Raw genomic sequence first — 55833 nt, forward strand, 5'->3', positions numbered from 1 at the left:
CTCGATCCGTTCGGGTGGCATGCTCGGCATAGATGAAAGTGTGTACGCGGCGGTGTCCGTAAGCGAACCCATTTCGACGTCCGAGCGGTGTTCCAAGGTGACCGAATGTGACATTCGCTGGTACACATGGTGACCGAATGAGGCCCTCGCACACTCTGAGTGACCGAATGTGACATTCGGTCAGATACAGGTGACCGAAGGTGACATTCGGTCCAGGAACAGGGCAGCAGAGCCACACGCCCCTACGACGCTCGCCACGACCTCCAGGTCAGTTTGCCGACGATGATGACTGGGCCCGCGGGGCGCTCGGCTGAATACTGCTGGTACTTGGCAACGAGAGCGTCGATGGCAGCTTCGCCCTCGTCGGTGTCGGCGTCGATCACGCGGGCGGATCCGTCGGCGCGCACCCACCAGAGTTTGGTCCAGTCGTCGTCGTAGTTGTCGACGATGAGGCTCACGACGGGGTCGGCGCGAATGTTTTCGAGACGCTGCAGTTTCCGGGTCGACTTTGGCTTCCAGTCGATGGCACTGACGAGTTCGTCGCCGACGCGTGCGAAGACGATGGGCACCAGGTGTGGTGTGCCGTCGGGATTGATAGTGGAGAGCATGGCGCGGTGGGCGCTGGAGAAGCGGCCGATCTCGTCGTCGATCTTCACGTTGTCGGCGTTCTCGGGTGATGCAGATGGCATGGGTTACGCAGATGCACTGTGCGCGCCGTTCTGGAGGAGGATGTTCTCGAGCTGAGTGGTAGTCATCGGACGACCCAACAGGTGACCTTGCCCGAAGGTGACTCCGATGTCGACGCAGAAGTCGAGTTGTTCGGCCGTTTCGATGCCCTCGATGACGGTGTCCTTGCCGAGATCGTGTGTGACTTCCACGACGGCTTTGCACAGAGCCGTCATCGCTCGGCGTCGGTGCAGGTCGCGGCTATCGAGGTGCTGGGTGAGGGATTTGTCGATCTTGAGGATGTCGACCGGGAGGGTGGCGAGGCGTTCGAGCGAGGAGAATCCGGAGCCGAAGTCGTCGATGGCCACGAGGCATCCGCGTCGGCGAACGTCCATCAGTTGGTAGTGGACGGCGTCGATGTCGTGGAGAGATTTGGATTCGGCGAGTTCGAGCACGAGCCGCCCCGGTTCGATGCCCATCCCGTCGATGATGTCGATGACGTCGGTCGCGAGTGTTCCGGCTTTGAAGTGCAGGGGGCTGACGTTGACGCCGACCTGAACGTTCAGGCCATTGCGCTGCCACGCCGCGATGGTGCTGCCCACCTGACCGAGGATCCAGTTGCTCAGCGGAATGATCAGGTCCGCTTCTTCGGCGAGCGGGATGAAACTGTCCGGTAGGAGTAGACCCAGTTCGGGGTGATTCCACCTGATGAGTGCTTCTGCACCGACGACCGCTCCCGAGGCGAGTTCGACGATCGGTTGGTAGACCATCTCGAGTTCGTGCTCGGCCATCGCGACGCCGCGTAGGCGCTCGACCATCTCGAGCCGTTTGCGGTTGCTGTCTCGCAGGTCGGTGGAGAACACCTGGTGACTGTTGCGACCGAGCGATTTGGCGGCGTGCATCGCGGTGGTGGCGTCGTGCACCAGTTGGAGTGCTTCGGTGGTTTTGTCGTCGGAGGTGGCGACGCCGACGCTCGCGGTGACGGTGAGGCGCCGATCGTCGACTTCGAAGGCTGGTTCGAGAACGCTGGAGAAACCTGCGGCCAGAGCGCGGGCCGCGATGGATGTACAGCCGCGGGCAATGACGACGAACTCGTCGCCGGTGAGTCTGCCGAGTGTGTCGGTGGGGCGCGTGGAGGCGGCGATACGTTCGGCGATGAGCTGGAGCAACTGGTCGCCGTGCGTTGGGCCGAGGGCGTCGTTGAATTCCTTGAATCCGTCGATGTCGACGAGCAGGACGCTGACCTCGTCGTCCGGGTTTCGAGTTGCGAGTTCTCGCTCGAGGAGTGCCTCGATCTCGTCCTTGTTCGGCAAGCCTGTGAGCGGATCGTGACGAACGACCTCCTCGGGCACCGTTCGTGTCACGTTCGTGTGGGTCAGGTAGACGCCACCGCCTTCGGCGAGGCGACTCGCGCGCAACCTGATGCGCGTGGCGGCGACGTCGTAGTCGATCACGTACACCTGCTGCTCGCCTGCGGCGACGGCCTGCAGACCTGCGAGAACAGCTGCGGCAACGCGATCACCGTGCTCGGCGGTTCTGCGGCACCGATCGAAGTAGTTTTCGCCCGGCGCCCAGGGTTTGCTTTCCGGGTGGTGCGCCCAGTGCTCGGCCCAGGCGCGGTTGACCAACATGATTGTGCCGGAGTGATCGAGGACGACCGTTCCGGCGGGTACGGCATCAAGCATCGACTGGGCGAGTTCGTCCGTCCATTCGGTGACGGCGGAGTTCGCGGCGGCAGGGTTGGGCGCTGATGGCTCTCGGCTCATGCTCCCCCCCTGTGGCCGTTCGGCCGCGATGAAGAATAACGCGAAAGTATGGTTTTGCGCTATAAACAAGGTTTGCGCCCTGTTTTGCAGATGTTGGGGCCGTCAGGACAGTCGAGTGCTGGTGCGAACCTTCAACGACCATTCGGCAGGTGGAATCTCGCGCAGGGAGCCCAGCACCCATCGGGCGGCGTCGTGTCCCTGGTCGTACAGCGACTGGGCGACGGTGGTGAGCCCGGCCGCCTCGGCGACGTCGGAATCGTCCCAACCTGTGACGGCGACACCGCCGCCGATATCGAGTACACCCAGGGCAAGATCGTCGCTCGAGGCGAGCACGGTGTCCACTTCGTAGTCGCGCTGCAGTGCGGTTGCGGCACGGGCACCTTCTGTACGAGCGTTCGTCGGCACGAAGGCCACCGGTACGTCGGCCCAGTCGAAACCGGCGTCGACGACGGCGCGGCGGTAGCCGGCCAGCCGAGCAGATGTGACGGGGAAGGTGGCCGCGGCCGGATCCGGGCCGAGAACGATTTCGCCGACGCGATCGCGATCACGCGGGAAGCTGATCACCGCGGGCCGATGCGCGCCGCGAAGTCCGACGGCGCCGATGGCCTGCGCGGCCTCGAGGTCGTCTATCCCGACCAGCTGGGTGCCCGGGTAGCGCGGTCCACCTTGGATGCAGATCGGCTTGCCGGTGCCGACGGCGATCTCGAGCACCGGGTCGTCGACGGCGGTGGTCCACAGCACGAAGCCGTCGACGTGAGCGTCTCGTACGCGATCGAGGTCGACGCCCTTGCGCGAATTGGGCAGGAGAACGAGTCCGGTATCGGTGTCGAGGCAGGCTTCGGCGATGCCGGACAGAAATGCCCGGGCCTGCGCGTTCTCGAACGAGTAGGTGAGCTTTTCGGTCAGTACGACGCCGAGGTTGTTGGTTCTGCCGCTGCGTAGCGATTGTGCGGCCCGGTGCGGGCCGGTGTAGCCGAGGCGGGCGGCGGCGGCGCGCACCCGTTGCTTCGTGGCGTCCGAGACTCGCCCGGGTTGGTTGAAGGTGTACGACACGCTCATGGTGGACACGCCCGCGGCGGCTGCGACATCGGCCATCGTCGGGCGGGTGCTCATGGGGCAACCCTAGCGGCTCGGCGTGTGGTGTGTAACGATACACAACGTGCCTCGACTCAACACGATCCGACTTCTCGTACTCGCGGCCGCCGCATTCGTCTACGTCACCGCAGAGACGTTGCCGATCGGCCTGCTGCCGGAGATCTCGGCCGATATGGGCGTCAGCGAGTCGAGCGTCGGTCTGCTGCTGACCTTCTACGCGTACGGTGTCGCCGCGATGACGCTGCCACTGATCGCCTTCGTACGTCGATGGCCACGCCGGCGCGTCGTGGTGGTGACGGTGGCCGCGCTCGCCCTTTCGCAACTGGTGTCCGCAGTCGCCGTCGGATACCCGATGCTCGTGCTCGCACGAATGATCTGTGCCGCAACACACGGAGTCTTCTGGGCAGTGGTCGCGCCGGTGGCGGCATCCCTTGCCGCCCCGGGAAAGAAAGGTAGAGCCATCGCCATGGTGTACGCCGGTACGTCACTGGCGCTGGTGGCCGGAAACCCACTGTCCGCGGCGCTGGGGCAGTGGCTCGGATGGCGAACGGCCGCGGCGTCCATCGGCGTCGTTTCGGCTCTCATCGCGTTGACGCTTTACCTCGTCTTACCCGTCATGACGGCGCCGGCTCGGGCTCGAACCGGGGCCTCGGTGCGCGGAGGGACTCCGGTGCTCGACCGATCGCTCGTGATGATCTGTATCGCAACGTTTCTCGCTGTGCTCGGCCACTTCATCGCGTACACCTACTTCTCGCTGCTCGTCGATCGCGGCGTGGGTTCGATCGGCACGACACTGACCCTCATGCTGCTGATCTACGGGCTGTGCGGCGTGGCGGGTATCTGGATAGTGGGCAAGACATTCGACCGCTGGCCACGCCGATCCACCATCGGCGCACTGACCGCTGTGACAGTCGCACTCGCGGTGTTGTGGACGACACTGCAGTCGGCGCCGGGATCGCTGGCAGTGGTGGCGGTGCTGGCTATCGGCCTGTGGGGTCTGGCGTTCACCACCGTGCCAGTCTGCCTGCAGTCCTCGGTCCTGAACACCCCTCGCGCCGACCCCGACCGTGCGTCGGCGTTCTACGTGGTCGCCTTTCAGTTGGCCATCGCCACCGGCGCCTTGATCGGCGGGGTGATCATCGATCGCAGCAGCATCGCAGTCGTCACCGCGACCTCCGCCCTACTGGTCGCGGCGGCATTGCTGACGGTCGTGCTCGCGCGCACGTCGTTCCCGGTCCGTCGGCGAGTCGAGCTGGTCGGGGTGTCCGGGTGACGCCCGGGTGACCGAATGAGGCCCTCGCGCACTCAGAGTGACCCAAGGTGACATTCGCTCACCTCAGCGGCGAACAAGCGGTGCACAGCCGACGAGAGAATGCCGATACCGTCGGTGGACAACACGGACTCCGGGTGGAACTGTACCGACTCGAATCCGTTGCCGCGCAGCGCATTGATGTCGGGTCCGTCGGCCGAAACCAGCACTCCCGGCCTGGGCCCGCCTCGCGCGACGAAGGTGTTGTAGAAGCCCACCGTGCAGCGCTGACCGAACACCTCGGCCTCCTTCTGCACTCCCTGTTGCGGGCGGTCCAGTGCCACCACGTCGAACCCCAGAATGCCGGCGAGCACCTGATGACTCAGACACACCGCGAGCAGCGGCAACCCTGTCGAAAGCCGTTCGCGTACTGCTGTTTCTGCTCGACGGATACGCGGGTCGCTACTGCTCCGCGGATCGCCCGGACCCGGACCGCAAACCAGTAGATCCGCCTCGGTTCCAGTGAAGTGTTCCCAGCGCACTATGGACACCTCCATGCCGAGGTGCCGAAGTTGGTGCGCCAGCATCGCCGTCCACTGATCCTCGAAGTCGACGACCGTCGCAGTTCTCCCCAGAAGACCGGGAAACACCAGCAAGGGTTGCTCGTCCAACCAGAACGACGCCAGCTTCTCGTTGCGGCGTCGCAACGCCTCGGCCACACCGGGATAGCTGTCCAGCCGCACGGCGTCGACGGCCCGCGGACGGGGTGCTTCGATACCCAGCGCTGCGAGCACACCACCGAGTTTCGATCGTGTCTCCGCAACCTCGTGCTCCGGTACCGAGTTGCGCACCAACGTCGCCCCCGCCGAGATCTTCAGCTCGCCGGTCGGAGATATCTCGCAGGTGCGGATCAGAATGGGTGCATCGACCGTGCTGACGCCGTCGGACGTCTCGAAGAGCGCGAGAACTCCCGAGTAGTAACCGCGCCCGGACTTCTCGTACCGCTCGATGACGCGGGCAGCGTTCTCGATGGGTGATCCGGTGACGGTGGGAGCGAACATCGTCTCGCGCAGAATCTCGCGTGGGTCGAGGGCGGAGTCGCCGACGAGTTCGTACTCGGTGTGGGTGAGGTGCCCCATCTGCTTGAGCCTCGGCCCGATGACTCGTCCGCCTGCGGCGCAGATCCGGCTCATCATCTTGAGCTCCTCGTCGACCACCATGAACAGTTCGGCGCTTTCCTTCGCGTCGCCGAGGAAGTCGAGAACACCGGTGCCCGACGGGCCCTCGACGGGGTGGCGATAGGTGCCGCTGATGGGGTTCATCACAGCCGACGTGCCGTCGAAACTCACGTGACGCTCCGGCGTCGCACCGACGAGCGTGACCGATGGCGTGTGGACGAAGAACGTCCAGTAGGAGCCGGATTCACCGAGGAGCAGCCTGCGGAAGATCTCGAGACCGGCCCCGAGACCAGCCTCGAGGTTCGCGCGGAAATCTCGGCGGAGAACGAAGTTCGCACCGGCTCCGGTGCCGATCTCCTCGCGCAGCACCCGCGAGACAGCCGTCGCGTACTCGTCGTCCTCGGGAAAGAACCGGCCACCCGACAGCTCCAGGTCGGCCGCCGTCAACACCGCCAATACGTCGTCGATGCTCACTCGCGCGCGCTCCCGAACCTGTAGGCAGTGGAGCCGCGCATCGTCGTCGTGGCACACGAACCCGCGTTCCTGGATCTGCCGATACGGCACCAGCGCGAGAACATCGGGGCCCTCGGTGTCCAGGCGCAGGGGGATGTCGGCGAGCGTGTCGACGGTGACGACATCGCCGACGAGTACGTCGACCCCGCGCTCGCGGGAGACGATCGCGAAGGGCTCGGCCCCGGCGATGGCCCTGCTCAACAATTCGTGCATCGGAAAACCTCTCGGATCGAAAAAGCGCCGAGGTGGTCCGGACATGAAAAATGGCCACCTCGAAGGGGCGGCCACGGGTACTGCTACGCGAAAGTGTGGGCGCCTAGGAGCGCCACCACCATGATCCGGCTGTGGACGAGTTCGCGTACATGTCGAGTCACTCTACACACTGCCGGCGGCTTCGCCGCATGTGCGCGGAAATACGTGTCCCACTATGTATTTCCGCGCACGTGCGCGTTTACGCGTCTCTTGCCCGGCGGCGCTGCTCCTCGGCGCGCGCTCGGCACTGCCGGAGGAACTCCTCGTCGGCCGCGGGATCGGTCGCGACGGCTCGACCCGGCTTCGCGTCGTACTCGGGGAACGCGGACCTCTCCCGACGACCACCCCCGGCGCCACCCCAGATGCCACCGTCGACGGGCCGTCCCGCGAGCAGCCACGCGATCGACCCCGCGAGCGGAAGGAACACCACCAGCAACAACCACACCATCTTCGGTAGGTGACGGATCCCGCCCTCGTCCGCAGTGATGACGTCGATCAAGCAGAACACCCACAGCAACATGATGAGCAAGCCGAGATAAGGCACTCCGCGGTCCTCCCGTATGGACTGGCCCCCATTGAAGACCAGTCGGTCCTTTGCGTGGAGAACCATACAGTGAAGATCCGTACCGCGGGGGCCCGCGCGCGAGCTAACCCAAACGGACCAGGACGCGCTCGATCGCGTCTATCCCGTGCCCCAGCTCCGCCTCGCCGATCGTCAGGGCAGGCCTGAACCGGATGGACCGATTTCCGCAACCCAGCGCCAGCACGTGCTCGGTGACGCGGAGTTCATCGAGGACGCGGTCGCGCGTGGTGGCGTCGGGAAGGGTGAAAGCGCACATGAGCCCGCGCCCACGCACCTCCGTGATGATCTCGTGGCGGGAGGCGAGCTCGTGCAGCCGCGCGAGTAGTCCGCGGCCGAGCGTCGCGGCCCGTTCGACGAGCCCGTCGGACTCGATGACCTCGAGGATCCGACGCGAGCGCACCATGTCGGTGAGGTTGCCGCCCCAGGTGGAGTTCAGGCGCGAGGACACCGTGAACACGTTGTCGGCGACCTCGTCGACGCGCCCACCGGCCATGAGGCCGCAGACCTGGACTTTCTTGCCGAAGGCGACCACATCCGGTTCGATACCCAGCTGTTGGTAGGCCCAGGCGGTGCCGGTCATGCCGGCACCGGTCTGCACCTCGTCGACGACGAACAGGGCGTCGAACTCGTGGCACAGCGCCTGCAACTGCTGCAGAAACTGTGGACGGAAGTGGTTGTCTCCGCCTTCGCCCTGGATGGGTTCGATGATGGCGCAGGCGATGTCGTGCGGGTTGGCTTCGAACGCAAGGCGGGCCGCTGCCAGCGCGCCGGCCTCGAGGGCGTCCATATCGGCGCCGTCACGAATGTACGGCGACGGGATACGCGGCCATTCGAACTTGGGGAAGCGAGCGACCTTGACGGGATCGGTGTTGGTCAGCGACATCGTGTAGCCGGAGCGGCCATGGAAGGCGTGCTCGAAGTGCAGCACCTGGGTGCCGAGCGACTGGTCGATCCCGTGCGCTTCGTTCCAGCGACTCTTCCAGTCGAACGCGACCTTGAGGGCGTTCTCGACGGCCAGCGCCCCACCGTCGACGAAGAACAGGTGGGGGAGGCGGGTGTCGCCGAAAACGCGCGCGAACGTTTCGACGAACCGCGCCATCGCGACGGTGTAGATGTCGGAGTTGCTGGGTTTGTTCATCGCCGCTGCGAGCAGGTCAGCCCGGAACTGAGCATTCTCGGCCAGTGCGGGGTGATTCATGCCTAGTGCGTTCGAGGCGAAGAACGTGAACAGGTCGAGGTACTCGGTGCCGTCGCGGGCATCGACGAGGGTTGATCCGCGGGACGCCTCGAGGTCGAGCACCATCTCGAAACCGTCGGCGAGCATGTGACGGCCGATGGTGGTGTGTACCTGTCCAGCAGCATCAGCAGATGAAGACCGGTGCAATACTTGCGTCATGAAAGCCAATCTACGCGATAAAAGATTGCGAGAAGGCTTCCAGACAGTAAAAAATCCGGCACGACGAGGCGTGAGCTAGATTGATGCTGCCCGCGTCCTCACCGGAAAGGTGCATCACGACATGTCTTCTCCCGTCACACACGATGAACTGAGCGTCAGAACGCGAGCAATCCTGGGCCGCCTCGGTGTCACGGCCGATCTGGATGTGCCGCAGGCGCAGTTGCCGATCGTGGCGCGCTCACCTATCACCGGCGGAAATCTTGCGTCGCTGTCGGCGGCCGGTGTCTCCGACGTGGACTCGGTCATCGCCGACGCGGCTACGGCCTTCACTCAGTGGTCGGCCGTTCCAGCCCCGGTTCGCGGCGGATTGGTCCGCGAACTCGGCGAATTGCTGCGCGAGTACAAGGACGATCTCGGTGCACTCGTCTCCATCGAAGCAGGAAAAATCGTGTCCGAGGGCCTCGGTGAGGTCCAGGAGATGATCGACATCTGCGACTTCGGCGTCGGACTCTCACGTCAGCTCTACGGCAACACCATCGCCACCGAGCGAGTCGGCCACCGGATGATGGAGCAGTGGCATCCACTGGGCGTCGTAGGCGTCATCACGGCCTTCAACTTCCCGGTTGCCGTGTGGTCGTGGAACACGGTGCTCGCCCTTGTCGCCGGTGACACCGTCATCTGGAAGCCGTCGGAGAAGACTCCGTTGACAGCACTCGGCGTCCAGGCGCTCTTCGAACGCGCCGCCGAGAAAGCGGGAGTCGACCCGAAGGTAGCCCAGCTGGTCATCGGTGACCGCGTCGCAGGTGAAGCCCTCGTCGACGATCCGCGAGTGGCGCTGCTGTCCGCGACGGGATCCACCAGGATGGGGCGTGCCGTTGCCCCGCGGGTCGCGGCGAGGTTCGGTCGCGTGCTGCTCGAGCTCGGCGGCAACAACGCGGCCATCGTGACACCGTCCGCGGATCTGGATCTGACCACCCGGGGCATCGTGTTCTCCGCGGCGGGCACAGCTGGGCAGCGGTGCACCTCGCTGCGCCGGGTCATCGTGCACTCGTCGGTGGCCGAGGAGCTGGTGGACCGCGTCGCGCGGGCCTACGAATCGCTGTCCATCGGGTCCCCGTTGGATGCAGACACCCTCGTCGGGCCGCTGATCGACGCGCCCGCGTTCACGGGTTTCCAGAAGGCTCTCGACGCTGCCGCAGCCGACGGCGGCGTTGTGCGAGCCGGAGGTTCACGTGTCGACCTGTTCGGTGAGTACGCGTACTACGTGCAGCCGACCGTCGTGACGATGCCCGCGCAGACCGACATCGTGCGGCACGAGACGTTCGCACCGATCCTGTACGTGCTCACCTACGAGACCCTCGACGAGGCCATCGCCCTGCACAACGATGTGCCGCAAGGGCTTTCGTCGTCGATCTTCACCACCGACCTGCGCGAGGCCGAGCGCTTCCTGTCGGCAGCCGGTTCGGACTGCGGCATCGCCAACGTCAACATCGGACCGTCCGGCGCCGAGATCGGCGGCGCCTTCGGCGGTGAGAAGGAAACCGGTGGCGGACGCGAATCCGGATCGGACGCTTGGAAGTCCTACATGCGCCGGGCGACGAATACCGTCAACTACTCCAACGACCTCCCACTCGCGCAGGGGGTTCGCTTCACCTGAGTCGGATGCTCCGCTGCGCTAGGTCACTCGACCGGGACGGCGCGGGCGCGGAGTTGTTCCATGATGGTCGACGGTGGCCAGGTGCGCACCCGGAATCGAGCTGGATCGAGATCGCTGACGGGGGTGAGGCTCGTCAGCGCCTCGACGTCGGCGAATTGGACGTAGAACGGGTGTGCGCCCTCCTGGCAGAACGCGACCAGGTCGGTGAGCGGCATCGTGGCGTCGGTGTTGTCGGCCCAGATCGTGACGGTTCGCGGTCCGAAGGGTGTTGCTTTGACGGTCACCTTCCCCACCTCCGACCGGATTCCGTCGAGTTCGTACTGACGGGTCAGCCAACTTCCCTGCGCCGCATACTCTCCCGCGATGTGGATGCAGCGGGCTCGTGCCCCGCCGACGTCCTCCGGGTGAATCTGATCGAACGTGACGACGGTGTCGTGGTCGTCGACGGTGTATGCCTGTGGCGACAACGCGCGGGAGGTGTGCACGTAGCGTTCCTCGGCCCTTCGGAAGTGTTCACCGAGCAGGGCTGGGTCATCGCTCGGTACGACCACGATGGTGTCCACGTCGGGCGCGAACGCGACGGGCGGGCAGCCGAAGCGCCCGCGGTGAGATGCGAGCCAGCCCGGATCGAGAAGCCACGACGTGAAGTATCGCGTGTCGTGCGGACGGTCGTCGACGAGACGTTGGACGGCTCGACCCTTCGTCGGGTCGGCGTGCTGGGTGAGGGCGGCGAGGTTGGAGCGCGCCGCCGCGAACACGGTGGCGGGGTCGATGCCCCACTTCTCGGTGGTGGCCAAGGACACGACCGTGCGATGGGCGGGCATGTCGACCACCACGAGTTCGTCGATGAGCGGAAAGACTCTGCGTGAAAGCAGCAGCGCCGACGGTGAGCCGAGGGTGTAGGTGGACGGCTTCAGGACCGGCCGCAACCGCGGAAGGGCCTGGTTCCAGTCGACGGGCCACTCCATCGACGACATCGTCGTCGACACGAAGTGCGCGACGTGCGCCTCACGGGCGAGCTCGGAGGTACCCGGCGTGTCGTCGGCGAACGTGTCGCGGAACAGTGCATCGAGGTGCAGAACCGAATCGCCGTCGTATCGAACTGCGAATGCCTCGGTATCCAGGCGCGGCTCGGTACCGCCCTCGGCGCGCACGCGCTCGATGACCAGGCGCGCGAGGCGCTCCTTCGAATCTTCGTTTGCCCCCACCCCGAGGATGGTAAGGGATCAGGTGGGGTGTGCGTAGCCCTTACGGCGCCTCTGCGCTACTCAGGTTGGTTCGGGTCCGGGTCGTCCGGACTCGGATACAGGTATTCGTGTGGGTGGTGATGGTGGTTGATCAGGCCGCGACGGGTCGGGTCGACGGCCGCCGGTGGGTGCCATTGCGTCCGCCCCGGATGCCGATGTTCGGGCCCGGTCGTGGTGGTGACCCAGTCGTTGGGGCCGTCCCCGACGAGTGGGTGGTGCAAATCGCAGCCGAAGGTGAGCGAGTCGACGTCGGTCGGCCCGCCGAGCGCCCATTCGGTGATGTGATGGACCTGGCTCCACGTGGCCGGACGCGTGCACGCTGGGAATGTGCAGCCCCGGTCGCGGGCCATCAGGACGATCCGCTGATCAGCGGACGCAATTCGTTTGGAGCGCCCCAGGTAGAGCGCTCGGCCGTCGTCGTCGAAGATCGCGAGGTACTGATGAGCATGTGAGGCCATGCGGATGGCGTCGCGGATGCTGACCAGCGAACCGGTGCCGGTCACCGCGTGTCCGCACCCCTGCTGCAGCTCTCTGGCCGTCATGCTGATCACCGCAGTCACCGGCAGGCCACGATGAGTGCCCAGCGAACCGGAGGCGAGCATCTGACGTAGGACTGCCTTGACGGCATCGTGATTGCGCTGACCCTGCGAGCGCAGATCACGACCGGCGCGAGCCTGCTGCTGCCCTGCCTCTGCCGTGTCAGTGCCGCCACCCGCGCCGTTGCCGGTGCGCTCTGTCTCGTCGGGGGACTGGTTCTGGGGCGCGGGGAGGTTGTCGTCGACGACGGGCTTCGTCTCCTCGGGGTTGCAGTTCCCGGGTTTGGCGAGCTTGGCGAGGATGGGCTCGAGGTACGCCCGGAACTCCGCGTCGATGAGGAAGTTGCCCTTGCTCAACCCGTCGACACCTTGTTTGCCGAGCCTGAAGAAGCACTTGCTCGCCGGGTTCTTGTCGTTCTTCAGCTCGCCGTCCTCGTCGAGGAGCGCGTGCAGGCGCGCCGCAGCGACGCGGAGTTGCTCGGGCAGGACCTTTCTGGCGAGGTTGCCGAGCAGGTTCTCGGATTTGACCTTGGATTCGTGATCCACCTCCGCGGGCAGATGGCGGAAGAACTCATCGATCACATTCACATGCGCCGCGTCGATGGCGCCGGCAGTGTGGGCTGCGGCAGTGGTCGGATACTCCGGCTCCAACGTCTCACCGGTCATGGCCCGGCGGGGTGCCATGCGCTGAGCGATCTTGATGCGCTTGCCGGCAACGCCGGGGTCGACGAGCAGCAGCCCCGCCAGCCGTGAGGCATTGGTCCGCTCGGGCAGCACCGCCAAACCGTCGCTCTCGATCAATTCCGTCAACCATGTATGCGAGGTGCCGTGCATCGCACGCGTCAGTGTTTCCATTCGGACCATCAACGCTCGGTGATCGGCGTCGTCGAGGCTGCTCGTCTCGACAGTAGCTACTACCTCCCAAGCCTTTTCGAGTACCTCAACTGCCCCACGCAGGCTCGGGTTCGAGATGGCCAGCACACCACGTGTGCCAGACCCCGTCTGGTCGCTGCGCAGGCCCGTGTTACCGGCCAGACCCGCGACGCCCTCCCCGATAAGCATGAAGCCAAGATAAACCCACCCACCGACAAGTTTCGAACACCAGTTCGATCAGCCGATAGATGCGGCAATCGCGCCGATCACGCCGTCGAACTGGTGGCCTCCGGTCGGATATTCGCGCACGAGAGCCGATGGGAGCCGCGATGATCCGAGCGCCAGGTGGGCAAACGGCACCACGTCGTCATCTCGGCAGTGATGCAGCGTCAGTGCGGCGTCCGGTTCGGGCCCGTGGAAGGCGTATTCCGCCACGTCCCACCCGTCGGGACTCCAGTCCGGCATTGCCAACAGCACTGCTGCCGTCGGCTTTGCACCGCCCTCGGTCAGCACGTGCAGCAGGATCGATGCCCCGAAGGAGTGCCCGACTACCAGGTCTTGCGGCCCGAGTCCCGCAAGATGTGAACGCATCGGTGCGGCCCAGGCCTCGAGAGACGTGTCCTCGTCGGGGAAGTGCGGCATGTCGACCCTCGCGCCGAGTTTTGTACCGAGTCCGGCTGCCAGGGGGCGATCCTCCTCGTAACCTCCGGCGCCGTGAACGAACAACAGCATTCCCGCATCCTTTCTGTCTTGCCGAGATCGAAGTTACGTTACGAATTCGAGCTGAATCGGTGCATAACCTCGATCTCGGCGGAAGGATCAGCCCCCGACGTATGCGCCCAGGTGCGTCCCGGTCAGTGTGGAGCCGTCGGAGATGAGATCGGCGGGCGTGCCCTCGAATACGATGCGGCCGCCGTCGTGGCCGGCGCCCGGGCCGAGGTCGATGATCCAGTCGGCGTGCGCCATGACGGCCTGATGGTGCTCGATGACGATGATGGACTTGCCTTGCTCGACCAGCCGGTCGAGCAAGGCAAGAAGCTGTTCGACGTCCGCGAGGTGAAGCCCTGTCGTCGGCTCGTCGAGCACGTAGATGCCGCCCTTGTCGCCCATGTGCGTGGCCAGCTTCAGGCGCTGACGTTCGCCGCCGGACAGAGTTGTGAGCGGCTGACCGATCTTGATGTAGCCGAGACCGACGTCGGCGAGCCGTTCGAGGATCTTGTGCGCTGCGGGAAGTTTGACTCCTTCACCACCGAAGAACTCCTTTGCCTGCGCCACGGACATCGCGAGCACTTCGCTGATGTCCTTGCCGCCCAGGTGGTATTCGAGCACCGACGCCTGGAACCGTTTGCCCTCGCACAGCTCGCACGGAGTGGCGACGCCGGCCATCATCGCCAGGTCGCTGTAGATGACGCCGTTGCCATTGCACGTCGGGCAGGCGCCTTCCGAATTGGAGCTGAACAGGGCAGGTTTGACGCCGTTTTCCTTGGCGAACGCCTTGCGGATCGGTTCGAGCAGGCCGGTGTACGTCGCGGGATTGCTACGACGCGAACCACGGATGGCGGATTGGTCGACGGCCACGACATCGTCGAGCCCTGCCAGCGACCCATGGATAAGCGAGCTCTTGCCCGACCCGGCCACACCGGTCACCACCACCAGCACGCCGAGGGGCACGTCGACGTCGACGTTCTGGAGGTTGTGCGAATCGGCGCCGCGGATCTCGACCACCTCGGAGTACTCACGGACGGTCTCTTTCACTTTTGCTCGGTCGTCGAAGTGGCGACCGGTGATGGTCTCGCTCTGTCGCAGTCCGTCCACCGATCCCTCGAAGCAGACGTTGCCGCCGCCCGTGCCGGCTCCGGGCCCGAGGTCGATCACGTGGTCGGCGATGACGATGGTTTCCGGCTTGTGCTCGACGACCAGAACGGTGTTTCCCTTGTCCCGCAATCGAAGAAGCAGGTCGTTCATGTTCTCGATGTCGTGTGGATGCAGGCCGGTAGTCGGCTCGTCGAAGACGTAGGTGACATCGGTGAGCGAGGACCCGAGATGCCGGATCATCTTGGTCCGCTGCGCTTCACCACCGGAGAGTGTTCCGGCCGGTCGGTCGAGGCTCAGATATCCCAATCCGATCTCGACGAACGAGTTGAGCGTCTCCGACAGCGACTGGAGCAGCGGCGCAACCGACGGCTCCTTCAACCCGCCGACCCACGTGGCCAGGTCACTGATCTGCATGGCACAGGCGTCGGCGATGCTGATGCCCTTGATCTTCGAGGATCGGGCTCCTTCGTTCAGGCGGGTGCCCTCGCACTCGGGGCAGGTGGTGAAGGTGACGGCTTTCTCGACGAAGGCGCGCATGTGTGGCTGCATCGCGTCGACATCTTTGGACAGGAACGACTTCTGGAATTGCGGGACCAGCCCCAGGTAGGTCAGGTTGATGCCGTCGATTTTGATCTTCGTCGCCTCGCGGTAGAGGAGGTCGTTCATTTCCCGTTTGGTGAACTTGGCGATGGGCTTGTCGGGGTCGAAGTAGCCGCAGCCGCGGAAGATTCGGCCGTACCAGCCTTCCATGCTGTACCCGGGAACGGTGATGGCGCTCTCGTTGAGTGATTTCGACGAGTCGTACAGCGCGGTCAAGTCGATGTCGCTGACCGAACCCCGGCCCTCGCACCGCGGGCACATTCCGCCGGTGATGGAGAAGGCGCGCTTCTCCTTGGTTTCTCGGCCGCCCTTGTTCACCGTCACCGCGCCCGCACCCGAAATCGATGCGACGTTGAACGAAAAGGCTTGTGCCGAACCGATGTACGGTTTGCCGATGCGGCTGAAGAGGATTCGCAGCATGGCATTGGCGTCCGTGGCAGTCCCCACCGTCGAGTGGGGATTGGCCCCCATGCGCTGCTGGTCGACGATGATGGCCGTGGTCAGCCCGTCGAGCACATCGACGTCGGGCCGCGCCAGAGTGGGCATGAAACCCTGCACGAAGGCGCTGTAGGTCTCGTTGATCATGCGCTGCGATTCGGCCGCGATGGTGGAGAAGACTAGCGAGCTCTTCCCCGACCCGGACACGCCGGTGAATACCGTCAAGCGACGCTTCGGGATTTCGACGCTGATGTCCTGCAGGTTGTTCACGCGCGCACCCTGCACTCGGATCTTCTCGTGGGTGTCTGCAACGTGCGGTGTCGTGCTCATATGTCTATATCTCCATTTCGAGCGGGGACAGCGAAGATTCAACCAGCCACATGCTGAGTACGCAGAAGATTGCCTGTCGGATCGAGAACCGCACATTCCATGCACAAGACGCTAGTGGCGACGAGGAAGCCGTGCTTCTCGATTCTTGACCGAAACGGAGAACTCGGCTACGAAACGAACTCGGCGCCCACCCGTGGAGGGGTGGGCGCCGAGTATCGGTTTTGTCGGATCAGGGAGCGGGCGTCACCGTGGTGGTCGGGACGGCCGTGGTGGTCGGGGCCGGCGTGCCCGTAACTTCCGGGGTCGCGACGACGCTTCCGTCGATCGGAGCACCCTCGACTCCTACGACGGGCGCTTGGCCGTCGACAGGTGGTGCAACTGGAACGACCGGTGCGGGGACGCCGGGGACAGGCTCGCCCGCCACGAACGGCGCGACCGTGGTCGGCAAGACTGTCGTGGGTGTCGGAGACGCTGAGGCCGAGGACGGGGCGGCCATGGTGGTGGTCTCGGACAGCACTGCCAGACGAGCCTGGTGCTGCACCTCGGTGGACTCGATCGGCTTGCCGGCCTCGGCGTCCTTCGCGAGCTGCGTCAGCCACGCTGCGGCGTACTCGGCCGAGGTCATCGGCTTGCCGTTGGCCGGGTCGGAGTCACGCCAGTAGTCGAAGTGGTGCCCCGTATCCGGCCCGAGCGTCAGACCGTACGGGTCGTTCATCAGCACCGGGACGGTGTTGGTGTTGGATCCGATGAAGCCGATGATCTCCTTGGCGATCTTCGACGGCAGGTACGCGAGTCCGACGGCCTTCTCGGCGGGAAGAGGTTCGCCATCCTCGTCGTTCTTGGCTTCCGCGGCCACCTTGGTCGTCGGGTCGGCCGGGGTGTAGCCGGGCTCGGAGACCTTGATGAGTACGTCGAGGAACGTCTCGTCGCCCGCGAGCCAGTTGTCCTGACGGGCGATGTCGTTGAAGGCGGCCATCGCGATGCCGCCGATGACCATCGCCAGATCGGCTCCGGTGGCGGGTGTCAGTTGCTCGCGTTCGAGGGCGTCGACATTGAGCTGGCGGCCGACGTTGGCGGCGAGATGCAGCAACGAGGTGTTCTCGGGCATCGCGCAGGTCAGGTCGCCCTCGGAGCAGAACGACGCGACCCGCCCGTCGAGGCGTCCGAAGCCGCCTGCGGTGCCGGGGAGGGCACCGGCGCCGGCCGGGCCGGATGTGCTGTTCTGATACTTGGGGTCGAACCCGTCCGGGTTGGTTCCCGAGGCCGAGCCGGGGAACGGGTTGTCTCCGGCGCCGCGACCGGCGTCGGCGAGGATGACGACGCCGACGACGCTGTTGGGGTCGACGATTGCGTACTTGCCATCGGCCCCCGCGGTCTGATTGCCGATCTCCATCGCGGCGCGACGGGTGACGTCGGCGCCTTCGCTGTAGCCGACAATGGCGAAGCGGGTATCGGGGCACGCTGTGGAGATGGCGTTGATGACCGTGTTGGTGTTGGTGACGCCTGTGGTCACGGCGTTCTCGTACGAGGCCATGTCGGCCGGGTACTCGACGTAGACCGCCGCGTACGAGCCTTGCCCGACGGCGCCACCGGGAGCGTCGATGATGCGATCGACCCAGGGGCTGTCGAAGTCGTCCGCGAGCGCCGCGGGTAGGCGCGTGCCGTCGGGCAATGTGAGCATTTTGGTCTGGTCGGTGGGGGTGTCGTTGCGCCCGCCGACGGAGACGGTGACCATGTCGTAGCACGTCGATGTGGATGCGAGCTCCACGTCGGAGTCGGAAGTCGAGATGGTATTGGTGGTGAGCACCGCGGCACCGACAGCCAGCGCTCCCAGCGACACGAGGGCAACTGCACTCGTGGCGAGGCGCCGGCGACCTGAGAAGCCGCGATTCGAAGCGTGTGAAGACATCCAGTTACCCAATCAGTTGGCCCCGAACCGACCCTGCCCACGCGTGTCGCGTGAGCTACACCGGTTGTCGCGGTGACTGCCTTGTGCGTTACAGCTCTAGCGGGAGACCGTTGCGTAGATACCCTAGGGGGGTATGGTAGAAATGCGTGACAGGAAAGGGTGATGGACATGAACACGACGGTCAAGCTCGTCGGATTCGCCGCAGCAATAGCACTGGTGTTCTTTGCCGCGTATCTGATCGGCAGTGCGGTTGGGCCGATCGGCGACCAAGCGCCGGCCGACCACGCGCCGACATACCATGAGATGAGCGGGGCATGACCGAGACAGAACTGATTCTGGGCGGCATGACGTGCGCGTCCTGCGCCAATCGCATCGAACGCAAGCTCAACAAACTCGACGGCGTGACCGCGACGGTGAACTACGCGACGGAGAAGGCGCGTGTGCAGGCCGAGGGCGTCCCCACCGAGGATCTGATCAAGGCCGTCGAGGCAGCGGGATACACCGCGACGCTGCCTGCCGCCGAGCCTGAGCCCGACACCGAGGCCCCCGATCCGCTCCGGCAGCGCTTGATCGTCTCGGCTGTTCTGTCGGTTCCGGTCATTGCCATGGCGATGGTGCCGGCCCTGCAGTTCACCAACTGGCAGTGGCTGTCATTGACGCTCGCGGCCCCGGTCGTCGTCTGGGGCGCGTGGCCGTTCCACCGAGCGGCGTGGACCAACCTGCGGCACGGCACATCCACCATGGACACACTCGTGTCGATGGGCACCCTCGCAGCGCTGGGCTGGTCGCTCTATGCCCTGTTCTTCGGCACCGCGGGCACGCCGGGCATGAAGCATCCGTTCGAGCTGACCATCGCGCGCATGGACGGTTCGTCCAACATCTATCTCGAAGCGGCGGCAGGCGTCACCACGTTCATTCTCGCCGGCCGATACTTCGAGTCGCGGTCCAAGCGTCAGGCAGGCGCCGCGCTGCGCGCCCTCCTCGACCTCGGAGCCAAGGACGTGACCGTTCTACGCGACGGCGTCGAAACGCAGATTCCCGTCGGTGACCTGGCCGTCGGCGACGTGTTTCTCGTGCGTCCGGGCGAGAAGATCGCGACGGACGGCGTCGTCGAATCGGGCGCCTCGGCCGTCGATGCCTCGATGCTGACGGGTGAATCGGTACCCGTCGAGGTCGCCGCGGGTGACACGGTTGTCGGTGCCACCGTCAATGTCGGCGGACGCCTGGTGGTGAAGGCCACGCGCGTCGGGTCCGACACTCAGCTCGCGCAGATGGCCAAGCTCGTCGAGGACGCCCAGACCGGAAAGGCGCAAGTGCAGCGCCTCGCCGACAGGATCTCGGGCATCTTCGTCCCCGTCGTCATCGCTATCGCGGCGGCGACGCTCGGATTCTGGCTCGGCACCGGTGGCTCGGTCGCGGCAGCGTTCACCGCTGCCGTCGCCGTGCTCATCATCGCCTGCCCGTGCGCCCTCGGGCTCGCGACGCCGACGGCGCTGATGGTCGGTACCGGCCGCGCTGCGCAGCTCGGCATCATCATCAAGGGCCCGGAGATCCTGGAATCGACCAAGCGCATCGACACCGTCGTGCTCGACAAGACCGGCACCGTCACCACCGGCGAGATGACGCTGCTCAACGTTGTCGTCGCCGACGGTGAGAACGCCGACGACGTCCTGACGGTCGCCGGCGCACTCGAGGCCGGCTCCGAGCACCCCATCGCCGAGGCCATCACCGCGAGCGCGCGAGAAAAGGGCGTGCTCCCTGACGTCGAGGAGTTCGCGAATGCCGCGGGCCTGGGGGTCACCGGGACCGTCGACGGCCGCGGCGTGGTACTCGGCCGCGCATCGCTGCTGGCCGACTGGTCCCTGACGCTTCCGCCGAAACTCGAGCAGGCGATGTCCGAGGCCGAACACGATGGCCGCACCGCCGTCGCCGTCGGGTGGGACGGCCGGGCCCGAGGTGTCCTCGTCGTCGCCGATGCAGTGAAGCCGACGTCCAAGCAGGCCGTTGCTGAACTGCGCGCGCTGGGGCTGACGCCGGTGCTGCTGACGGGCGACAACGAGGCCGCTGCCAGGAAGATCGCCGCCGACGTCGGAATCGAGGAGGTCTATGCGGGCGTGCTGCCGCAGGGCAAAGTCGATGTCGTCGAACGGCTGCAGTCCGAGGGCCGAGTCGTCGCGATGGTCGGGGACGGCGTCAACGACGCAGCCGCACTGGCGACGGCCGATCTGGGGCTCTCGATGGGCACTGGCACCGACGTCGCGATCGAAGCCAGCGACCTGACGCTGGTACGCGGTGACCTCCGGGCCGTCGGCGACGCCATTCGGCTCTCGCGCAGGACTCTCGCCACGATCAAGGGCAATTTGTTCTGGGCGTTCGCATACAACGTCGCAGCGATCCCGCTCGCCGCAGCGGGCCTGCTCAACCCCATGCTGGCGGGTGCGGCGATGGCGTTCTCCTCGGTATTCGTGGTGACCAACAGCCTCCGATTGCGACGTTTTCGAGCCGCATAGCGGCGACTTGTCTGCCACATAGGTCAAGATGGAGGTATGGCTGACGCAGTGGACGTACCGATCCGAGACGAGTCGATACGACTCGGACAATTCCTCAAGCTCGCGAACCTCATCGAGTCCGGCGCCGAAGCCAAAGGTTTCATCGCCGACGGCCAGGTCAGCGTCAACGGCGAGGTCGATGTCCGGCGTGGCAGGCAACTGCATCAGGGCGACGTCGTGTCGATCCAGGACGGTCCCAGCGCACGGGTCGTCAACGAGGGGGAACTGTGAAGGGTAGTGCGGTGAGTGTCGGTAAGGGCGGTTTGCCGAGGGATCAGGTGCCGGGGGCGTTCGACCACGATGCCAAGTCCTACGACCGACTCGTCGGCGCCAACCCGGGCTACCACGAGCATCTGGCGAAATCGGCTGAGCGGCTGCGGATTCCCGGGCAAGGTAAGGGGCTGCGGCTGCTCGATATCGGTTGCGGGACCGGAGCATCCACCGCTGCATTGCTCGCCGCGGCGCCGCATGCCGAGATCATCGCCGCCGACGCGTCCTCCGAGATGCTCGAGATGGCCCGCGCCAAGCAGTGGCCCGCCAATGTGACATTCGTGCACAGCCGGGTCGAGGACCTGCGCGAGAACGGTGTCCACGGCCCGTTCGACGCCATCCTCGCCGCGTACTTGATCAGGAACGTAGACGATCCGGACACCGAGCTGAAGTCGTTGTTGTCGCTGCTGAAGCCCGGCTCGTCCATCGCGTTCCACGAGTACTCCGTAAAGGATTCGTTGCGCGCCAGGATGGTGTGGACGCTGGTCTGTTGGGCCATCATCATCCCGCTCGGCTATGCGGCCACCCGCGACCTCGTGCTCTACAAGCATCTGTGGCGCAGCGTGGCGAGCTTCGACGGGGTGAAGGCCTTCTCGAGGCGTATGCAACGAGCCGGCTTCACCAGCCTGGACACCGAGACGATGACGGGCTGGCAGAACGGCGTCGTACACACATTCCTGGGGGCACGGCCGGAGGAAAACGCATGAGCGACCGCCGACGCGTCATACATCCGGCGGGGGACGGCTACCCGGACGCCGGTTCGCTGGCGAAAGTTCCGCGTGTGGCCGTCGTCGGCGGCGGCATCGCTGGGCTGTCCGCGGCGACCGCCCTGGCCGAACGGGGTATCCAGGTCGTCGTCATCGAGCGCGAGGACTATCTCGGTGGGCGGGTCGGTGGATGGTCGACGACGCTCGACGACGGTTCCCCCGTCACCATGAGCCGCGGCTTCCACGCGTTCTTTCGGCAGTATTACAACCTGCGGAACCTGTTGGAGCGCACCGATCCTGGACTGAAACGTCTGCATGCCGTCGATGACTACCCGCTGATCGACCACACCGGCAGGATCGACGGATTCAAGGGGCTGCCATCGACGCCGCCGCTCAATGCGTTCGCCTTCGTCAAGCGCAGCCCGACCTTCGAGTTCAAGGATCTCACTGCGCTGAACGGATTGGCTGCGCTGCCACTGATGACGGTGAGCGTGCCCGAGACGTTCACCGAGCTCGACGACGTTCCGGCAGCAGAGTTCCTGCGTCGCATCAATTTCCCCGAGGCCGCCCGTCACCTCGCCTTCGGGGTTTTCTCGCGCAGCTTCTTCGCCGACCCCGAGAAGATGTCCGCCGCCGAGTTGGCGATGATGTTCCACATCTACTTCCTCGGCTCCTCGGAGGGATTGGTCTTCGACGTCCCGACCGGCCCGTACCCGCAGACACTGTGGAACCCGCTGGCCGAGTATCTCACCGGGCTCGGCGTCGAGATCCGTACAGGCACGTCCGTGGAGAAGATCGAACGCGGCTTCCGCGTCGACGGCGAGAACTTCGATTCCGTCGTGCTCGCCACCGATGTCGGCGGACTGCGGAACATCGTTGCGGGATCGCCCGGTCTCGGTACCGACGAGTGGCGCACCCGGGTTGCGTCGATGGAGAACACGCCGCCGTTCCTCGTCCACCGAGTGTGGTTGGACAAGCCCGTCAACGCCGACCGACCGGCGTTCATCGGTACCGGCGGCATGGATCCCATCGACAACATCAGCGTCCTCGAACTCTTCGAGGACGAGGCAGCCGAATGGGCCTCGCGCACCGGAGGATCGGTCGTCGAACTGCACGCGTACGCCGCCACCGATTCCGAGGACGAGACCCGCGAGCAGTTGATGGCGCGGATGCGCGAGATCTACCCGGAAACCGCTGCTGCAAAGGTGGTGGCTTCACGATCGGAATGGCGTGACGACTGCCCGATGTTCGGGCTCGGGCATTTCGCAACGCGACCGACCGTCCGCACCCCCGAACCGGGTCTGGTTCTCGCCGGCGACGGCATTCGCATCGACCTGCCCGTTGCACTCATGGAACGGGCAGCGACGACTGGACTACTGGCCGCCAACACACTGCTGGCCGGGTGGGCTGTGCAGGGGCACGATATTCACACCGTGCCGGTCCGGGGGCGGTTCAAGGTGTTCGACGCGATCGCGAGGCTGACCGCGAAGTTGTAGGGCGGCTCCGGTCAGCCGGCTGACCGACCTAGCACCCCTATTGCAGAGTTGGCACCCCCATTCGCGTCCGAACGGGGGTGCTTGGTCGGCAAAAAGGGTGCAGACTCAGCTCGCAATGCCCGTCGATATCAGCTCAGTCGCGTTGGTTGATTCGAATGAGGTTGCCGGCTGGGTCGCGGAAGGCGCAGTCGCGGACTCCGTAGTCCTGGTCGGTGGGTTCTTGGATCACGTCTGCTCCGGCGGCTTCGAGTCGCTCGTAGAGGCCGTCGAGATCGTCGGTTGCCAGCGTCACCGCCCCGTAGGAACCCTTGGCGATCAATTCCAGGATGGTGCGGCGTTCGTCGTCGGTGATGCCCGGGTCGACGGCCGGTGGGTGCAGCACGATGGATGTCTCGGGGCGTCCGACTGGGCCGACGGTGATCCAGCGCATGTCTTGGTAGCCGACGTCTTTGCGAACCTCGAAACCGAGGGTGTCACGGTAGAACTGCAGTGCGGCCTCGGGATCGGTTTGCGGGAGGAATGCGTAGTGAATGCTGATGTCCATGCACGAGACGCTAGCCCCGACTATCGGGGCCGCGCTTCTCGATTCTTGACCGGTTTGGTGACCTGCTTGGCCAGACACGGCGGGATGCCGAAGGCAGCTTGAGAATGATCGCGGCGATACAGGCTCGGCGACACCCCCACGAGTTCGGAGAATCGGGTGCTGAAAGTTCCGAGCGAGGAGAACCCCACCGTGAAGCACACCTCGGTGACCGAGAGATCTCCGCGACGCAGCAGTGTCATCGCGCGTTCGATACGCCGCGTCATCAGGTAGGAATACGGGGCCTCCCCGTACACACGTCGAAACTCCCGACACAGGTGTCCGACAGACAGATTGGCGTCGCGGGCGAGTGTCTCGAGGTTGAGCGGTGAAGCGTACTCGCGGTCGATTCGATCGTGGACCCGCCGGAGGATCGCGATGTTCCGTAGCCGTTGCGCTTCTGCGGAACCGAGGGCCATACCTGGAATCGTGCACCCGCGCAGCCGCAACTACAACCCCTTCGACCGGAGCGCGTACCGCCGCTCGGCGTAGTCGAGGTCGTCCTTCCATAGGCGCGCTGCAGTCCAGCCCATCGCGGGCCGGAGCAGCGGCGCGACCTTGCGGGCCATCTGGAAGCCAGGCCGGTCGGAACTGGCGACCGTTGCCTCGATGACCGCAGTGCGCGGCTTGCCGTCGGGGCCGGGGGCCATCGGCGTCGCATGGGTCTCGACGACGCTTCCCGCGCCCTCGCCTTCGAGAATTCGCATGACGATGGTTCGTGGTCCGGGGCAGACGAACTCGGCTCGCACCGGGACACCGACGCCGCGGCTGACGCGGAAGGTGACGTCGACGATGAAGCGGTCGTCCTCGTCGGGTACGTCGATGTCCGTCGGGGCTTCGATGACCTTCAACCGGGCGAACGAGTATGGATGGAACCAGGCGCCGTGCCACGGGTCGAGACGGTTGGCGACCACGTCGTCCGGCTCGCAGATACCCGTCAGCGTGACCACTGCGTCGACGCTGGTGTCTGCGGGTGGGCGGATCGGGACGATGGGAACCGGCGTCGGTTCCTCGCCGCCGAGGTCGTCCATCCGAACCCAGACGAGGATGCCGTCGTCGAAAGCGGGGAAGGGACGCCAACCGGGGCGGCCTTTCGGGCCGAGCGGCATGCCGTGCCACAAACAAATGAGGGTGTCGCACTCGATCTTCGCCTTGTCCAGGGGTGCGCCGAGGTGCGGGCAGGCGCCGGGGGCGATATGGATGCCGCGGTTCTCGTCGCGCCAGGCAACCAACTCGGTGCCGCCGATGTGACGGCCGAACGGCTTGTCGGTACCGATGTCGCGGCTGGCCGCGAACACGAACCAGTTGCCGCTGGGGCGAGTCTTCGCACGTTTGAGAGCGGATTCGATGACCTGGGGGTTGGCGCCCTTCCAGGTGGGTTCCTGCTTGGCCCATGCCTCCGACGGAAGCGGTTGCAGGGGCAGGTTCTTCGGCCAGCGCTTACGCAACCCTTCCAAGGCGACCATGAGGTTCCCGCTTCCATTCGAGGTACCGACGTTTCCATTGTGCCCGAACGCGGCAGTGCCGCCGGTGTAAGCGGCTGGTTCAATATAGAACATGAGTGCGCACGTGCGCACGCATATGTAGTGTTGGTGACATGCTGTACTCCGCGTCGGGCAGTGTTCTGGCACTTCCGGTGTTTCGCCGTCTGTTCACCGCGCAAGTGGTGGCCCTGGTGGGCACCGGGCTGCTCACGGTCGCGTTGGGATTGTTGGCGTACGAGATCGCGGGGAGCGCCGCGGGTGCTGTGTTGGGCACGGCACTCGCGATCAAAATGGCCGCCTACGTTTTTCTCGCGCCGATAATGTCGGCGCTGACGGATCGGCTTCCACGCAAGACTGTTCTCGTCGCGGCGGATGTAGTTCGAGCGGCGACGGCATTGGCACTGCCGTTCGTCGATCAGGTGTGGCAGGTCTACGGGCTGATCTTCGTTCTTCAGGCGGCGTCGGCGACGTTCACTCCCACCTTTCAAGCCGTCATCCCGTCGGTCGTTCGGGACGAGAACCAGTACACCCGGGCGCTGACGTTGTCTCGGCTCGCCTATGACCTCGAATCGCTGCTGAGCCCGCTCCTCGCCGCCGCCCTGCTCACGGTGATCGGCTTTCACACTCTCTTCCTCGGAACCTCACTGGGATTCGTGCTGTCCGCGGCCATGGTGATGTCGACAGTATTGCCCAAATATGCTGCGCCCGAACAAGTAGAGCCCTTCTTTCAGCGTGCGACCAATGGCACCAGGGCGTTCCTCGCCAACCCGGCCCTGCGCGGGTTGCTGGCATTGAACGTGGTGGTCGCGTCCGCGACGGCGCTGGTCGTGGTCAACTCGGTGGTCTATGTTCGCGACCTTCTCGGTGGTTCCAACACCGGAGTCGCTATCGCTCTGGGCTTCTTCGGCGCAGGTTCGATGGCCGCCGCGCTGTGCATCCCGCGCATCGTGGTGTTCGTTTCAGACCGGCGGCTGATGCTGGGCGGAGCCGGTGTGGCCTGCGGCGGCACTGCGGCAGCGACCCTCGTCGCGGCGACGGCAACCGGGGGAGGCGCGGCGTGGGTGGCGCTCGGGCTGGTGTGGTCGATGATGGGAGTGGGAACCTCGGTGATCGGTACTCTTGCCGGCCGAGTGCTGCGCCGCGAGTCCGACGAACACACACGTACCTCCATCTTCACCGCGCAATTCGCGTTATCGCACGCCGCATTTCTGTTCACGTACCCGGCCGCCGGGTGGATCGGGGCGCAGGGAGGCCAGGTCGCTGCCGCGATGGTGGTGGCGACCTTGGCTACACTTGCCACATTGTCCGCAGCACGACTGTGGAGTCCGGCCCAGATCTCCGTCGTCGCCTCCGCCTAGGGAGAACACAAGTCGATGCCAGCACCGGAGCACGAGCCGCAGGCCAGCCTGGACCACGGCGAACCAGACGCCGCTCGACTCGCGTTGGCCAGTGACACCTTTCGGATGCTGTCCGACCCCACCCGGCTGCACATCCTCTGGCTGCTCGACCGTGGCCCCGCGGACGTGAGCGCGCTGACGGCCGCCACCGGAACCTCTCGCACCGCCGTCAGCCAGCATCTGGCAAAACTTCGATTCACCGGGATGGTCGAAACGCGCAAGGACGGCCGCAACGTCATCTACAGCCTCGACGACGGACACCTCGCCCGCCTCGTCCGAGAGGGACTCAACTTCGCTGCCCACAAGGCCACCGGCGAGCCACCGCACGAATAGACGTTCAGCCCACGGGCCGAGTTTTCAGCTGGATCGAGCTCGTTTGTCGATGATTACCGCAGCGGCAGGAGATTTTGGCGGTTCGCGAACATGGGATTTCCACCAGAGGTGACAGTCAGCGCGTGTCAGTACTCGATGGTGGGTGGTTTCGGGTCTGTGAAGTTACAGTTGACGGCCTGGGTCTTCATCTCTTTCGTGTATCCATTGTTACGGGCGCGCTCCACGGTTTCGGAGTCGGCGTACGAGTTGGGGATGACCCCGAAGGCCACGCTTTCCGGTCCGTCGGGATCAGGAGGCACCGTCAGTGACGCTGACAGTGGGTCGAGAACACACGTAGCCAGGACAGTCAGTGATGCTGGATCGGCCGTCGGGTCTGTGGGATGTGTTTGGCCAGGGCCACGGAGCGCCACGATCTGGGGTACGTATTGGTCGAGGGGGAGTTCATCGGGGTACCCGATGGTCACCAACGCGATGTCGAGCGTCGTCCCGAGGGTCTGTTCCAGTTCGATTCTTTTGCTCCCTGCAGTACAGCTGATGGACGCGACCACGGTAGTGGCGATCAGCGCGAACACGGCAGAAGCGTTGCTATGGTGACGTTTTGCAGATCTAGTCATTGGGGAACCTTTGCGATAGCGATAAGGAACAAGTGGTCGAACTCGGCCCGGAGTTCCGGGGGCAGTTCGGCTCCCGACTGTTCGAGAATGACAAAGTACGGGCCGATCCAGGCATAACCGGTGCGGCTGTACAACATCTGCGGCGGAGACGTGTCCTGAGGAAACATCGAAGTAGTGGTGGCGGTTTGTTCGATGACCAAGACGTGGTCGGCTGAGATTCCGTCTGGCCCGGTGGTCTGGGTCAGTTCATAGGCGCTGCTTTCGGCGGGTTGGCCGTTGATCGTGCGAATAGCGACCGCTGACGAGCACGTTCCGAGATACATTTCCTCGATCAAGCTCGGGGCTATCGCACTCCTTTCCACCAGAATTGTCGCGTAGTAAGTACTTGCAGGAGTTTTCGCTTCAGCTATCGTAACGTCCGACTCGAGCATGAGTTGTGCCTCCTCCTGCCGCGGTGCTTTGCATTCCGGCGGTTGGAAAACCATTGTTTCGAGAGTCTCGACTAGTGACCGACCGAGGCCTCGAGCGTCGGGAAACAGCAAGTACTCGGTAGCCTCCGGGAAGTCTTTGGGCGCGAGGATCAAACCATTGGTGTCGTCACCGCTTCCACAGCCGACGAGAAGGCTCCCGCTCAGCACCGCAACACTCAGAATTGCCAGTGATCGTATTGCGTGCATTCGAGGAATCTCCTTGGAGGCGTGAGGGGTCCAGTGTCTTTAGTCGATCTTGGGGACGTATGCGCCCATGCTTGATCAAGGCGGGCGCGAAAGCACCCTACCCGCAGAGCTCAGAGATAGAGCCGATAGATGTTGAAAGCTCTACGATTTCACGTCTCTGTCTGCAGACGGTGCCCATCTCGCTGCGTGGTCGCGATAGAAATGAAGTCGTGCATGAGTGGCCTCCTGCGCAACTGTGCGGTAGTTAGCAGGGCAAATCTCTTGTGATATCCGCCATATCCAAACTTTGGCGCTCTCCCTGCTCACGGGCTTGTCGAGACGTAACTGTTACCTGTAGTCCCTTGTAATCGCGGGTTTTGGTGCTTCGTGGTCGCGAGATGGAACAGCGCGGTCAGTACTTTCCGGTAGCTTGATCGAACTAGTTTTCAGCTACCAGCAGGGTTGCTGATCTGAATGTAGGAGCGTCGCATGGCAACCGAAGCGAAAGCCCGATCATCTCGCCGCCGTTCGAAGGCCGCGGCGGGGCTTGCGGTGTGCGCGGTTGCTGCGTTGTCGTCCGCCTTGGTTTCTGCAACTACTGCCTCGGCGACGCCGACGGCGCTGCCCGACAAGATCGTCAACACGGTCACCGATGATGGTTGGTCTTTGGATCTGGCCGCTACGGAATTGTCGGCGAACCCGGTGCCGAATCTTGCCACGACGGCGTTCACTCGTGAGGGTTTCGTCTCGGCGAAGGTCACGGGCACGATCACCGGTAGCGGCGATTCAGCTATCAAGACCGGGTATGTCGAGCAGGGACTTCAGGTCGGTTGCCAGGTCGATGTGAGTTCGGGACTTGCTGTGGGTCTCGGGTTTTCATTGGGGCCCTCGGTGGGTGTGAGTATTTCCGGGGTCCCGTCGGTGAATCTCGGAGTGAACGCTTCGGTGAACCCGAGTATCCAAACCACGATCGCCCCGGGCACGATCACGACGATTCCGTTGGGCAAGAAAGACCTCGAAGCGGCAAAGGCGTCCATCACGGTGGAGAACGTGCACGTGAAGATCGATGCGTGCATGGGCCCGGTCACCATTCGTTCGTACGCCCAGCTGTCGGTATCGACGGCAACGGCGGACAACACGTTGTTCGTGTACTCCGACCCGACCTGGCTCTGACTCCTCGACTGCTAGGCATCTCGCCTGTTCACACCTTCATCGCTGACAGTTGCTCCGTAGCCCGACATGGGTGAACGGCGGAGCGCTGTCCAGGAATGCTGTTGTCCGCCTGCGCTATCGACCCTTTGGAGCTCGCAATGACCGTCCGCAACACCGAACAACTCGATGGCCGAAACCGCAGCGGTGAGTCGAGTGCGACGTCGAAGGCAGTGATTGCCACCAGTGCCGGGTTGGGACTTCTGATCGCGGCTTTCGCTGTGATCGACAAGCTCGGCACCTGGGCGTCCGACTACGGCACAATTGTGGTCTATCTGGCGTTCTTCCTGTGGATATCGATCGCGGGACGGGTGTTCTGGTGGGGGGCTGACACTCTCGTCGCCACCGTGCGGCGGAAGTCGGACGCCAGGGGTGATCACAGGTGACATCGGCTCTGACACTGCGGCGGTCGGTTGCCGGGGCTCTTGCCGCCGGTGCAGTGTTGACCGGAGTTGCCGGGGTGATCGGTGCCGGGGCCGCGTTGACTGCTGCTCCGGCGTACGCAACCCCAGAAGAAGATTGCGAGGCGGTACGGGCGCGTGATCATCAGATCTACTTGAACTTGATTGCCTCACTGCCGCCGGGCTCACCGATTCCACCCGAGTACATCAACCCGTGCCTGACAGCGCCATCGTCGACGGCGACAGTTGCGCCGACGACCACCATCGGAATGCCTGGTGCGCAAGCTCCGGGTGGTGGACCCAGTGTCGGGGCGAATGCTCCGACGAACTTTCCCACCTACAACGGCACGCCCATCGTCCCCGTGCCCGGAGACTCATACCCGGAACCTCCGGGCTCACCTCCTCGGTCCGACGTCGACAATCCTGCGGGTGTGCTGGTTCCGTCGACGCCCCCCGCCCTCACACCGGCACCGCCGCAACCGACTGCGCCGGAACCGGTGGCAACGACACAGGATCGAGACCCCGGACCGATATCGCCGGCGACAGCCAATGAAGCGCCCGCGCAATCGGACGCGACGCCTGCCGTCGCACCGGCGGGGCTCGCCGACAACGGACGCGATCGCTACCTCGAACTGCTCCTCATCGGCACCGCAGGGTTCACCGCTGCGGGGATGGGGGTCCGTGGACGCCGCTCACCGTTCGGTTCGCGGACACCGCGGAGCGGGCGCACACCGGAGTCGCTCCTGTCCCAGGCCGTGGCCACGATCGCTTCGCCGTTGATGCAATACGCACTGGGCGGGCAGTCGAAGATCACCGTTTCCGAGCCCGGCGGTGGACTCCGTACGTTCTTCCTCATCCACGACAACACGTCCTCCCACGAAGCGGAAATCCCGGTGGATGTACCACCCGGTGGACGCATTGCCGTCAATCCGAGTGGCTCGGTGACGGTATTCGATGCAGACGGCAACCCGGTGTCTATAGTCGACGCGCCGTGGGCGTACGACGCCGACGGAGCCCCCATCCCGACACACTACGAGGTGCGCGACGGCCGACTAATCCAGAAGGTTTATGCCGACGAAGCGTCAGCGTACCCAATCCTGGCAGACCCTCCGCAGAAGAGCATCGGGATGGTCGACACCACCGGACGGACCGATGGCGAAACATGGACCGAAATCCTCCCAGGAGGTCAAACAGCAACGCACACACTGATAAACGCGGAAGCTGTCGACACTCGCATCACCCGCGAGGACAACACCTGGACCGACACCAGAACCAACGACGACGGTCGCGGAAACGTCAACACCTGGTCCGACGACAGTTGGGGCACAGCCTCGTACAACAACACCGACGTCGATGCGGACGCGTCCTCGACCGACACCTGGATCAGTGGCAGTCCCACCACCGGTGCCGCACCTGATGCGGTATCCGAGGCAAACGCTGCGAACACCGCGGGCAGCACCGTGGTGGGGAACCAGGACGGAACCACCTCGACCGCCAATTGGACCGCCAACGAAGACGGTTCCTACGACTCGGCCATCACCAACCCAGACCAAACCAACTCGTACGTGCACTCCGGCGCGCTCGATGAGAACAACGACAACTACACCACCACACTCAACCCTGACAACACTCAGTCGGTGCTGACCCCCGAAGGACAACTCATCGAGTTGGACTCGGAAGGCAAACCCGTCGACCTGTTCGATGAGTACAGCGAAATGAACACCGCCTGGAATCCGCACACCGAACAGTGGGAACCTGTTCCGAACTCGATGATCCCACGCACGACATCGCATGCTGAGCCGTCCAGCGGAGACGACACGAACTGGACCACTCAATTCGGCGGACTCAACGTGGTCGGCGGAATCGTTGATGCCCAAGGACAGTTGGCGGAACAGTACATGTCACCAAGGCCGCAGAAGATGTCGATGGCTCAAGGAGCATGGACTGGCGTCAAGAGCCTTGCGAAACCCATCCCTGCCTTGGGTTGGTTCGTAACAGGGGCGGCAATTGCGTCCGATCTCAAATCCGAAAACCCGCCGAGCGTTGCCGAATCGGTGGCCACCAATGTGGGAGGAACTGTCGCCGCCGCAGCAGCAGGTGGTGTCCTGGCAGTAGCGGGTGCACCCGTATTCTTTGTAGTGGTCGGAGGTATGTTTGCGGGTTACGCTGCGGCGTGGGCAATTTCCAAGCTCTGGTGATGCCGGGGTGGAGTCGATCTGGGTAGAGGACAAATTTGTGAACTCCAATGCGGAGATCGTTAGCGCGCAACACGCTCAGTGGACCAGGAGGCGTCGTCAGCTTGGAGTCACCGGCGTCATTCTTGGCCTCGGTTTCTTCGCGGGCTGCTTAGTGGTAATGCACGAGGCAACATGGGATGTCGTACTCAGAGTGGGGCCCTTCGCGGCGCTTTGCACCCTCATCTTCGGTGGGTCGATGCTTGCCTTCGCGGCCCTTCCCCCGCGGCCGGCAGCGAGTGCGGACGAACTGGGCAGCGGCAGCACTTTCACCATGACCGCCCCCACCCAATGGGCGTCGGCATTGTGGCTATGGGCCGGTTTGGTCAGTACTGGTCTTGGGTGTATCGGTATCGGGCTGAACTACGCAAGCAGATCCGAGGTTATTTCCTTCAATGCCAAAGCGTGGATGGTGATGGGCGCTGCAGGAGTCAGTGCGAGTATTTTCTCCCCGCTGCGGTATATCGGTAGGTTTCGTATCGACATCGAAAGCGATGGTATTCGCATGGAACTCGGCCGTGCCTACAGCGGATATGTGCGGTGGGCAGATATCGAATCGGTCGAACCTGCAGCGCGTGGGCGCTACGCACTCGACCTTGTACTGAAACCCGGTGCTCGTGTCGAGAACACCTCGCAGTGGTCGCCGCTCTACCGTCTGTGGGCGGGAGTCGTCACCGAAGCATCGCCCTTTCACGATGGCTATGTGCGCCTCGAATGTGGCGGGTGGACGGGCGACAGGAGCGCACTCCTGGAAGAAATCGTGCACCACGTCCCGACACCTGACGTCCTCGACCCGGAAGCCGCGGATACGTGAATAGTCCAGACTTGATGTCGATTGCTGCCCTGGGCGTGATGGCAGTTCTTGCAGTGATCGCTATGGCCCTGTCCGAGGCAGCGTTCGTGTTGGGTGCGTCGTTCGCCGCGCTGGTGTTCATTGCCGCTCGTTCGCTGTATATTCTCGTTCGGCGACGACGTCGGCAACATCGGGCAACGCGAGCAGGGTAGAAGCTGCACATTCTCGACGTATACCTCAGCCGCACAGGTTCTTACAGGAACCATCGACCCGATGCCGAAGAGGCCGCATTCGAGCTCTACTGCCTGGTCGGCAACGAGCAACCTATCCAATTGGCAAAAGAGGGCGGATACAGCGTGGTGTCCTGGTTGTGGCCGCCGCGACTGTATTCGGTGTCGTGCTTGAAGGTATGGCCATGGGTTTCGGTGCAGCGTGGGCAATTTCCAAGCTCTGGTGATGCCGGGGTGGAGTCGATCGGGGTAAAGGACAAATTTTGTGAACTCCAATGCGGAGATCGTTAGAGCGCAACATGCACAGTGGACCAGGAGGCGTCGTCAGCTTGGAGCCACCGGCGTCATTCTTGGCCCCGGGCTCTTTGCGGTTTGCCTAGTGGTAATGCACGAGGCAACATGGGATGTCGTACTCAGAGTGGGGCCCTTCGCGGCGTTATGCAGTCTCGTCTTCGGTGCGTCGATGATTGCCTTCGCGGCCCTTCCCCCGCGGCCGGCAACGAGTGCGAACGACGTGGGCAGCGGCAACACTTTCACCATGACTGCACCCAGCCAATGGGCGTCGGGACTGTGGCTGTGGTCCGCGTTGGTCAGTACTGGTCTTGGGTGTATCGGTATCGGGCTGAACTACGCAAGCAGATCCGAGGTTATTTCCTTCAATGCCAAAGCGTGGATGGTGATGGGCGCTGCAGGAGTCAGTGCGAGTTTCTTCTCGCCGCTGCGGTATATCGGTAGGTTTCGTATCGACATCGAAAGCGATGGTATTCGCATGGAACTCGGCCGTGCCTACAGCGGATATGTGCGGTGGGCAGATATCGAATCGGTCGAACCTGCAGCGCGTGGGCGCTACGCACTCGACCTTGTACTGAAACCCGGTGCTCGTGTCGAGAACACCTCGCAGTGGTCGCCGCTCTACCGTCTGTGGGCGGGAGTCGTCACCGAAGCATCGCCCTTTCACGATGGCTATGTGCGCCTCGAATGTGGCGGGTGGACGGGCGACAGGAGTGCTCTCCTGGAAGAAATCGTGCACCACGTCCCGGAACGGCAGGCAATCCCCGGTGAGCACGCCTGAGGCGATACGCACCTCGCGGGAGTCGAAGGCGAAACCAGGGCGGCTGTATCCACCCACACCCGACTGCTCTCGGCGATTGTGGCACGTCACGGCGCATGCGCGTTTCGTTGACGTCTGATTTCGACTAACCATAGCCTCGGTTCATGTTTCGAGATTGGACGCCGACGCGTCGTCGAGTTATCGCTGCGGGTGCCGTGGCCGTCGGAATGGCGGTGGGGTTGGCGCCGCGAGGCAAGGCCGCACCGATATCCACACAGCCGCAGGATTGCGCCGTTCGCTATCAGGGATACCGGCCGCAGGATCAAACCCGCCCCTACGCGCAGTTCATGGCAGAGCACACCACTCCCGCCCCGCGGCACGTCTTCGATGCCTTCGAAGGGCCGCCGCTTGCCGAGGAGTCGATTCCGCCGTTCGCGGCGATGCATACCGATCTGGGACGGTCCAGTTACTCGGAAATCGAGACGGGCTACGGCCGTCAAGCAGGTGGAGTGCTGTTCGTCGCGGTCAGGACGGTCATGCCGCGGGTGACGCCGGCGATGTGGGATTGGTGGTTCGGCTGGCATTCCGTCGAGGCCGCCCGATACAAGCTGTGGCACCCCGACGCGCACCTCTACGCGTCGCTGAAGCACGACCTGACGGGCGCCGATATCGCCGACAAGCAGAAGTACGTCGGCAACACCACCTATGTCGACGAATATGTCGGCCCCAAACTGCAGCAACTGGGGATCGAGTTTCGTGATCCGATCGCGCACGGTTTCGACGTGCCGCCGGATCAGACGCTGATTCTCGGACGGGTCGGAAGCAGCATCGTGCCGGTCGATCTGGGCTGGCTCGCGCATCAGGTGCGCCCGATCGACGGTGGAAGCGAGATGCGAAGTCGGTTCTATCTGAACATCCGCGGATTGCACCTCCCCAACCTCGGGCAGGCCGCATGCGCTGTTCGACGGGGCGCATCGGTCGATCCGAGAGATCTGGTGCTCTCGCTGTCGGTGGCCAAAGACCTGCTCCTGCATTGCGGGGAAGAGATGAACCACCTCGCCGGGTTCCTACCGGAACTTCACGCGCAGTTCTCCTGATTGTCGCCCTCCTGGGTTAACATGACAGGACACTGTCAAATGGAGGACTTCGTGAAGACCATCGCTCTTTACGCTACCGACACCATGGCCGACTGGGAGTACAGCTACCTCGTCGCCGGCATTGCCATGGCACGCGAGCAGGCTCCGGACCGCTACCAGCTGAAAATTCTGTCCGACGGCGGCGGCGACGTCACCAGCCTCGGCGGCGTCCACATCGTTCCCGACGGTGACCTGGCTGATCTCGACACCTCGGAGCTCGCGGCCTTGATCCTGCCCGGTGGCAACACGTGGGGTGAAGGGCATGCGAACGTCCTGACGCTCGCTGTCGACCTGCTGGGTCGAGGAATCCCCGTCGGCGCCATCTGCGGCGCCACCCTGGGTCTCGCGCGATACAGCGCGCTGAACTCCCGGCCGCACACCAGCAATGCGCCCGAATTTCTCGCTGCAGCAACCGAATACACCGGGCAACAGCACTACCGAGATGAGCGAACCGTCTCCGACGGCACCCTCGTCACTGCTCCCGGCACAGCGCCTCTCGAGTTCGCGAAGGCGGTGTTCGAAGCGCTCGAACTCTTCCCACAGCCCGTCATCGACGCCTGGTACGGCCTCTACTCGACGGGGGAGAAGAAGTACTACGACCAACTCGTGGGGGCCGAGTGAGATCACCCGCTGGGGACGCACTCACAGACTTGGTTCTGCCGGCGTTCGAACTCAACGGTGAGCTGCTGGCCGCCGCGAAGAACATCGCCGAACCCGCAGGTCTGACGCCCGCCGGGTGGCAGGTGCTCGGCGCAACGCTCGAAGAGCCGCTGTCCGTCGCCGACATCGCCAGGCGGGTCGGGCTCGGACTAGCCCGTCAGAGTGTGCAGCGCACCGCCGACATCCTCGTCGACAAAGGGTGGGCCGAATACCTCGACAACCCGAAACATCGTCGGGCAAAGCTGTTGCGTCCCAGCGACAAAGGGCGCGAAGCGTTGGAGAAGCTACGAGCCGACCAGCACGCGTTCGCCAATGCCGTCGGGGAAGAAGTCGGCGAGAACGAGATTCGTCGCGTCCTGGCCGGGATGAAAAGCATCATCGAGGCGTCGCGACGATATCGAGGAGACTGCTATACCGGGATGAGCGAGGAGTAGTAGTTCTCCTGCGCCGGGTAGTAGCGGTCGAAACTCGGTAGCGGGCGGTGTTCACGGGAGGCGACCAGCATGTCGAGGTAGTACTCCCAGCCCGGTCCGATATCACCGATACTGGTAGTGCCGGTCAGATGGTGGACGAAACTCAGGGTCGTGGTGCCGTCGGATTCGGTGAGGGTGACCTCGAGCTTCCAGCCGCCCTCGGTCTCCGATGTCGATACGGCCAGATGCGTGGGTTCTTCGCACGCGTCGATTTTCAGCTCCGACCAGGGCTTGCCCTCCTCGAACACCATCTGCACTCGTACCATGTTCTTGGACAATCGTTCCCATGGCCCGTACCAGCCGGCAGTGCGGTCCGATTCGGTGAGGCTCGCCCACACGTCCTCGCGGGACGCTCGGAAGGTCCTGGTCAATTCGAGATCGACTCCGACGGCCGTGCGACGCAGAATTCCGGTGGGCTGCATCATCCCACTATGCAACACCTACGTAGCGAAGAACAGAGGTCGTCGCGGCCGCTGCTACGACCACCGCCACGAAGGGCGCCCGACGCCACGCCAGAATCGCGGCGACGGCAACTCCGGCGGGCAACGCGAACCCGGCGAACCCCCGATCGACGACGAGAGCAGATGTCGCGATCAGGGCCACGAAGATCACCGCCACCGACATCGAACTCAGGTGCTCGACGCGCGGGGAGAGGGTGACCCGGCTGCGCAGCGCAGGCCCGACCAGGCGCAACGCGAGCGTTCCGACGGCGAGGGCGATCATGGGCCAGATCATGGCTTCACCTTCGTGATCAGGGGACTGACGGCCACGCCGGCGAGGGCCAGCAGTACCGGAATGCCGGGTGGCAGGACGGTTGCCGCCGCGACCGCGATGGCGGAGCCGATGACCGCTGCGGTGCGCGTCGCGGCATCGCGGAGCGCGGGCATCACGAGGGCGATGAGGATGGCGGGAAAGGCGGCGTCGAGGCCGAGCGCCCCGGTATCGGTGATGATTCCGCCGAGCGCTGCGCCGCCGAGGACGCCGATGTTCCAGCTGACGAACAGCCCGATCCCGCACAGCCAGAATGCCGTTCGTCGAGCGGCTGGTTCGCTCTCGGCGACGGTGAACGCGACGGTTTCGTCGGTGACCAGATGGATGCCGAGGATCTTGCGCGGCCAGGGGGTGCCGGTGAAGGCGTCGGACACCGAGAAGCCAAGCGGGACGAGTCGCGTGTTGACCAGCAGGGCGCTTGCCACGGCGGCGATGGGATTGCCGCCCGCGGCCAGCACTCCGACGAGAATGAACTGCGCGGCACCGGCGAAGACGAATACCGACATCGCGATCGGAACCCAGATGGGGAGGCCTGCAGCCACTGAGATGGCACCGAAAGATGCCCCGACCAGGCCGTCGGCCAAACACACGAGGGCGATATCGCGAGTCGCGGGATGAGGTGTTCGCCATATCGAACGCATGGACATAATAGTGGACGATGCTAGTGTCGTTCGTCAAGGCGAACGACCGACTGATGGAGTGAACGATCATGACGCAGCCCAGCGCACCCATCGCTGCCATCGCCGCCTCCCTACAGCGGGAACGAAAGCGTGTCGGGTTGTCCCTCGCCGAGGTCGCGCGGCGGGCAGGCATCGCCAAGTCCACGCTGTCCCAACTCGAATCCGGCACGGGCAACCCCAGCGTCGAAACGCTGTGGGCGCTGAGCGTGACGCTCGATGTGCCGTTCGCGCAGCTCGTCGAACCCGCGCGGCCGAGCGTGCAGTTGATTCGCGCCGGCGAAGGCCCACGCTTCGCCTCCGATCGCGCCGACTACGTGGCGACGCTGCTGGCGTCGTGCCCGCCGAACGCGCGCCGCGACCTCTACCTGATCATGGCCCAGGTCGGTGAGCCGCGTCGATCGGACCCGCACTCACCGGGCGTCGTCGAGCACGTGGTGCTAGCGGCGGGCCGGGCGATGGTCGGACCGATCGACGAGCCCGTCGAACTGCATCCCGGCGACTACATCAGCTACCCGGGCGACCTACCCCACACCTTCGAAGCACTCGAACCGGATACCTCGGCGGTGCTGGTGTCCGAGCACGCCTGAACGGGTGCGAGATGCTCGGTTTTTTGGCAGGGTGAATCCAATGCAGCGGCGCTCGGGTGAGAGTTGGTCCGAAGGGCCGATCCCAGGGGCAACCCCTGGGCGAGAAAGAAGAACTGGGCACTGCGTCCGACGCCGCTCCGCACGCTCCGCGTGCACGCCGGCGCCGAGTACGAAAGATTCAGGTCACCCGGCGCCGCTGCAGCCAGGAACTGCATGAGCGAGCGGCAGTACATCCCGCCGATGGCCGCCGCACTTGCTCGACTCGCCGCCGACGCCCCGTGGACGCGGGAGCGACTCGAGGAAGCGTTCATGCCGTTGCTCGGGGCGAGGGCATCGCGGCTCGCGGACCGGCTCGTCGAGCTGCACCCGGCCCCACCGTTCGACGAGGCCTCGGTCCATCGGTTGATCGCGGACCTGCCGCTGCTCCCCGAGACCGCCTCCATCACTCCGGAACGACGCACCAGCAGTTTCGCGGAGTGGCGTTTCGAGGTGCCGCGCTACGTCACCACCGGTGACCTCGCCGAATCGCTGAACCTGACCATCCCGGAGATCGAATGGTTCGCCGACGCGCAGTCCCGGCTCCGCACGGCTCCCGAACCGCTGCGGCACTACCGCACCACACCGATCCCCAAGCGGGTGGGCGCGCGCCTACTCGAGATTCCGAAGCCGCGGCTGCGCGAGATCCAGCGAAAGATACTGCGCCGCATTCTGGATCGGGTCCCACCCCACAGCGCGGCGCACGGATTCGTCAAAGGCCGCAGCCCGCGCACCTTCGGAATTCCGCATGCCGGGCACGAGGTCCTCGTATCGGTGGATCTGAAGGACTTCTTCCCGTCGATCGGTATCGACAGGATCGTCGCGATCTTCGGCGCCCTGGGCTATCCGCGCACCGTCGCATGGAATCTCGCCTACCTGTGCACGACGAGCACTCCGGCTGAGCAGTTGAGTGGATTCGCCTACCCGAGCGCCTCATTGCTGCGGACGCGTCACCTTCCGCAGGGTGCGCCGACGTCTCCTGCCCTCGCCAACCTGGCGGCGCGAAAGCTCGACATCCGGCTCACCGGCCTCGCCGGATCGATGGGTCTGCGCTACACCAGGTACGCCGACGATCTCGCCTTCTCCGGCTCGTGCGACGCCGATGTGTTGTTGTGGACGATCCGGCAGATCGTTCGCGACGAAGGATTCGGTCTCAACCCCGGCAAGACCCGGGTGCGCCGCGCACACAAGCGCCAGCAACTGGCCGGTCTGGTGGTCAACGAGTGGCCGGCCGTGCCGCGTCGGGAGTACGACGGACTGCGCGCGATCCTGCACAACTGCATCCTCACCGGGCCGGCCGCGCAGAACCGAGCCGGTGTCCCCGACTTCCGCGCCCACCTCTACGGCCGCATCGCCCACATCGGCGAGACCAGCGCGGCGAGGCGTCGTAGATTGCTCGAAATGGCGGAGCAAGTGGACTGGTCTTGACCCTCACACTGTGTGAGACGGAAACCTTGGAGGGGTCATGTTCACCATTGGAGAGTTCGCATCGATCGGCCGGGTTTCCATCCGCATGCTCCGGCACTACGACCACATCGGACTGCTGACCCCGGCGCGAGTTGATCCGTACACCGGATACCGCTTCTACGACGGCCGGCAGTTCGAGACTTTGGGCCGAGTACTCGAGTTCAAGGACTTGGGTTTTCGGCTCGATGACGTCAAGCGGATCGTCGACGGCGATCTCGACGACGCTGCGTTGCGCGAGATGCTCGCAGCCAAGCGCGCTGAGGTGGCCTCGCGAATCGACCTCGATGCGGCCAGACTTCGCCGACTCGATGCTCGCCTCCAACACACCGAAGGAGCACACGCCATGATCACCGTGGAAACGAAATCCTTGCCAGCTGTGCGCATCGCGCAGATCAGTCGAACCGCAACCGGGTTCGGCAACGAGAACATCGGCCCGGTCATCGGGCCGATGTACGCGCAGTTGGCCGAGCAGCTCGCGGCGGCAGGGGTTGCATTCGGCCCCTCGTCCATCGCCACCTACGAGGCCCTCGACGACGATTTTGCCGACATCCGGGTCAACGCGGCGTTCCCAGTGCACGGGGATGTGCAGGCAGCAGGCGAGGTTGAAATTGTGGATCTGCCCGGCGTCGAATTGGCTGTGACGACGATCCACCACGGCTCGATGGCCACCATCGCGCAGACTTGGGAAGCGCTGATGGCATGGACAACTGAGAACGGCTACCAACTCGCCGGAATCTGCCGCGAAAACTACCTCGTCTCCGAACCCAAGCCCCAGGAAGAGTGGGTCACCGAACTGCAGCAGCCCGTCGTGAAGGCGTGAACTGGGAAGCTACGACGCCCGGCTGAGCGCGATCTCGCCGATGCACTGGCAACCGCCGGTTACCTCGGAGCAGTCGAGCACGAGGTAGTGGCGGATGTACTCGTAATCGAGGCATTCCGGTTCGGTGCATTCGGGCGAGCCGGATGAGTGGATCACCAGCGTGCCGTGGCAGTGATCGACAGCTGCGGTGCAGTCTCTGCAAGACATGACGGGCGCTCCTTTCGCGTGTGTCCTTCCTTGATATCACCGCACTCCGACAGGTCCGGGAGATGAAGGGTGTGTTCGGATGCGCGCGCTGTTATTGGGTGTCGCGGCGCCGCCCTCTCCGATTAGCATCGCGGGATGGCTACTCCTCACGACAAAGTGTTCTTCGGCGACCGCATCATCGATGCGCAGGACGCGACGCTGGGGGTAGCCACGTCCGCCGTCCTGTACGGCTTGAGTGTCTACACGGTCTTCCCGGTGCAGACCACCGATGGCGCGAGAACTGCGTTCCGGCTACGCGACCACCACCAACGGCTACTGGAATCCTGCAAGATCATCGGCATCGACACCTTCGGTCCGGCGTGGCCGTTCGAGCGCTTCGTCGAGGTGGTTCGCGAGGTCGTCGCCGCGAACGATCCGCAGCACGAGGTGTACGTCCGTGCCACCGTGCACGTGGACGAGTCGATCCCCGGCACCCGAGTGCGCGGTTTGAGCACCACGGTGTCGATCTTCCTGTACGACGCCGTGCCGATCGTCCCGCAGGACGGCATGCGCCTCAAGACGAGTGTGTGGCGCCGGATCCCCGACAACGCGATTCCCTCGCGCGCGAAGGTGAACGGCGCGTACGTCAATTCGGTGCTCGCGAAACAGGACGCGATCGACAGCGGCTTCGACGACTGCATCTTCCTCGACATCAACGGCCACGTGTGCGAGCTCAGTGCGGCGAACATTTTCCTCGTCCGAGGTGGGACGTTGATCACCCCCGACGTCACCAGCGACATCCTCGACGGCATCAACCGTCGCACCATCTTGACCCTCGCCCGGGAAGAGGGCTTGGAGGTCCAGGAACGCACCGTCGACCTCACCGAGCTGTACATCGCCGACGAGGTGTTCGTGTGCGGGACCTCAGCGGGTGTCGCGCCCGTGCACGAGATCGACGGCCGCGCGGTTGCCGAGCGCGCAACCGGTCCTGTCACCTTGATGCTGCGTAAGCGACACCTCGCAGCTCTGACGGGCGACGAGGTGCACGGCTGGGTCACCACCCTCTGACACCCGTTCCGCCGACCCCGTTCCGCCGAGATCGAGGTTATGCCGCGGTTCCGGCGCTTTTCAGTGCATGACCTCGATCTCGGCGATCAGGGACGAGCAGCCGCATCGAGAAGCACCGCTGCCGCGCGGCGTGCAGCGATCGCGGCCTCGGGGGATTCCGAGATCGCGGCGGTGGTCTGAGCCCCCTCAGCAAGCAGTGCGATCTGCAGGCCCAGCTCCGGTGAACAGCCTGCTTCGACGACCAAGTCTGTTACGTAGTCCACGAATTGCCGCTTGTGGGCGTGTGCGGCGTCGGCGACGGCGGGCATCGTGGCACCGAGCTCGCCGAACGAGTTGATGAAGGCGCAGCCCCGGAAATTGTCCTCGCGAAACCACTGATCGAGAAAGTCGAAGATCGACAGGATCTTCTCGCGCGGGGTGTCGTGGTGGGCTGCTTCGGCCAGGATGCGCTCGTTCCACAGGGCAGTACGACCGGCCAGCACCTGCGCGACGATGTCGGCTTTGGACGGGAACAGTGCGTACATGCGCTTGAGCGGGATGCCGGCCGCGGTGCGGACGGCGTCCATCCCGACGGCTTGCACGCCGCGCGCGTAGAACAACTCGTCCGCGGCTTCGAGTACTGCCGTGCGCGCATCGTCCGTTTCCATCGCTGCCCTCCTCTACCCCTTGCGCTGAGAACCTACGTTCTCTACGGTAGTGCATAGCGAGAGAACGTTCGTTCTCTCGCGAGAACTCACCGACGAGGAAAGGCTCAACCATGGCTTTCATCAACGTAGGTACCGAGAACAGCACACCCATCGACGTCTACTACGAGGATCACGGAACCGGACAGCCCGTGGTGCTGATTCACGGGTACCCGCTCGACGGCAACTCCTGGGAGCGTCAGGCTGCGGCTCTGCTCGACGCCGGCTACCGCGTCATCACCTACGACCGCCGCGGCTTCGGGCAGTCCAGCAAGCCCGCCACCGGGTACGACTACGACACCTTCGCCTCGGACCTGAACTCCGTGCTCACCGAGCTGGACCTCAGTGATGTCGTACTCGTCGGATTCTCGATGGGCACAGGCGAACTCGCCCGCTACGCCGCGAAGTACGGCACCGACCGCATCGCGAAGTTCGCGTTCCTCGCCTCGCTCGAACCGTTCCTGCTGCAGACCGAGGACAACCCGACCGGTGTTCCGCAGTCGGTCTTCGACGGCATCTCCGCCGCCGCGCGCGGGGACCGCTTCGCCTGGTTCGACAACTTCTACAAGGATTTCTACAACCTCGACGAAAACCTCGGCACCCGCATCAGCGAGGCTGCCGTGCGCAACAGCTGGAACGTCGCCGCCGGCAGCGCACCCGTCGCGGCATACGCCGTCGTACCGACATGGATCGAGGATTTCCGCGACGATGTCCAGAAGGTTCGCCAGTCAGGCAAGCCCACGCTGATCCTGCACGGCACCAAGGACAACATCCTGCCCATCGACTCCACCGGCCGCGAGTTCACCAAGGCCTTCCCCGAGGCCGAGTACGTCGAGATCGAGGGCGCACCTCACGGTCTGCTGTGGACGCACTTCCAGGAGGTCAACGACGTCCTGCTGCCGTTCGTACAGAAGTAGCTTTTCGTGCGAGCATGAATGCGTGGGTGACGCCGACCGACCGTCCGTGGTGACCTCGGAGTCCGTGCGGCTCGGGGTGCTGCTGGCGGTCGTGGGCGGGTTCCTCGACGCCTACACGTTCATGACTCGCGACGGGGTGTTCGCCAACGCGCAGACCGCCAACGTGGTGTTGTTCGGGATCGATCTGGTGCAAGGGGACTGGCGGTCCGCGCTGGGATACGTGCCACCTCTGGTGGCGTTCACGTTGGGCGTGTTCACCGCGGAAGCTGTATCCAGACCGGCCGTCGCACGTATCGTGCGACGGCCGGTTCGCGCTGTCCTCGTCATCGAGATCATGGTGCTCGCGATCGTGGGATTCGTCCCAACTTCGGTCCCGAATCCTGTTGTCACCATTGCGATTTCCTTCGTGGCCGCGCTTCAGGTCACCACGTTCAGGGTGCTCGTCGACCAAGCGTTCAGTACCACCATGACGACGGGCAACTTACGCAGCCTCTCCCAGGCCGCCTTTCACCGAATCGCCGACGGCGACAGAGCCGCTGGGGCCAGGGCGCTCAACTTCGGATTCGTCATCGCGGGCTTCCTGTGCGGAGCCATTCTGGGTTCGCAGATGGTCCGCGTCCTCGACACCGGTGCCGCATGGGTGGCGGCGGGCATGCTGGTAGTGGCGTTGGCACTGTTCATGTTCGACGAGTGGCGGGGCGTGCCGCGTGTGAGGCACCCGTCGCCGTAGCCTCCACCGCCGAGCTACTGGCCGACGACGACGACCCCGTCGGAATCGCTGTAGACGATTTCACCCGGGTTGAAGGTGATCCCGCCGAATTCGACGGGCACGTTCTTCTCGCCCGATCCGGTTTGGGTGCTCTTGCGGGGGTTGGAGCCGAGCGCTTTGACGCCGATCTCGAGGGTGCGCAGGATCGCGGCATCGCGGATGGCGCCGTTGACGATCACCCCGGCCCATCCGTTGGTGACGCCTCGGCCGGCGATGATGTCGCCGACGAGGGCGGTGTGCACGCTAGCGTCCCCGTCGACGACGAGTACGCCGCCGTTGCCGGGCTCGCTGAGGGTCTGCTTGACCAGCAGATTGTCCTGGAAGCACTTGATGGTGGTGATGGGTCCGGCGAACTCCGGGTTCTTGCCGAATTGGACGAACTGTGTGTCGCAGCTACGAATCTCGGGCCCGATCTCGTCGGCCAGATCTGCGGTTGCCTTGAATTCGACGGAAGTCATGGCCGAGAGCTTAGTCGAGTCGTCCGTGGCGTCTTTCGTAGTCCTCGCGCGTGCGGTCGACCCTGGCCTGCGCGTCCGCATTGAGAAGCGCCGGGTCCAGGCCGTGGACGAGCAGGCGGTGCCGACGGTAGACGTTCATCAGCGCGATGGTGAAGTACACCAGCGGAATGAACAGCAGCGCCATCATCGCCAACCCGATCCACAGCGGACCCGGGATGAGGAGAAACAGCGCGAGCAACGGAACCACCGGCAGCGTGAATCGGATCAGATACCGGGCCTGCGCGCCGGTACCGACGAGATCGTCACGAACCCAGTCCTGCATGGAAGGCGGCAGCACACGTCCGAACTGGTAACCCAGGTACTGCCCGAAGTCGGGCTTGTGTGTGCTCACAGTTGCAAACTCTACTCTTGTCGAACCAACCTCCTGATCAGCTGTTGCGCGCGGCGTTGGCGACGATCGCGTCGCGAATGTACCGGGCAAGACCCGGGGCCCTGTCGTCGTAGTGCTTGGTGAAGCGCTCGTCGGCGATGTACATCTCGCCGAGGCAGACGTGCATCTCGTAGCCGCAGTCGTAGTGCCGTTCGATGCTTGCTCGGTGCCGTTCGGCCAGTGCCGCGGCCTCCTCGGACTCCGCGGAAACCCCGGCCGTGAGCGCCTGGGCAAAATCCGCGTCCAAGGCGTCGGATTCGGCCTTGACGCGCTTCCAGTCCTCCTTGGTGAACCGCGCCGTCCGCTCCTGCGACTGCTTCCACGCCTCGGTGTCGCCCCAGCGCTCCTCGGCCTCGCCTGCATACTCGTCGCCGAGCCAGTCGTCGCCGAACACCTCGCGCTGCTCGTCCGGGGTGAGTTGAATTCCCATTTTTTTCGCCTCCATCATCTTGTCCACGGCCGCAGCCATTCGATGCAAGCGATCGATCCGCTCGTCGAGCAGATCGCGTTGGCGTTGTAGATGCGCCATCGCGTCGACGGTCGGATCGTCCAGGAGAGTGGCGATGTCGTCCAGCGCGAAACCGAGTTCGCGGTAGGTCAGCACTCGGTGCAGACGTTCGACGTCTGCCGCCGAGTAGCTGCGGTAGCCCTTGGGCGTGCGGTCCGACGGCACGACGAGACCGATGTCGTCGTAGTGGTGCAGAGTCCGCACGCTGATCCCGACGAGCCGGGCCACCTCGCCGACTTTCATCTCTCCTGAATCGCTCACAGAAGACAAGGGTGGTACCTCCCGCGACGTCAGGGTCAAGTCCTTTCTCAGCGAACCACTCTTTCGCAGCCACCGGTAGGTACGCCGGCGAGTCGCTCGTCGAGCCATGCGAACGCGCCAGGCCTGCCGTTGCCCTCTGCAGCTGCGTGGTCACCGGGAACCAGTTCCAGATGCACCGAGGCTCCCATGGCGCACCACTGATCCTGGACAGCCTCGGCTCCCGCCTTGGGGATGATGAAGTCCTGTAGGCCCTGGTAGATGTAGATCGGCGCCTCGGGCTGCATCTGGCCCATCCGGGTCTCCTCGACGATGGCGCGTGTCAGCGGTTCATCGAACACGTCGGGGGAGGTGGAGAAGTTCCGCTGGTCGAGCAGCAGGAGGCCGCTGTAGGACAGCACGTCCACGCACTGATCCTTCTGCAGGAGCGCGATGCGTCGCCCGGTGTCGTTGGTCGAGTCGAGCAGCTCGGGGTATTCGCGTGCGAGCCCCGTCGTGGCGGCAGCGAACAAGCCGGAGCCGATGCCTCCGTTGAGGGAGCGCTGCAGGATGTTGTAGTCGGTGGGTGGCCCGCCGAACGCGACGCCGACGATGTTCAGTTCCGGTGCGTACCCGGGTGCCAGCTGAGCCGCCCAACCCGAGGCGATGGCGCCGCCGGAGTAACCGGTGATGCCGATGGGTGCGTCGGGGGATACGCCGGCGGTCCGACTCGCGCGAAGTCCGTCGAGGACGGTGTGCCCCGACACGATCCCGGCCGAGTAGGCCTGACGCGGCCCCTGGTAGTCGGTGACGACGACGGCATATCCGCGGCCCAGCAGGTCGCCGACCCGGTCGATCTCCTTGTTGGTGCCGCGGGGGAGCGTGTACGACGGCGCGCATGCGTTGCCGAGCGAATCGGTCGCCTCGTTGTATGCGACGACCGGTCGAGGTCCGCCGCCCGTCCACGGAGCATCGGGAACGATGACGGTCGTCGCCGCAGCAATCGGGTTGTACTTCGAGTCGGTCGACCGGAACAGCAATTGAGTCGACGTCGTACCCGGTAGCACCGCAACGCTTCTGGAGTTCAGAACCGCACCGGGACTGCGTGTTTCGAACCCGGCAGGCGGGTCGAACCACGAATCGCCGAGAGGAGTGGGCAGATAGGCTGCCGGATCTCGAGGTGGTGCGAGGAGATCGCCCACTGGGTCTGCCCGTGCTGCCGGCGCGAGCGCGAACAGCATCGCTGCTGCCCCCGCGAGAACGAAAGTTCTACGCATCGTGTGTTTCCCACCCTGCATCGTCTTCGAGAGCGCCCCGACGCCTAGGAAAGACCGTCCGCCATGGTGCCACAGATCGCGCCCGGGGCGGCGGGTTCACTCCCTGGCCATAGTCATCTGAGTGAATGACAGTCATGACGACACCCGTGCCCTTCGACGAGGACTTCCTCGGGCCGACGACGCCGATGCCGAGCCGCCCAGGTCTGATCGAGTTGCCCTACATGCACTTCACCGTCTCGATGGACCCGAATCGGCGTCTCGCAGCAGTCACCGCAGTGAACATCGACGGCAGCCGATTGCGTGCTGTTGCCCGTGGCGACAACTGGCGACTCGATGACCGTCTGCCGGCCGATCAGCAGGCGGGGCCGGAGTTGTATTCCAACAACGATCTCGATCGCGGCCATTTGGTCCGACGCCGCGATCCGGTCTGGGGGCCGCAAGAGGTAGCCGAACGGGCGAACTCCGACACCTTCCACTACACGGTGTGCGCACCGCAGACCTCGACGCTGAACCAGTCGATGACGCTGTGGCTCGGGCTCGAGGACTACGTTCTCGAACACGCACGGCAGTACGGGCAACTGCTGTCGGTGTTCACGGGCTGCATCTTCGCAGGCGAGGACCCGATCTACCGCGACGTCGCCATCCCGCGGCAGTTCTACAAGATCGCTGCGTGGGCACAGGGCGAGGAACTGGCCGCCACCGGCTACGTGCTGGACCAGACGCCCTCGCTCGATCCGATAGTGGAACCGTCGATCTCGGTGACGGACGTTCCGCCGCTCGGGCCCTACCGCACATTCCAGGTGCCGATCGAGGACATCGCGTCGGCAACCGCTCTCGAGCTCGCCGAACTGGTCGCGGCCGACCGCTACGCACCCATTGCGTCGGCGGCCGGGGCCGAGGATCGTTGGACCGAGCTTGCCGAGTTCGACGCGATCGTCCTCTGACCGCGGACTGTGATGCGGCCCACCGACGGGGTAGGTTGTGTGTAACTCCAAGAACTACTCACCAGTAGGGGTACGAAATGCCAGCTCCGAGCGCTGCGACCTTCTCGCGGCTCGCCGATCTCATCGCCATTCCTGACGCCGCAGCCCGGCCGACGAAGTCCATCACGGAGGTGTTCACCGGCAAGGAGCTCGCAACCATCCCCGTCGGCACTGCCGAGGACGCCGAAGCGGCCATCGCCCGCGCACGCGTCGCACAGAAGGCGTGGGCCAAGCGTCCCGTCGCCGAGCGTGCCGAGATCTTCCACCGGTACCGCGACCTCGTCCTCGCGCACCGCGACGAGCTGATGGATATGGCCCAGGCCGAGACCGGCAAGTCCCGCGCCGCTGCCCTCGAGGAAGTACTCGACATCGCGATGACCTCGCGTCACTACGCACGCACCGCCGCGAAGCTACTCGCGCCGAAGCGAGTGACAGGCATGCTGCCGGTGTTGACCAAGACCCGCGTTCGCTACCAGCCCAAGGGCATCGTCGGGATCATCTCGCCGTGGAACTACCCGATGACTCTCGCGGTTTCCGACGCCATTCCGGCCCTGCTCGCGGGCAACGGCGCAGTGCTCAAGCCCGATTCCCAGACGCCCTACTGCGCTCTTGCCGTCGTCGAACTGCTCTACAAGGCGGGACTGCCGCGTGACCTCTTCCCGGTGGTGCCCGGGCCCGGGTCCGTAGTGGGAACGGCAATCGTCGAGAACACCGAGTACGTCATGTTCACCGGTTCCACCAAGACCGGCCAGCTGCTCGCCGAGCAGGCCGGGCGCCGTCTCATCGGATTCTCCGCCGAACTCGGTGGCAAGAACGCAATGATCGTCGCCCAGGGCGCCAACCTGCGGGAAGTGTCCGACGCGGCCGTTCGTGCCTGCTTCTCCAACTCGGGCCAGCTCTGCATCTCCATCGAACGCATCTACGTCGAGAAGTCCATCGCCGAGGAGTTCACCGCCAAGTTCGGCCAGCGGGTGCGCAACATGACTCTCGGCGCCGACTACGAGTTCGGCATCGAAATGGGCAGCCTCATCTCCGAGGACCAGATCAAGACGGTCTCGGCGCATGTCGACGACGCCAAGGTCAAGGGCGCGAAGGTCATCGCCGGAGGCAACGCCCGACCCGACGTCGGGCCTCTGTTCTACGAACCGACCGTGCTGACGAACGTCAGCGACGATATGGAATGCGCGGCCACCGAGACGTTCGGCCCGCTCGTATCCATCTACCCGGTGGCCGATGTCGAGGAAGCGATCGAGAAGGCCAACGACACCGAATACGGCCTCAATGCCAGCGTGTGGGCGAAGACCAAGGCGGAGGGCGAGAGCATCGCTGCCCGCCTGCGCTCGGGAACAGTCAACGTGGACGAGGGCTACGCCCCCGCATGGGGAACCACCGGCGCTCCGATGGGCGGCATGGGTGTCTCCGGCATGGGGCGCCGTCACGGACCCGACGGGCTGCTCAAGTACACCGAATCGCAGACCATTGCGACCACGCGCCTGCTCAATCTCGGCGGACCGCGCGGACTGCCGCCGAAACTGTGGGCGAAGATCATGCCCCCGTTCGTCAAGGCGCTGAAGTACCTGCCGGGTCGGTAGGCGCGCTAGCTTTCGGGGTGACCGAATGTCACCCTCGCTATCGCCCTGGTGACCGAATGTCACCCTCGCACACTCAGAGTGACCGGATGTGACATTCGGTGCGGCCCAGGTGACCGAATGTGACATTCGGTGCGGCCCAGGTGACCGAAGGTGACATTCGCTCCGGGCAACACCCCCGAAAGGCCCGCACACCACGTGGTGTGCGGGCCTTTTCGCGGGTTTCTTCACTATCTGACGCGGTGCCCGTCGAGCTCTGCGGGCACTGTGGTGGGCTGCTCGAAGGGGGCCGATGTGTCGTCGACCGGCTCCTCGACCAGGTCGATTGTCTTGCGTAGCGGTCGGTTAGGGATGAAGGCGACCGCGATCAGCGTGACGATGGCGACGAATCCGGCGATGAGGAAGATCCGTCCGGTCGCGTCACCGTAGGCGGTGCGAATGACCATTTCCACCGGCGCAGGCAGGGAGTCGAGGTCGAGTGATCCGCCGCCGCTCGAGGAGGCGTCGACACCCAGTTCGGCCAGACCTGCAACCGACTTGTCTGCCACTCGGGTTGCCAACAGCGACCCCAGCACCGAGACGCCGATCGCGCCGCCGAAGGTGCGGAAGAACGCGACGGTCGATGATGCCGCGCCGACGTTTTTCACGCTCACCGTGTTCTGCACGGCAAGGACGAGGTTCTGCATCAGCATGCCGGTCCCGAGACCGACGATGGTGATGAAGATGCCGACCGTCCACAGGCTGGTGGCGTGATCGATGGAGCCCAGAAGCAGGAATCCGATGACCAGCAGCACGGCACCGGTGACGATGTAGGGCTTCCAGCGTCCGAATCGGGTGATGAGTTGCCCGGACCCGACAGAGGCGACGAGCATGCCGAACACCAGTGGGATCGACAGCAGTCCGGCATCGGTCGGCGAGTAGCCCCGAGCGGTCTGGAAGTACTGGGTCAGGAAGGTGGTGGCCCCGAACAGTCCGACACCGACGGAGATCGAGGCGATGATCGCCAGGCCCGTGGTGCGTTCGGTGACGATGTGCAGCGGGATGATCGGCGAGGAGTGCCGCGACTCGACGAGGATCATCAGCGCCAACAGCAGGACTCCGGCGCCGACCAGCAGTGCGGTCTCGCGTGAAATCCAAGCGTAGTAGTCGGCCTTGCCTGCGAACGAAACCCACACCAGCAGAATGGAAACGCCCGCAGTGAGGAGAAGGGCGCCGAGCCAGTCGATCGAGACGTTCTCTTTGCGTTCGGTCTCGATGTGCAGTGTCTTCTGAAGCAGAACGAGTGCGACGACGGCCAACGGGACGCAGACGAAGAAGGTCCAGCGCCAGCCGAGGGGGCTGTCGACGATGAGGCCACCGAGAATCGGTCCGCCGGACATCGAGACGGCCATCACGGCACCGGTGTAGCCGGAGTATCGGCCGCGTTCACGTGGCGAGACGATGGTGCCGATGATCGCGATGACCAGGGCCGTCAGCCCGCCCATGCCGATACCCTGAATCACGCGGGCGCCCAGCAGAAGTGGAACGCTGTGCGCGAATCCTGCGATCAGCGAGCCGGCGACGAAGATGAGGATGGCGCTCTGGACCAGGACCTTCTTGTTGAACAGATCGGCCAGCTTGCCCCAGATGGGCGTCGAGGCCGCGTTGGCCAGGAGCGCGGTGGTGATGACCCAGGCGTAGGCAGTCTGCGAGCCCTGCAGATCAGCGATGATGGTGGGCAGTGCCGTCGAGACGATGGTGGTGCTCAGTAGCGCGGTGAACAGCGCAGCAAGGAGTCCGGTGAGCGCCTCGAGGATCTGACGGTGAGTCATCGCGCCGCTCTCGGACGCCTGTGGACCGGGTGGATTCTCGATCGATGTAGCCATTTTCTTATCTCGCAATCAATTTCAAATGGGATATGTACTGAGCGCCTTCGTCGAACGTGGTGTTGAGCCGACGGATCGACTCGAGCGCGTCCAGTGCGTCTTGTTCGTCCCAGTTCTCCAACATCGCGCGGAGTCGAGTGGCTCGGCGATCCCAGATATGGGTCAGTTTCTGTTGGCCTTGCGCCGATACGCAGACCAGCGACGCGCGTTTGTCGCAGGGGTCGGGGGTTCGGTCGATGAATCCGAGGTCGACGAGTTCTGCGATCTGCCGGCTGAGGGCGGACTGGCTGACGCAGAGCCTGTTGGCGAGGTCGGTCTGTCTGCATTCACCTTCGGTCGCGAGGGTGGCCAGCACTCCGGTCAGCGCCTGCGGCAGCGGTGAAGCCTCATCTCCGGTGGTCACGGCCCGCTTCAGCACGCGTCCGAAGAGGAATATCTCTTCGACGAGGGCCTCGGCTGTAGTGGTTCGCACTGCCATGGTGGCTCCAACGGTCTGGGTCAAATTACTTGCTGTCCGCAACCATATATATAAGTGGATGCAGCAATCAACTAATTTTCCTATCTCGTGGATCACAATAGAACTTTCGAGGTGCGGAACGCAGCATCGACGGGCAGGTCAGCCGGCTGCGGCGTCGAAAATCCCCCGTCGAACGTTCATGGTGACCCGGTCCCCGACGGCAGGTCGGGGACCGGGTACCGCGCATCGAAACGACATTCCGTGTGAGAGGACCACAACATCGCTGACGCCCCGACCGTAGAGGGAGGACGTCACCACACCCGCAGTGCAATCGTGCGGGGATCCGGCGGCCAAGGAGATGTCCGACGGCAGGATCGCCAACCGTCCGCGCCCCTCCTCGGCTGCTTCGATGACGTCGGCAGTCAGCTCGATGGGATGGCTGTCGGCGTGGAAGCGGCCGCTGTCGACGACACCGTCGATCACGTTGGCATCGGAGAGGAACTGCGCGACGAAAGCCGACGCGGGCCGTGCGACGACGTCCTCGGGCCTCCCGATCTGTGCGATGGCGCCGCCGTCGAGGATGGCGACGCGGTCGGCGAGCGCCAACGCCTCCGACCTGTCGTGGGTGACGTGAACGACCGTGAGCCCGGCAGCGCGCGTCAGGGACCGCAGTTCGAGTCGCAACCGATCACGTAGCGGCTCGTCCAACGCGGACAGCGCCTCGTCCAGCAGTAGTGCTCTTGGCGAGCGCACCAATGCTCGGGCGAGTGCCACGCGTTGCCGCTGACCACCGGACAGAGTTGCCGGATCCCGCGATTCGAGCCCCGGCAGACCGACAAGCTCGAGCACCTCCGCGACCCGTTTCTTTCTGTTCTCGCGTGAGACCCCCGAAAGTTCGAGTGGGTACGACACATTGCGGCCGACGGTGCGGTGGGGCCACAGCGCATGCTGCTGGAACACCATGCCGAGCCCACGTTTCTCCGGCGGCACTGTCCGACCCGCGCCGGCCACGACATCGCCTCCGATCGTCACCGTTCCGGCCGTGGGTTCGAGGAAACCTGCGACGGCACGCAGCAGCGTCGTCTTGCCCGAACCCGACGGCCCGACGAGGGCGAGGAACTCACCGTCGGCGATGTGGAGATCGATATCGCGAAGACCGGTGTTCCCGCCCGGATAGTCGAGGTGGAGGCCGTCGAGGGCAATAGCGGACATCAGCTGCGCTTCTTTCGATCCGTGACGCCCGCGACCAGGCCGAGACCTGCAATGCCGACGAGGGCGACGATGAGGGACAGTGCGGCGGCCGCGTTGTAGTCGCCCGCCTGCTGCAGATTGAAGATCGACACGCCGAGCGTCTGGGTGCCCGGTGCGACGAGCAGCACCGACATGGTCAGCTCCCGCACCGCCGTCAACGCCACCAGCACGCCGCCCGTGATCGCCGCCGGCACCGCCAACTTCCATGACACGTCGTACAGCGCCCGCACCGGTGACGCGCCGGACGACCGGGCGACCTCTTCCAGGGCACTGGGCGTCGCTTTGAGCGGCGCGCGGACTGCCTGCACCACGATCGCCAGAAATGCCATCACGTAAGCGCAGAGAATGACCCAGCGGGTATCGAACAGCCCTGTGTAGCGGCCGACGATGAGCCAGCCGACCGCGATGACCAGACCCGGAATGGCCTGGGGCAGCATGGCAACGACGTCGAGGCCGACGTTGTCGCGTGTACGCGTGCGGGTGGTGAGCACACCCAGCGCGAGGCCGACCACGCCGCAGATCACGGCCGCACCGACGGCCAACATCACCGAGTTCTGGATTCCGACGAGGGTTCCCGGGGCGGTCACGGCGGCGACGATGCTGTCGAGCGTCAGGTTCTCCCACGTGAACGCGATACCGGGTGCCGGAAGAAGAGCTTGCGAGGCGAGGGCGAGGATCGGCAACAGGGTTACCGCGAGTGCAAGCGTCCATACGAGAAATCCGACTGCGGCGCGGCTGCGTCCCAGCGGCAGCCGGGCCGACACCGTCGTCGCCGCGTCGATGTAGGTGTTGCGACGGCCGAGGACGCGATCGACGGCGACGGCGGCCACCGCGAGTACCAGCAGCACGATGCCGATGGTCGAGACCACTTCGAGAGGCTTTGCGACGGTGCCGGATTGAATGAATCGGTACACCATCGTCGAGAGCGTGACGTAACGGTCGGGGAGTCCGATGAGTGCGGGAATGCCGAAGTCGGCGAGGTTGGACACCGCCGTCAGCGTGAACGCGGCGATCGCAGCCGTGCGCAGCAGCGGCAACGTCGCATCCCGCAGGGCGCGCCACGGCGACGCCCCCGCCACGCGCGCGGCCTGTTCGAGGTCGCCGGGAATGCGTCGCAATGCCGCCGCGACGATCAAGTAGGCGAGGGGATACGAGTGCAGAGTCAGCAGGAAGATGACGCCGTCACCGCCGTAGATGTTCCACAGCGGCCCGCCGAACTGCTCAGCCCAGAACTTGTTGATCATCCCACTCGGCCCGAGCAGTCCGGTCCAGGCGATGGCTCCGACGAACGGCGGTATCAGCAACGGACTCAGCAGGATCAGCCGAACGATGTTGCGGCCGGGAAGATCCGTCCGATCGAGCACCAGCGCCATGGCGACCGCGATCACCACCGCCAGCGCGGCCGAGACACCCGCGGAGACGGCGCTGTTGACCGCGGCGTCGACGATCCCGGCGTCGAGCAGAACTCGAACGTGGTTGCCGCCGAGCCCGATCGACACCACCGCGCCGATCGGCACGACGATCACGGCCACCACGATGACCCACAGGGTCAGTCTGACTACAGAAAGGCCGTTCAGCCTATGTGAGTGGAAATCCATAGCAGGCTATGGATTTCCACTCACATGCGCGGAGCGCCTATTAACCGACAAGCTCGTTGAACCTCATCACGGCCTCGGGCTGGAACTCGGTGATCTCGGCGAGATCGGGATTGAGCAGGTTCAGATCGGCGAGAGCGGGTGCACCGTCTGGTGTTCCGACGTCGTCGCGGACCGGCAGGTACTGCTGCTCGACGGCGATCTCCTGGCCGCGCGCGCTGACGAGGAAGTCGATGTACTTCTTCGCTGCTTCCTGGTTCTGCGAATCCTTGAAGATTCCGGCGGGCTGAGAGATGTACGGGACACCGTCGGTGGGGTATTCGAGGGCGATCGGTGAACCCTTGGCGGCCAGCTCGCGCACCAGGTAGTCGACCACTATGCCGATGGGCTGCGTGCCAGCGGCGACGGCCTGTCCGACGGGCCCGTTGCTCTCGGCCACCACGGGTTCGTTGGCTGCCAATCCTTCGAGCCACTCCTGGCCGAGCGAGTCCTCGCTGAGCCAGACGGCGGTGTTGTAGGCCGCTGCTCCCGAGACGTCTGGGTTGGGAAGGGTGATCTGCCCGCGGTACTTCGGGTCTGCGAGAGCGGCCCAGGTAGTCGGCGGTTCGGTGACGGCGCCCGTGTTGTAGGCGATGACGGTGGGAATGATGCGGGTGCCGACGTAGTAGCCGTCGGGGTCGACGATGTCGGCGTTCAATGCCTCGACATCTGCCGGCGTGTACTGCACCAGCAGGTTCTCGTCCTTGTAGCCCTCGAAAGTGGGCGCGTCGGCGGCGAGGAGGACATCGGCGCCGATACTGCCGGTCTGACGCTCGGATGCAAT

At 64.6% G+C, this 55833-nt stretch carries 57 protein-coding genes (2 of these 57 cut by a window edge); 26 read left to right on the forward strand and 31 right to left on the reverse strand.

Features of this window, described 5'->3' with window-relative positions; genetic code table 11:
* The 4 genes from J1M86_RS03575 to J1M86_RS03590 all read right to left on the reverse strand — a co-directional run.
* Window positions 1-30, reverse strand: the beginning of a protein-coding gene (locus J1M86_RS03575; RefSeq protein ID WP_241259528.1) for a GNAT family N-acetyltransferase. It extends 513 nt beyond the left edge of the window; the window shows 30 of its 543 coding nt (coding positions 1-30); the start codon lies at window positions 28-30; the stop codon falls past the left edge of the window.
* A gap of 212 nt (window positions 31-242) precedes the next feature.
* A complete protein-coding gene (locus J1M86_RS03580) occupies window positions 243-689 on the reverse strand; it encodes a TIGR03668 family PPOX class F420-dependent oxidoreductase (RefSeq protein ID WP_206508848.1) in 447 nt (148 codons plus the stop codon).
* A gap of 3 nt (window positions 690-692) precedes the next feature.
* Window positions 693-2432 carry a bifunctional diguanylate cyclase/phosphodiesterase gene (locus J1M86_RS03585; protein ID WP_083667284.1) on the reverse strand — a complete coding sequence of 580 codons (1740 nt, stop codon included), beginning with the start codon at window positions 2430-2432 and terminating at the stop codon, window positions 693-695.
* A gap of 102 nt (window positions 2433-2534) precedes the next feature.
* Window positions 2535-3545: a LacI family DNA-binding transcriptional regulator gene (locus J1M86_RS03590; protein WP_206508849.1), complete on the reverse strand. Its 1011-nt coding sequence runs from the start codon at window positions 3543-3545 to the stop codon at window positions 2535-2537.
* Window positions 3546-3591: 46 nt separating this feature from the next.
* Here J1M86_RS03590 and J1M86_RS03595 point away from each other — a divergent pair, with 46 nt between their 5' ends.
* Window positions 3592-4800: an MFS transporter gene (locus J1M86_RS03595; protein WP_206508850.1), complete on the forward strand. Its 1209-nt coding sequence runs from the start codon at window positions 3592-3594 to the stop codon at window positions 4798-4800.
* A 32-nt stretch (window positions 4801-4832) separates the two neighbouring features.
* Here J1M86_RS03595 and J1M86_RS03600 read toward each other — a convergent pair whose 3' ends face one another.
* The 3 genes from J1M86_RS03600 to lat all read right to left on the reverse strand — a co-directional run bounded on the left by J1M86_RS03600 (window position 4833) and on the right by lat (window position 8698).
* Window positions 4833-6680, reverse strand: coding sequence for an anthranilate synthase family protein (locus tag J1M86_RS03600; RefSeq protein WP_206508851.1), 1848 nt, complete (start codon window positions 6678-6680; stop codon window positions 4833-4835).
* Between the two features lie 238 nt (window positions 6681-6918).
* Window positions 6919-7263: a PLD nuclease N-terminal domain-containing protein gene (locus J1M86_RS03605; protein WP_206509128.1), complete on the reverse strand. Its 345-nt coding sequence runs from the start codon at window positions 7261-7263 to the stop codon at window positions 6919-6921.
* 103 nt (window positions 7264-7366) lie between these two features.
* The gene (gene lat / locus J1M86_RS03610; RefSeq protein WP_206508852.1) at window positions 7367-8698 is read right to left on the reverse strand and encodes an L-lysine 6-transaminase; all 1332 of its coding nucleotides are present in this window, start codon (window positions 8696-8698) and stop codon (window positions 7367-7369) included.
* 121 nt (window positions 8699-8819) lie between these two features.
* On the opposite strand from lat, the gene J1M86_RS03615 reads away from it, so the two are divergent.
* Window positions 8820-10355 carry an aldehyde dehydrogenase family protein gene (locus J1M86_RS03615; protein ID WP_206508853.1) on the forward strand — a complete coding sequence of 512 codons (1536 nt, stop codon included), beginning with the start codon at window positions 8820-8822 and terminating at the stop codon, window positions 10353-10355.
* A 23-nt stretch (window positions 10356-10378) separates the two neighbouring features.
* Here the strand turns inward: J1M86_RS03615 and J1M86_RS03620 are convergent, their stop codons facing one another.
* From J1M86_RS03620 to J1M86_RS03640, 5 genes are all read right to left on the reverse strand, one after another.
* Window positions 10379-11563, reverse strand: coding sequence for a hypothetical protein (locus J1M86_RS03620; RefSeq protein ID WP_206508854.1), 1185 nt, complete (start codon window positions 11561-11563; stop codon window positions 10379-10381).
* A 56-nt stretch (window positions 11564-11619) separates the two neighbouring features.
* A complete protein-coding gene (locus tag J1M86_RS03625) occupies window positions 11620-13200 on the reverse strand; it encodes an HNH endonuclease signature motif containing protein (protein WP_206508855.1) in 1581 nt (526 codons plus the stop codon).
* 48 nt (window positions 13201-13248) lie between these two features.
* The gene (locus tag J1M86_RS03630; protein ID WP_206508856.1) at window positions 13249-13743 is read right to left on the reverse strand and encodes an alpha/beta fold hydrolase; all 495 of its coding nucleotides are present in this window, start codon (window positions 13741-13743) and stop codon (window positions 13249-13251) included.
* 87 nt (window positions 13744-13830) lie between these two features.
* Window positions 13831-16194 carry an excinuclease ABC subunit UvrA gene (locus J1M86_RS03635; RefSeq protein WP_206508857.1) on the reverse strand — a complete coding sequence of 788 codons (2364 nt, stop codon included), beginning with the start codon at window positions 16192-16194 and terminating at the stop codon, window positions 13831-13833.
* A 229-nt stretch (window positions 16195-16423) separates the two neighbouring features.
* A complete protein-coding gene (locus J1M86_RS03640; RefSeq protein ID WP_307786517.1) occupies window positions 16424-18034 on the reverse strand; it encodes a cutinase family protein in 1611 nt (536 codons plus the stop codon).
* Window positions 18035-18271: 237 nt separating this feature from the next.
* On the opposite strand from J1M86_RS03640, the gene J1M86_RS03645 reads away from it, so the two are divergent.
* From J1M86_RS03645 to J1M86_RS03665, 5 genes are read left to right on the forward strand one after another with little or no spacing between them, the layout of a single operon-like run.
* Window positions 18272-18421 (forward strand): hypothetical protein, encoded by a 150-nt coding sequence (locus J1M86_RS03645; RefSeq protein ID WP_206509167.1) that lies wholly within the window; start codon window positions 18272-18274, stop codon window positions 18419-18421.
* Window positions 18418-20613: a cation-translocating P-type ATPase gene (locus tag J1M86_RS03650; RefSeq protein ID WP_206508859.1), complete on the forward strand. Its 2196-nt coding sequence runs from the start codon at window positions 18418-18420 to the stop codon at window positions 20611-20613. The genes J1M86_RS03645 and J1M86_RS03650 overlap by 4 nt, the downstream gene beginning before the upstream one ends.
* Window positions 20614-20649: 36 nt before the next feature.
* Entirely contained in the window at window positions 20650-20883 is a 234-nt protein-coding gene (locus J1M86_RS03655) for an RNA-binding S4 domain-containing protein (protein WP_075837715.1), read from the forward strand.
* A gap of 11 nt (window positions 20884-20894) precedes the next feature.
* Window positions 20895-21629, forward strand: a complete 735-nt coding sequence (locus J1M86_RS03660; RefSeq protein ID WP_075837774.1) for a class I SAM-dependent methyltransferase — start codon at window positions 20895-20897, stop codon at window positions 21627-21629.
* A complete protein-coding gene (locus tag J1M86_RS03665; protein ID WP_206508860.1) occupies window positions 21626-23125 on the forward strand; it encodes an NAD(P)/FAD-dependent oxidoreductase in 1500 nt (499 codons plus the stop codon). Before J1M86_RS03660 ends, J1M86_RS03665 begins: the two co-directional genes overlap by 4 nt.
* A gap of 133 nt (window positions 23126-23258) precedes the next feature.
* Here the strand turns inward: J1M86_RS03665 and J1M86_RS03670 are convergent, their stop codons facing one another.
* Genes J1M86_RS03670 through J1M86_RS03680 form a run of 3 tightly spaced genes read right to left on the reverse strand, consistent with a single transcriptional unit; the run spans window position 23259 to window position 25171 of the window.
* Window positions 23259-23669 carry a VOC family protein gene (locus J1M86_RS03670; protein WP_075837714.1) on the reverse strand — a complete coding sequence of 137 codons (411 nt, stop codon included), beginning with the start codon at window positions 23667-23669 and terminating at the stop codon, window positions 23259-23261.
* A 20-nt stretch (window positions 23670-23689) separates the two neighbouring features.
* A complete protein-coding gene (locus tag J1M86_RS03675; protein ID WP_075837773.1) occupies window positions 23690-24124 on the reverse strand; it encodes a helix-turn-helix transcriptional regulator in 435 nt (144 codons plus the stop codon).
* Between the two features lie 30 nt (window positions 24125-24154).
* The gene (locus tag J1M86_RS03680) at window positions 24155-25171 is read right to left on the reverse strand and encodes a DUF5914 domain-containing protein (protein WP_206509129.1); all 1017 of its coding nucleotides are present in this window, start codon (window positions 25169-25171) and stop codon (window positions 24155-24157) included.
* 131 nt (window positions 25172-25302) lie between these two features.
* On the opposite strand from J1M86_RS03680, the gene J1M86_RS03685 reads away from it, so the two are divergent.
* Both J1M86_RS03685 and J1M86_RS03690 read left to right on the forward strand, forming a co-directional pair.
* Window positions 25303-26547, forward strand: coding sequence for an MFS transporter (locus J1M86_RS03685; protein WP_206508861.1), 1245 nt, complete (start codon window positions 25303-25305; stop codon window positions 26545-26547).
* Window positions 26548-26562: 15 nt separating this feature from the next.
* Window positions 26563-26919, forward strand: coding sequence for a metalloregulator ArsR/SmtB family transcription factor (locus J1M86_RS03690; RefSeq protein ID WP_206508862.1), 357 nt, complete (start codon window positions 26563-26565; stop codon window positions 26917-26919).
* A gap of 125 nt (window positions 26920-27044) precedes the next feature.
* Here J1M86_RS03690 and J1M86_RS03695 read toward each other — a convergent pair whose 3' ends face one another.
* Together J1M86_RS03695 and J1M86_RS03700 are read right to left on the reverse strand one after the other, a co-directional pair.
* Window positions 27045-27533 carry a hypothetical protein gene (locus tag J1M86_RS03695; RefSeq protein WP_206508863.1) on the reverse strand — a complete coding sequence of 163 codons (489 nt, stop codon included), beginning with the start codon at window positions 27531-27533 and terminating at the stop codon, window positions 27045-27047.
* Window positions 27530-27964, reverse strand: a complete 435-nt coding sequence (locus J1M86_RS03700; protein ID WP_206508864.1) for a hypothetical protein — start codon at window positions 27962-27964, stop codon at window positions 27530-27532. Before J1M86_RS03700 ends, J1M86_RS03695 begins: the two co-directional genes overlap by 4 nt.
* 714 nt (window positions 27965-28678) lie before the next feature.
* On the opposite strand from J1M86_RS03700, the gene J1M86_RS03705 reads away from it, so the two are divergent.
* The 9 genes from J1M86_RS03705 to J1M86_RS03745 all read left to right on the forward strand — a co-directional run bounded on the left by J1M86_RS03705 (window position 28679) and on the right by J1M86_RS03745 (window position 36337).
* Complete coding sequence (locus tag J1M86_RS03705; RefSeq protein ID WP_206508865.1) at window positions 28679-29362, forward strand: MspA family porin; 684 nt, start codon at window positions 28679-28681, stop codon at window positions 29360-29362.
* Between the two features lie 137 nt (window positions 29363-29499).
* Window positions 29500-29784 carry a hypothetical protein gene (locus J1M86_RS03710; RefSeq protein WP_241259529.1) on the forward strand — a complete coding sequence of 95 codons (285 nt, stop codon included), beginning with the start codon at window positions 29500-29502 and terminating at the stop codon, window positions 29782-29784.
* Entirely contained in the window at window positions 29781-31997 is a 2217-nt protein-coding gene (locus tag J1M86_RS03715; protein ID WP_206508866.1) for a hypothetical protein, read from the forward strand. The genes J1M86_RS03710 and J1M86_RS03715 overlap by 4 nt, the downstream gene beginning before the upstream one ends.
* Before the next feature lie 157 nt (window positions 31998-32154).
* On the forward strand, window positions 32155-32847 hold the full coding sequence (locus J1M86_RS03720) for a hypothetical protein (RefSeq protein ID WP_206508867.1): 693 nt from the start codon (window positions 32155-32157) through the stop codon (window positions 32845-32847).
* Window positions 32848-32858: 11 nt separating this feature from the next.
* Entirely contained in the window at window positions 32859-33038 is a 180-nt protein-coding gene (locus tag J1M86_RS03725; protein WP_206508868.1) for a hypothetical protein, read from the forward strand.
* 556 nt (window positions 33039-33594) lie between these two features.
* Window positions 33595-34128 (forward strand): hypothetical protein, encoded by a 534-nt coding sequence (locus J1M86_RS03730; protein ID WP_206508869.1) that lies wholly within the window; start codon window positions 33595-33597, stop codon window positions 34126-34128.
* A 143-nt stretch (window positions 34129-34271) separates the two neighbouring features.
* Window positions 34272-35204, forward strand: coding sequence for a hypothetical protein (locus J1M86_RS03735; protein ID WP_241259530.1), 933 nt, complete (start codon window positions 34272-34274; stop codon window positions 35202-35204).
* A gap of 39 nt (window positions 35205-35243) precedes the next feature.
* Window positions 35244-35864, forward strand: coding sequence for a DJ-1/PfpI family protein (locus tag J1M86_RS03740; RefSeq protein WP_206508870.1), 621 nt, complete (start codon window positions 35244-35246; stop codon window positions 35862-35864).
* Window positions 35861-36337 (forward strand): MarR family winged helix-turn-helix transcriptional regulator, encoded by a 477-nt coding sequence (locus tag J1M86_RS03745; protein WP_206508871.1) that lies wholly within the window; start codon window positions 35861-35863, stop codon window positions 36335-36337. Before J1M86_RS03740 ends, J1M86_RS03745 begins: the two co-directional genes overlap by 4 nt.
* On the opposite strand, the gene J1M86_RS03750 is transcribed toward J1M86_RS03745, so the two are convergent.
* From J1M86_RS03750 to J1M86_RS03760, 3 genes are read right to left on the reverse strand one after another with little or no spacing between them, the layout of a single operon-like run.
* Window positions 36313-36801, reverse strand: coding sequence for an SRPBCC domain-containing protein (locus J1M86_RS03750; protein WP_206508872.1), 489 nt, complete (start codon window positions 36799-36801; stop codon window positions 36313-36315). The genes J1M86_RS03745 and J1M86_RS03750 overlap by 25 nt on opposite strands.
* Window positions 36802-36805: 4 nt before the next feature.
* Window positions 36806-37111 (reverse strand): AzlD domain-containing protein, encoded by a 306-nt coding sequence (locus J1M86_RS03755; RefSeq protein WP_206508873.1) that lies wholly within the window; start codon window positions 37109-37111, stop codon window positions 36806-36808.
* Entirely contained in the window at window positions 37108-37788 is a 681-nt protein-coding gene (locus J1M86_RS03760) for an AzlC family ABC transporter permease (RefSeq protein WP_075837770.1), read from the reverse strand. The genes J1M86_RS03755 and J1M86_RS03760 overlap by 4 nt, the downstream gene beginning before the upstream one ends.
* A 68-nt stretch (window positions 37789-37856) precedes the next feature.
* Between J1M86_RS03760 and J1M86_RS03765 the strand changes: the two genes are divergently transcribed.
* The 3 genes from J1M86_RS03765 to J1M86_RS03775 all read left to right on the forward strand — a co-directional run bounded on the left by J1M86_RS03765 (window position 37857) and on the right by J1M86_RS03775 (window position 40737).
* A complete protein-coding gene (locus J1M86_RS03765; RefSeq protein ID WP_075837708.1) occupies window positions 37857-38414 on the forward strand; it encodes a helix-turn-helix domain-containing protein in 558 nt (185 codons plus the stop codon).
* Window positions 38415-38627: 213 nt separating this feature from the next.
* Entirely contained in the window at window positions 38628-39878 is a 1251-nt protein-coding gene (locus J1M86_RS03770) for a reverse transcriptase family protein (protein WP_241259531.1), read from the forward strand.
* A gap of 37 nt (window positions 39879-39915) precedes the next feature.
* On the forward strand, window positions 39916-40737 hold the full coding sequence (locus tag J1M86_RS03775; protein ID WP_075837707.1) for a MerR family transcriptional regulator: 822 nt from the start codon (window positions 39916-39918) through the stop codon (window positions 40735-40737).
* A 9-nt stretch (window positions 40738-40746) separates the two neighbouring features.
* On the opposite strand, the gene J1M86_RS03780 is transcribed toward J1M86_RS03775, so the two are convergent.
* On the reverse strand, window positions 40747-40944 hold the full coding sequence (locus tag J1M86_RS03780; protein WP_075837706.1) for a hypothetical protein: 198 nt from the start codon (window positions 40942-40944) through the stop codon (window positions 40747-40749).
* A gap of 135 nt (window positions 40945-41079) precedes the next feature.
* On the opposite strand from J1M86_RS03780, the gene J1M86_RS03785 reads away from it, so the two are divergent.
* Complete coding sequence (locus J1M86_RS03785) at window positions 41080-41991, forward strand: aminotransferase class IV (protein ID WP_206508874.1); 912 nt, start codon at window positions 41080-41082, stop codon at window positions 41989-41991.
* An 86-nt stretch (window positions 41992-42077) separates the two neighbouring features.
* Here the strand turns inward: J1M86_RS03785 and J1M86_RS03790 are convergent, their stop codons facing one another.
* Window positions 42078-42638 carry a TetR/AcrR family transcriptional regulator gene (locus J1M86_RS03790; RefSeq protein WP_075837705.1) on the reverse strand — a complete coding sequence of 187 codons (561 nt, stop codon included), beginning with the start codon at window positions 42636-42638 and terminating at the stop codon, window positions 42078-42080.
* A 110-nt stretch (window positions 42639-42748) separates the two neighbouring features.
* Here J1M86_RS03790 and J1M86_RS03795 point away from each other — a divergent pair, with 110 nt between their 5' ends.
* Together J1M86_RS03795 and J1M86_RS03800 are read left to right on the forward strand one after the other, a co-directional pair.
* Entirely contained in the window at window positions 42749-43591 is an 843-nt protein-coding gene (locus tag J1M86_RS03795) for an alpha/beta fold hydrolase (protein ID WP_075837704.1), read from the forward strand.
* Between the two features lie 22 nt (window positions 43592-43613).
* Entirely contained in the window at window positions 43614-44321 is a 708-nt protein-coding gene (locus J1M86_RS03800) for a YoaK family protein (protein WP_075837703.1), read from the forward strand.
* 14 nt (window positions 44322-44335) lie between these two features.
* On the opposite strand, the gene rraA is transcribed toward J1M86_RS03800, so the two are convergent.
* The 4 genes from rraA to J1M86_RS03820 form a co-directional block, all read right to left on the reverse strand.
* Window positions 44336-44818, reverse strand: coding sequence for a ribonuclease E activity regulator RraA (rraA, locus tag J1M86_RS03805; protein WP_075837702.1), 483 nt, complete (start codon window positions 44816-44818; stop codon window positions 44336-44338).
* A 10-nt stretch (window positions 44819-44828) separates the two neighbouring features.
* Entirely contained in the window at window positions 44829-45209 is a 381-nt protein-coding gene (locus J1M86_RS03810) for a DUF5313 family protein (RefSeq protein WP_075837701.1), read from the reverse strand.
* A 37-nt stretch (window positions 45210-45246) separates the two neighbouring features.
* On the reverse strand, window positions 45247-45999 hold the full coding sequence (locus J1M86_RS03815) for a MerR family transcriptional regulator (protein WP_206509131.1): 753 nt from the start codon (window positions 45997-45999) through the stop codon (window positions 45247-45249).
* Between the two features lie 65 nt (window positions 46000-46064).
* On the reverse strand, window positions 46065-47270 hold the full coding sequence (locus J1M86_RS03820) for a lipase family protein (RefSeq protein WP_241259532.1): 1206 nt from the start codon (window positions 47268-47270) through the stop codon (window positions 46065-46067).
* Between the two features lie 134 nt (window positions 47271-47404).
* On the opposite strand from J1M86_RS03820, the gene J1M86_RS03825 reads away from it, so the two are divergent.
* Entirely contained in the window at window positions 47405-48214 is an 810-nt protein-coding gene (locus tag J1M86_RS03825; RefSeq protein ID WP_241259533.1) for a DNA/RNA non-specific endonuclease, read from the forward strand.
* A 77-nt stretch (window positions 48215-48291) separates the two neighbouring features.
* Entirely contained in the window at window positions 48292-49845 is a 1554-nt protein-coding gene (locus J1M86_RS03830; protein ID WP_206508877.1) for a succinic semialdehyde dehydrogenase, read from the forward strand.
* Between the two features lie 227 nt (window positions 49846-50072).
* On the opposite strand, the gene J1M86_RS03835 is transcribed toward J1M86_RS03830, so the two are convergent.
* From J1M86_RS03835 to J1M86_RS03855, 5 genes are all read right to left on the reverse strand, one after another.
* Window positions 50073-51707 (reverse strand): MDR family MFS transporter, encoded by a 1635-nt coding sequence (locus tag J1M86_RS03835; RefSeq protein WP_083667280.1) that lies wholly within the window; start codon window positions 51705-51707, stop codon window positions 50073-50075.
* Window positions 51708-51711: 4 nt separating this feature from the next.
* Window positions 51712-52185 (reverse strand): MarR family winged helix-turn-helix transcriptional regulator, encoded by a 474-nt coding sequence (locus J1M86_RS03840; RefSeq protein WP_206508878.1) that lies wholly within the window; start codon window positions 52183-52185, stop codon window positions 51712-51714.
* Window positions 52186-52323: 138 nt separating this feature from the next.
* Window positions 52324-53376, reverse strand: a complete 1053-nt coding sequence (locus tag J1M86_RS03845) for an ABC transporter ATP-binding protein (RefSeq protein WP_206508879.1) — start codon at window positions 53374-53376, stop codon at window positions 52324-52326.
* Complete coding sequence (locus tag J1M86_RS03850; RefSeq protein WP_206508880.1) at window positions 53376-55013, reverse strand: iron ABC transporter permease; 1638 nt, start codon at window positions 55011-55013, stop codon at window positions 53376-53378. The genes J1M86_RS03845 and J1M86_RS03850 overlap by 1 nt, the downstream gene beginning before the upstream one ends.
* A gap of 40 nt (window positions 55014-55053) precedes the next feature.
* On the reverse strand, window positions 55054-55833 hold the 3' portion of the coding sequence (locus J1M86_RS03855) for an ABC transporter substrate-binding protein (protein ID WP_206508881.1). It continues 249 nt past the right edge of the window; only the last 780 of its 1029 coding nucleotides appear in the window; its start codon lies off the right edge, out of view; its stop codon occupies window positions 55054-55056.

Origin of the sequence: Rhodococcus sp. KRD197 (genome assembly GCF_017168235.1) — a bacterium.
Taxonomy (GTDB): Bacteria; Actinomycetota; Actinomycetes; order Mycobacteriales; family Mycobacteriaceae; genus Rhodococcoides.

Excerpts from the sequence above, each read along its gene's own strand:
- J1M86_RS03845 (WP_206508879.1), bottom strand. The coding sequence starts at position 53,376 with ATGTCCGCTATTGCCCTCGACGGCCTCCACCTCGACTATCCGGGCGGG.
- J1M86_RS03670 (WP_075837714.1), bottom strand. The coding sequence starts at position 23,669 with ATGGACATCAGCATTCACTACGCATTCCTCCCGCAAACCGATCCCGAG.
- J1M86_RS03690 (WP_206508862.1), top strand. The coding sequence starts at position 26,563 with ATGCCAGCACCGGAGCACGAGCCGCAGGCCAGCCTGGACCACGGCGAA.
- J1M86_RS03655 (WP_075837715.1), top strand. The coding sequence starts at position 20,650 with ATGGCTGACGCAGTGGACGTACCGATCCGAGACGAGTCGATACGACTC.
- J1M86_RS03630 (WP_206508856.1), bottom strand. The coding sequence starts at position 13,743 with ATGCTGTTGTTCGTTCACGGCGCCGGAGGTTACGAGGAGGATCGCCCC.
- J1M86_RS03675 (WP_075837773.1), bottom strand. The coding sequence starts at position 24,124 with ATGGCCCTCGGTTCCGCAGAAGCGCAACGGCTACGGAACATCGCGATC.
- J1M86_RS03770 (WP_241259531.1), top strand. The coding sequence starts at position 38,628 with ATGAGCGAGCGGCAGTACATCCCGCCGATGGCCGCCGCACTTGCTCGA.
- J1M86_RS03775 (WP_075837707.1), top strand. The coding sequence starts at position 39,916 with ATGTTCACCATTGGAGAGTTCGCATCGATCGGCCGGGTTTCCATCCGC.
- rraA (WP_075837702.1), bottom strand. The coding sequence starts at position 44,818 with ATGACTTCCGTCGAATTCAAGGCAACCGCAGATCTGGCCGACGAGATC.
- J1M86_RS03710 (WP_241259529.1), top strand. The coding sequence starts at position 29,500 with ATGACCGTCCGCAACACCGAACAACTCGATGGCCGAAACCGCAGCGGT.
- J1M86_RS03795 (WP_075837704.1), top strand. The coding sequence starts at position 42,749 with ATGGCTTTCATCAACGTAGGTACCGAGAACAGCACACCCATCGACGTC.
- J1M86_RS03615 (WP_206508853.1), top strand. The coding sequence starts at position 8,820 with ATGTCTTCTCCCGTCACACACGATGAACTGAGCGTCAGAACGCGAGCA.
- J1M86_RS03720 (WP_206508867.1), top strand. The coding sequence starts at position 32,155 with ATGCACGAGGCAACATGGGATGTCGTACTCAGAGTGGGGCCCTTCGCG.
- J1M86_RS03755 (WP_206508873.1), bottom strand. The coding sequence starts at position 37,111 with ATGATCTGGCCCATGATCGCCCTCGCCGTCGGAACGCTCGCGTTGCGC.
- J1M86_RS03790 (WP_075837705.1), bottom strand. The coding sequence starts at position 42,638 with ATGGAAACGGACGATGCGCGCACGGCAGTACTCGAAGCCGCGGACGAG.
- lat (WP_206508852.1), bottom strand. The coding sequence starts at position 8,698 with ATGACGCAAGTATTGCACCGGTCTTCATCTGCTGATGCTGCTGGACAG.
- J1M86_RS03735 (WP_241259530.1), top strand. The coding sequence starts at position 34,272 with ATGTTTCGAGATTGGACGCCGACGCGTCGTCGAGTTATCGCTGCGGGT.
- J1M86_RS03680 (WP_206509129.1), bottom strand. The coding sequence starts at position 25,171 with ATGGTCGCCTTGGAAGGGTTGCGTAAGCGCTGGCCGAAGAACCTGCCC.
- J1M86_RS03585 (WP_083667284.1), bottom strand. The coding sequence starts at position 2,432 with ATGAGCCGAGAGCCATCAGCGCCCAACCCTGCCGCCGCGAACTCCGCC.
- J1M86_RS03590 (WP_206508849.1), bottom strand. The coding sequence starts at position 3,545 with ATGAGCACCCGCCCGACGATGGCCGATGTCGCAGCCGCCGCGGGCGTG.
- J1M86_RS03835 (WP_083667280.1), bottom strand. The coding sequence starts at position 51,707 with ATGGCTACATCGATCGAGAATCCACCCGGTCCACAGGCGTCCGAGAGC.
- J1M86_RS03635 (WP_206508857.1), bottom strand. The coding sequence starts at position 16,194 with ATGAGCACGACACCGCACGTTGCAGACACCCACGAGAAGATCCGAGTG.
- J1M86_RS03730 (WP_206508869.1), top strand. The coding sequence starts at position 33,595 with ATGACTGCACCCAGCCAATGGGCGTCGGGACTGTGGCTGTGGTCCGCG.
- J1M86_RS03650 (WP_206508859.1), top strand. The coding sequence starts at position 18,418 with ATGACCGAGACAGAACTGATTCTGGGCGGCATGACGTGCGCGTCCTGC.
- J1M86_RS03840 (WP_206508878.1), bottom strand. The coding sequence starts at position 52,185 with ATGGCAGTGCGAACCACTACAGCCGAGGCCCTCGTCGAAGAGATATTC.
- J1M86_RS03600 (WP_206508851.1), bottom strand. The coding sequence starts at position 6,680 with ATGCACGAATTGTTGAGCAGGGCCATCGCCGGGGCCGAGCCCTTCGCG.
- J1M86_RS03700 (WP_206508864.1), bottom strand. The coding sequence starts at position 27,964 with ATGCTCGAGTCGGACGTTACGATAGCTGAAGCGAAAACTCCTGCAAGT.
- J1M86_RS03740 (WP_206508870.1), top strand. The coding sequence starts at position 35,244 with ATGGAGGACTTCGTGAAGACCATCGCTCTTTACGCTACCGACACCATG.
- J1M86_RS03645 (WP_206509167.1), top strand. The coding sequence starts at position 18,272 with ATGAACACGACGGTCAAGCTCGTCGGATTCGCCGCAGCAATAGCACTG.
- J1M86_RS03830 (WP_206508877.1), top strand. The coding sequence starts at position 48,292 with ATGCCAGCTCCGAGCGCTGCGACCTTCTCGCGGCTCGCCGATCTCATC.
- J1M86_RS03625 (WP_206508855.1), bottom strand. The coding sequence starts at position 13,200 with ATGCTTATCGGGGAGGGCGTCGCGGGTCTGGCCGGTAACACGGGCCTG.
- J1M86_RS03750 (WP_206508872.1), bottom strand. The coding sequence starts at position 36,801 with ATGATGCAGCCCACCGGAATTCTGCGTCGCACGGCCGTCGGAGTCGAT.
- J1M86_RS03815 (WP_206509131.1), bottom strand. The coding sequence starts at position 45,999 with ATGAAAGTCGGCGAGGTGGCCCGGCTCGTCGGGATCAGCGTGCGGACT.
- J1M86_RS03765 (WP_075837708.1), top strand. The coding sequence starts at position 37,857 with ATGACGCAGCCCAGCGCACCCATCGCTGCCATCGCCGCCTCCCTACAG.
- J1M86_RS03685 (WP_206508861.1), top strand. The coding sequence starts at position 25,303 with ATGCTGTACTCCGCGTCGGGCAGTGTTCTGGCACTTCCGGTGTTTCGC.
- J1M86_RS03695 (WP_206508863.1), bottom strand. The coding sequence starts at position 27,533 with ATGACTAGATCTGCAAAACGTCACCATAGCAACGCTTCTGCCGTGTTC.
- J1M86_RS03850 (WP_206508880.1), bottom strand. The coding sequence starts at position 55,013 with ATGGATTTCCACTCACATAGGCTGAACGGCCTTTCTGTAGTCAGACTG.
- J1M86_RS03705 (WP_206508865.1), top strand. The coding sequence starts at position 28,679 with ATGGCAACCGAAGCGAAAGCCCGATCATCTCGCCGCCGTTCGAAGGCC.
- J1M86_RS03665 (WP_206508860.1), top strand. The coding sequence starts at position 21,626 with ATGAGCGACCGCCGACGCGTCATACATCCGGCGGGGGACGGCTACCCG.
- J1M86_RS03580 (WP_206508848.1), bottom strand. The coding sequence starts at position 689 with ATGCCATCTGCATCACCCGAGAACGCCGACAACGTGAAGATCGACGAC.
- J1M86_RS03825 (WP_241259533.1), top strand. The coding sequence starts at position 47,405 with ATGACGACACCCGTGCCCTTCGACGAGGACTTCCTCGGGCCGACGACG.
- J1M86_RS03780 (WP_075837706.1), bottom strand. The coding sequence starts at position 40,944 with ATGTCTTGCAGAGACTGCACCGCAGCTGTCGATCACTGCCACGGCACG.
- J1M86_RS03785 (WP_206508874.1), top strand. The coding sequence starts at position 41,080 with ATGGCTACTCCTCACGACAAAGTGTTCTTCGGCGACCGCATCATCGAT.
- J1M86_RS03760 (WP_075837770.1), bottom strand. The coding sequence starts at position 37,788 with ATGCGTTCGATATGGCGAACACCTCATCCCGCGACTCGCGATATCGCC.
- J1M86_RS03820 (WP_241259532.1), bottom strand. The coding sequence starts at position 47,270 with ATGCGTAGAACTTTCGTTCTCGCGGGGGCAGCAGCGATGCTGTTCGCG.